The sequence below is a fragment of the Vreelandella jeotgali Hwa genome, assembly GCF_000334215.1.
GTDB classification, from domain to species: Bacteria; Pseudomonadota; Gammaproteobacteria; order Pseudomonadales; family Halomonadaceae; genus Vreelandella; species Vreelandella jeotgali.
The window spans coordinates 56,539-114,209 of record NZ_AMQY01000011.1 but is presented as its reverse complement, the minus strand read 5'-3'; the positions used below and the strand labels follow the sequence as shown (position 1 = coordinate 114,209).

44 protein-coding genes (2 of these 44 only partly in view) are annotated in these 57,671 nt (G+C 63.5%); 28 read left to right on the top strand and 16 right to left on the bottom strand.

The genetic code is table 11. From position 1 onward, the window contains the following. Positions 1–1,623: the 5' portion of a DNA repair helicase RadD gene (gene radD / locus C793_RS0103820; protein WP_083871891.1), read on the bottom strand. Its footprint begins 189 nt before the window's first position; only the first 1,623 of its 1,812 coding nucleotides appear in the window; the start codon lies at positions 1,621–1,623; its stop codon lies beyond the left edge, outside the window. Between the two features lie 452 nt (positions 1,624–2,075). On the opposite strand from radD, the gene C793_RS0103815 reads away from it, so the two are divergent. Genes C793_RS0103815 through C793_RS0103800 form a run of 4 tightly spaced genes read left to right on the top strand, consistent with a single transcriptional unit; the run spans position 2,076 to position 5,444 of the window. Further along, a complete protein-coding gene (locus C793_RS0103815) occupies positions 2,076–2,906 on the top strand; it encodes an ABC transporter ATP-binding protein (RefSeq protein WP_017429632.1) in 831 nt (276 codons plus the stop codon). Further along, a complete protein-coding gene (locus C793_RS0103810) occupies positions 2,903–3,610 on the top strand; it encodes an ABC transporter ATP-binding protein (RefSeq protein ID WP_017429631.1) in 708 nt (235 codons plus the stop codon). The genes C793_RS0103815 and C793_RS0103810 overlap by 4 nt, the downstream gene beginning before the upstream one ends. 2 nt (positions 3,611–3,612) lie before the next feature. Further along, on the top strand, positions 3,613–4,482 hold the full coding sequence (locus C793_RS0103805; protein ID WP_017429630.1) for a branched-chain amino acid ABC transporter permease: 870 nt from the start codon (positions 3,613–3,615) through the stop codon (positions 4,480–4,482). Then, positions 4,482–5,444 carry a branched-chain amino acid ABC transporter permease gene (locus C793_RS0103800; protein ID WP_017429629.1) on the top strand — a complete coding sequence of 321 codons (963 nt, stop codon included), beginning with the start codon at positions 4,482–4,484 and terminating at the stop codon, positions 5,442–5,444. The genes C793_RS0103805 and C793_RS0103800 overlap by 1 nt, the downstream gene beginning before the upstream one ends. Positions 5,445–5,644: 200 nt before the next feature. On the opposite strand, the gene C793_RS0103795 is transcribed toward C793_RS0103800, so the two are convergent. Next, complete coding sequence (locus tag C793_RS0103795; RefSeq protein ID WP_245550187.1) at positions 5,645–6,847, bottom strand: ABC transporter substrate-binding protein; 1,203 nt, start codon at positions 6,845–6,847, stop codon at positions 5,645–5,647. 243 nt (positions 6,848–7,090) lie between these two features. Between C793_RS0103795 and lplA the strand changes: the two genes are divergently transcribed. The 5 genes from lplA (at position 7,091) to C793_RS0103765 (ending at position 19,216) form a co-directional block, all read left to right on the top strand. Next, a complete protein-coding gene (gene lplA / locus C793_RS0103790; protein ID WP_017429627.1) occupies positions 7,091–8,101 on the top strand; it encodes a lipoate--protein ligase in 1,011 nt (336 codons plus the stop codon). A gap of 174 nt (positions 8,102–8,275) precedes the next feature. Beyond that, a complete protein-coding gene (locus C793_RS0103785; protein ID WP_017429626.1) occupies positions 8,276–11,098 on the top strand; it encodes an SNF2-related protein in 2,823 nt (940 codons plus the stop codon). Positions 11,099–11,266: 168 nt separating this feature from the next. Continuing rightward, the gene (locus tag C793_RS0103775; RefSeq protein ID WP_017429624.1) at positions 11,267–14,542 is read left to right on the top strand and encodes a site-specific DNA-methyltransferase; all 3,276 of its coding nucleotides are present in this window, start codon (positions 11,267–11,269) and stop codon (positions 14,540–14,542) included. A gap of 121 nt (positions 14,543–14,663) precedes the next feature. Beyond that, positions 14,664–15,800: a Fic family protein gene (locus C793_RS0103770; RefSeq protein ID WP_017429623.1), complete on the top strand. Its 1,137-nt coding sequence runs from the start codon at positions 14,664–14,666 to the stop codon at positions 15,798–15,800. A 65-nt stretch (positions 15,801–15,865) separates the two neighbouring features. Beyond that, positions 15,866–19,216 (top strand): DEAD/DEAH box helicase family protein, encoded by a 3,351-nt coding sequence (locus C793_RS0103765; RefSeq protein ID WP_017429622.1) that lies wholly within the window; start codon positions 15,866–15,868, stop codon positions 19,214–19,216. 180 nt (positions 19,217–19,396) lie between these two features. Here C793_RS0103765 and purL read toward each other — a convergent pair whose 3' ends face one another. Continuing rightward, entirely contained in the window at positions 19,397–23,356 is a 3,960-nt protein-coding gene (purL, locus tag C793_RS0103760) for a phosphoribosylformylglycinamidine synthase (RefSeq protein ID WP_017429621.1), read from the bottom strand. Positions 23,357–23,556: 200 nt separating this feature from the next. Between purL and mltF the strand changes: the two genes are divergently transcribed. Beyond that, positions 23,557–25,038, top strand: a complete 1,482-nt coding sequence (gene mltF, locus C793_RS0103755) for a membrane-bound lytic murein transglycosylase MltF (protein ID WP_017429620.1) — start codon at positions 23,557–23,559, stop codon at positions 25,036–25,038. Here the strand turns inward: mltF and tadA are convergent. Further along, positions 25,022–25,510 (bottom strand): tRNA adenosine(34) deaminase TadA, encoded by a 489-nt coding sequence (gene tadA / locus C793_RS0103750; RefSeq protein ID WP_017429619.1) that lies wholly within the window; start codon positions 25,508–25,510, stop codon positions 25,022–25,024. The two genes, mltF and tadA, sit on opposite strands and share 17 nt — an antisense overlap. 61 nt (positions 25,511–25,571) lie before the next feature. On the opposite strand from tadA, the gene C793_RS0103745 reads away from it, so the two are divergent. Continuing rightward, entirely contained in the window at positions 25,572–26,411 is an 840-nt protein-coding gene (locus C793_RS0103745; protein ID WP_017429618.1) for an acyl-CoA thioesterase, read from the top strand. Positions 26,412–26,492: 81 nt separating this feature from the next. Here the strand turns inward: C793_RS0103745 and C793_RS0103740 are convergent, their stop codons facing one another. Beyond that, the gene (locus C793_RS0103740; protein WP_017429617.1) at positions 26,493–27,764 is read right to left on the bottom strand and encodes a malic enzyme-like NAD(P)-binding protein; all 1,272 of its coding nucleotides are present in this window, start codon (positions 27,762–27,764) and stop codon (positions 26,493–26,495) included. A 341-nt stretch (positions 27,765–28,105) separates the two neighbouring features. Further along, positions 28,106–28,321, bottom strand: coding sequence for a 50S ribosomal protein L31 (rpmE, locus tag C793_RS0103735; RefSeq protein ID WP_017429616.1), 216 nt, complete (start codon positions 28,319–28,321; stop codon positions 28,106–28,108). 161 nt (positions 28,322–28,482) lie between these two features. Here rpmE and C793_RS0103730 point away from each other — a divergent pair, with 161 nt between their 5' ends. The 15 genes from C793_RS0103730 to hemB all read left to right on the top strand — a co-directional run bounded on the left by C793_RS0103730 (position 28,483) and on the right by hemB (position 44,052). After that, complete coding sequence (locus C793_RS0103730; protein ID WP_017429615.1) at positions 28,483–30,711, top strand: primosomal protein N'; 2,229 nt, start codon at positions 28,483–28,485, stop codon at positions 30,709–30,711. A gap of 418 nt (positions 30,712–31,129) precedes the next feature. Further along, a complete protein-coding gene (gene iscB, locus C793_RS0103720; protein ID WP_017429613.1) occupies positions 31,130–32,473 on the top strand; it encodes an RNA-guided endonuclease IscB in 1,344 nt (447 codons plus the stop codon). A 115-nt stretch (positions 32,474–32,588) separates the two neighbouring features. Then, positions 32,589–34,274, top strand: a complete 1,686-nt coding sequence (gene argS, locus C793_RS0103715) for an arginine--tRNA ligase (protein ID WP_017429612.1) — start codon at positions 32,589–32,591, stop codon at positions 34,272–34,274. 3 nt (positions 34,275–34,277) lie between these two features. Then, a complete protein-coding gene (locus tag C793_RS0103710; RefSeq protein ID WP_017429611.1) occupies positions 34,278–35,045 on the top strand; it encodes an SPOR domain-containing protein in 768 nt (255 codons plus the stop codon). Between the two features lie 186 nt (positions 35,046–35,231). Next, positions 35,232–35,750 carry an ATP-dependent protease subunit HslV gene (gene hslV / locus C793_RS0103705; protein ID WP_017429610.1) on the top strand — a complete coding sequence of 173 codons (519 nt, stop codon included), beginning with the start codon at positions 35,232–35,234 and terminating at the stop codon, positions 35,748–35,750. 3 nt (positions 35,751–35,753) lie between these two features. Beyond that, positions 35,754–37,076 (top strand): ATP-dependent protease ATPase subunit HslU, encoded by a 1,323-nt coding sequence (hslU, locus tag C793_RS0103700; protein WP_017429609.1) that lies wholly within the window; start codon positions 35,754–35,756, stop codon positions 37,074–37,076. Positions 37,077–37,240: 164 nt separating this feature from the next. After that, entirely contained in the window at positions 37,241–37,624 is a 384-nt protein-coding gene (locus C793_RS0103695) for a gamma-butyrobetaine hydroxylase family protein (protein WP_017429608.1), read from the top strand. A 124-nt stretch (positions 37,625–37,748) separates the two neighbouring features. Beyond that, on the top strand, positions 37,749–38,543 hold the full coding sequence (gene ubiE / locus C793_RS0103690; RefSeq protein ID WP_017429607.1) for a bifunctional demethylmenaquinone methyltransferase/2-methoxy-6-polyprenyl-1,4-benzoquinol methylase UbiE: 795 nt from the start codon (positions 37,749–37,751) through the stop codon (positions 38,541–38,543). Between the two features lie 97 nt (positions 38,544–38,640). Beyond that, entirely contained in the window at positions 38,641–39,291 is a 651-nt protein-coding gene (locus C793_RS0103685) for a ubiquinone biosynthesis accessory factor UbiJ (RefSeq protein WP_017429606.1), read from the top strand. Further along, on the top strand, positions 39,288–40,907 hold the full coding sequence (gene ubiB, locus C793_RS0103680; RefSeq protein ID WP_017429605.1) for a ubiquinone biosynthesis regulatory protein kinase UbiB: 1,620 nt from the start codon (positions 39,288–39,290) through the stop codon (positions 40,905–40,907). Before C793_RS0103685 ends, ubiB begins: the two co-directional genes overlap by 4 nt. Before the next feature lie 140 nt (positions 40,908–41,047). Then, positions 41,048–41,422, top strand: a complete 375-nt coding sequence (locus tag C793_RS0103675; protein ID WP_017429604.1) for a phosphoribosyl-ATP diphosphatase — start codon at positions 41,048–41,050, stop codon at positions 41,420–41,422. A 113-nt stretch (positions 41,423–41,535) separates the two neighbouring features. After that, positions 41,536–41,808 (top strand): Sec-independent protein translocase subunit TatA, encoded by a 273-nt coding sequence (gene tatA / locus C793_RS0103670; RefSeq protein ID WP_017429603.1) that lies wholly within the window; start codon positions 41,536–41,538, stop codon positions 41,806–41,808. Positions 41,809–41,811: 3 nt separating this feature from the next. Further along, positions 41,812–42,216: a Sec-independent protein translocase protein TatB gene (gene tatB / locus C793_RS0103665; protein WP_017429602.1), complete on the top strand. Its 405-nt coding sequence runs from the start codon at positions 41,812–41,814 to the stop codon at positions 42,214–42,216. After that, the gene (gene tatC / locus C793_RS0103660; protein ID WP_017429601.1) at positions 42,203–42,979 is read left to right on the top strand and encodes a twin-arginine translocase subunit TatC; all 777 of its coding nucleotides are present in this window, start codon (positions 42,203–42,205) and stop codon (positions 42,977–42,979) included. The genes tatB and tatC overlap by 14 nt, the downstream gene beginning before the upstream one ends. Before the next feature lie 65 nt (positions 42,980–43,044). Next, positions 43,045–44,052, top strand: a complete 1,008-nt coding sequence (gene hemB, locus C793_RS0103655; RefSeq protein ID WP_017429600.1) for a porphobilinogen synthase — start codon at positions 43,045–43,047, stop codon at positions 44,050–44,052. A gap of 84 nt (positions 44,053–44,136) precedes the next feature. Here hemB and metE read toward each other — a convergent pair whose 3' ends face one another. Further along, positions 44,137–46,479 carry a 5-methyltetrahydropteroyltriglutamate--homocysteine S-methyltransferase gene (metE, locus tag C793_RS0103650; protein ID WP_017429599.1) on the bottom strand — a complete coding sequence of 781 codons (2,343 nt, stop codon included), beginning with the start codon at positions 46,477–46,479 and terminating at the stop codon, positions 44,137–44,139. 173 nt (positions 46,480–46,652) lie between these two features. On the opposite strand from metE, the gene C793_RS0103645 reads away from it, so the two are divergent. Further along, a complete protein-coding gene (locus C793_RS0103645; RefSeq protein ID WP_017429598.1) occupies positions 46,653–47,591 on the top strand; it encodes a LysR family transcriptional regulator in 939 nt (312 codons plus the stop codon). On the opposite strand, the gene C793_RS0103640 is transcribed toward C793_RS0103645, so the two are convergent. From C793_RS0103640 to C793_RS0103610, 7 genes are all read right to left on the bottom strand, one after another. Beyond that, positions 47,554–49,149: an ATP-binding protein gene (locus C793_RS0103640; protein WP_017429597.1), complete on the bottom strand. Its 1,596-nt coding sequence runs from the start codon at positions 49,147–49,149 to the stop codon at positions 47,554–47,556. The genes C793_RS0103645 and C793_RS0103640 overlap by 38 nt on opposite strands. Before the next feature lie 70 nt (positions 49,150–49,219). Beyond that, positions 49,220–49,981 (bottom strand): winged helix-turn-helix domain-containing protein, encoded by a 762-nt coding sequence (locus C793_RS0103635; RefSeq protein WP_017429596.1) that lies wholly within the window; start codon positions 49,979–49,981, stop codon positions 49,220–49,222. A 77-nt stretch (positions 49,982–50,058) separates the two neighbouring features. Beyond that, positions 50,059–50,238: a PLDc N-terminal domain-containing protein gene (locus tag C793_RS0103630; RefSeq protein ID WP_017429595.1), complete on the bottom strand. Its 180-nt coding sequence runs from the start codon at positions 50,236–50,238 to the stop codon at positions 50,059–50,061. A gap of 163 nt (positions 50,239–50,401) precedes the next feature. Further along, positions 50,402–50,923 (bottom strand): retropepsin-like aspartic protease family protein, encoded by a 522-nt coding sequence (locus C793_RS0103625; RefSeq protein ID WP_026106090.1) that lies wholly within the window; start codon positions 50,921–50,923, stop codon positions 50,402–50,404. 8 nt (positions 50,924–50,931) lie between these two features. Beyond that, entirely contained in the window at positions 50,932–52,305 is a 1,374-nt protein-coding gene (locus C793_RS0103620) for an MFS transporter (RefSeq protein WP_017429593.1), read from the bottom strand. A gap of 65 nt (positions 52,306–52,370) precedes the next feature. Further along, positions 52,371–52,532 (bottom strand): hypothetical protein, encoded by a 162-nt coding sequence (locus C793_RS14560; RefSeq protein WP_017429592.1) that lies wholly within the window; start codon positions 52,530–52,532, stop codon positions 52,371–52,373. A gap of 2 nt (positions 52,533–52,534) precedes the next feature. Further along, a complete protein-coding gene (locus tag C793_RS0103610) occupies positions 52,535–54,160 on the bottom strand; it encodes a BCCT family transporter (RefSeq protein WP_017429591.1) in 1,626 nt (541 codons plus the stop codon). Between the two features lie 224 nt (positions 54,161–54,384). Here C793_RS0103610 and C793_RS0103605 point away from each other — a divergent pair, with 224 nt between their 5' ends. After that, positions 54,385–54,738, top strand: a complete 354-nt coding sequence (locus C793_RS0103605) for a hypothetical protein (RefSeq protein WP_017429590.1) — start codon at positions 54,385–54,387, stop codon at positions 54,736–54,738. A 7-nt stretch (positions 54,739–54,745) separates the two neighbouring features. Here C793_RS0103605 and C793_RS0103600 read toward each other — a convergent pair whose 3' ends face one another. Continuing rightward, the gene (locus tag C793_RS0103600; protein WP_017429589.1) at positions 54,746–55,639 is read right to left on the bottom strand and encodes an AEC family transporter; all 894 of its coding nucleotides are present in this window, start codon (positions 55,637–55,639) and stop codon (positions 54,746–54,748) included. Positions 55,640–55,651: 12 nt separating this feature from the next. After that, positions 55,652–57,671 carry the 3' portion of a bifunctional [glutamate--ammonia ligase]-adenylyl-L-tyrosine phosphorylase/[glutamate--ammonia-ligase] adenylyltransferase gene (gene glnE, locus C793_RS0103595; protein ID WP_017429588.1) on the bottom strand. 941 nt of this gene lie beyond the right edge of the window, so 2,020 of the gene's 2,961 nt are visible here — the last part of the coding sequence; its start codon lies off the right edge, out of view; it ends in the stop codon at positions 55,652–55,654.

Here is a 57,671-nt window from a genome sequence, read left to right as displayed (position 1 = left end):
AAACACCGCATAAAACGCCCGGCGCTGGGCGGGCGTTTCCAGCGCAAACCACTCGTCAAGCGTCGCGCCGTCCTCATCATGATAGGTCACTTTCAGCCGCGGCAGTCCCCGGCCGTTGGTTGTTGCTTCGAGCTGCATACCCGAGACCCGTAGCACCCGGGCGTCCTTGAGCTTCAGCGCGTCGCGCAGCTTGTCGTCGGCGTCCACCAGGCGTTTGTCGCAGCCGTGGCAGCGCCGTGCGGCAATGTCGTTTTCCGCGCCGCAGTCGTCGCAGGTCTTGAAGCGAAAGCGAAACGCGCACTGTACCGACCGACCCGCGGTGTCTTCCACCAGCCCGTGGCAGCGACGGCCGTAATGCTCGATCAAGAGCTCGCCGTCGTACTTGCCCCAGAAGATGTTGGCGTGCTCGCACTCGGGGCAGATGACCTGCACCGGCTCGCTGTCGCTGGCGGGTCGCGGCTCGCCGACTTCCGGCGCGTAGGTATCCCAGGGGTTGCCGGCGTAGTCGAGAATCAGACAGTCGTCCTTGCCGGGCGAGAGCCGCAGCCCCCGGCCGATAATCTGCTGGTAAAGGCTGGCGGATTCCGTGGGGCGCAGAATGGCAATGACGTCGACGTGAGGCGCGTCAAAACCGGTGGTGAGCACCGCGACGTTGACCAGATACTTGAGCCTTTGCGCCTTGAACGCATTGATCATCGCCGCGCGCTCCCGGGCATCGGTAGCGCCGGTCATCAGCGCGGCCTCGCCGTCGGGCAGATAGCTCAGCACCTCTTCGGCGTGTTCCACGGTGGCGGCAAAAATCATCACGCCCCGGCGCCGCTCGGCGCGGGCGATAATATCGGCGACGATACCCGGCGTGGCGCGGCTGCCGGCGACGACCCGGTTCATCGCCGCTTCGCTGAACGCGCCGCTTTCCGCCGGTGCCAGCCCGGCGAAGTCGTAGTGTTCCACGGCCATGTCCAGCCGCGTGGGCGCCGCCAAATAGCCCTGCTTGACCATCAGCCTGAGCGGCTGTTCGAACACGCAGTCGCGAAAAAAGCAGTCCTCGTCGCCGCGGACCATGCCGTGGTGGTGGCGATGATAGATAAAGCCCTGCCCCAGCCGGTACGGCGTGGCGGTCAGGCCCAGAATCTTCAGGTTGGGGTTGTGCTGGCGGAGATGCTCGATGACCCGGCGATAGCTGGCGTTTTCATCGAGAGAGACGCGGTGGCATTCGTCGATCACCAGCAGCGTAAAGTTGCCGTCGGCAAAACGCTCGGGGCTGCGCACCACCGACTGCACCGAGCCGAACACCACCTGGCGGCCGGCTTCCTTGCGTTTGAGCCCGGCGCTGAAAATATCCGCCGTCAGGCCGTAGGCCTCGTATTTGGCGTGGTTCTGCTCGACCAGCTCGCGCACATGCGCCAGCACCAGCACCCGCCCCCGAGCCAGACGGGCGAGTTCGGCAATCACCAGCGATTTGCCGCTGCCGGTGGGCAACACCACCACGGCGGGCTCGCTCGACCCGCGAAAATGCCCTACCACCCGCGCAACGGCCTCGCGCTGGTAGGGGCGCAACTCGGGCGGACCGGGAAGGTTCGCCGGTGTGACAGTGTCAGTGCGGTGAGAGGCAGATGGCGGCAAAATCAACTCGCTTTGTCGGCATTCGTGGGTAGCGTCAGTGGGCGGCAGATGATGGCATTATCAGCCTCTTGCTCATGCGACCTTCGTGACTTTGCGTCCTGACGCTCAAGGTAGCAGCCGCGGCCGGTGACACCGCTCCGGGTAACAATTCGACAAGCTCGACTCCCCGGCGCGGTCGGGCTGCCGCGTTACTGGTCTTGTGCGACAACCCGTGGCATTGTGTTTTTGTCGTCAGACGGCTTACAAAATTCGTTTTCCCGGGGAGGCCGGCACTTATTGTACCGACACAAGCATGCGAGGCGGGATATCCCCGACGAGCACAACATGTCGGCATTTTTCGCTGCCCTCTGACTGCGCAGCCCCTGGCGACTGACGGTAGCTGGCAAAAGACCAGCACAACGCGTAACCAGCTCCTTGCCACAACAATAAAACACGGCCAATGGAGGGTAGCCTTGAACGCCATGATCGATGTGCAGAGCCTGCACAAAACCTTTGGTGGCCTGCAGGTTCTCAACGACTGCTCAATACGAGTGGAAAAAGGCTCAATCACCGGCCTGATCGGCCCCAACGGCGCCGGCAAATCGACGCTGTTCAACATCATTGCCGGCTCCCTGCCGCCCGACCGCGGCAAAATTCTGCTGGATGGCGAAGACATCACCGGCCAGCCCACTCACCGGCTGTTTCATCGCGGCCTGGTGCGCACCTTTCAGATTCCCCACGAGTTTTCGATGATGACCGTGCGCGAGAACCTGATGGTGGTGCCGCCGGATCAGCGGGGCGAAAACCTGTTCACCAGCTGGTTGGCCTGGGGCAAAGTGCGCGATCAGGATGCCAGCATCCTCGAAAAGGTCGATGACGTGCTGGATTTCCTGGAAATAGACCACGTTGCCGACGAGCTGGCCGGCAACCTCTCCGGCGGCCAGAAAAAACTGCTGGATCTGGGTCGCGCCATGATGACCGATGCCCGGGTGGTACTACTCGACGAGCCGGGGGCCGGCGTCAATCGCACCCTGCTGGGCAAGATTCGCGAAGCCATCCGCCGCCTCAACGAAGAGCGCGGCTATACCTTCTGCGTGATCGAACACGACATGGACCTGGTGAGTTCGCTGTGCGATCCGGTACACGTCATGGCCAACGGTGAGCTGATCGCCTCCGGCCACATGGACGAGCTGCGCCGCAACGAACAGGTGCGCGAGGCCTATCTGGGCGGCGGCGCCAGCGGACGCGGGGGAGAATCTCCGGCATCAGCCACCACCGGCACAGACAAGGAAGCCAGCCAATGAGCATACTGCTTGAAGCCCGGGACCTTTACGCTGGCTATGGCGGCAACGATATCCTCAAGGGCGTGAACCTGGGTGTGGAACACGACGAGATCGCGGTTATCGTAGGCCCCAACGGCGCCGGCAAGTCCACCGCCATGAAAGCCGTCTTCGGCCTGCTGAACATCCGCCAGGGCCAGGTGCTGTTCCGCGGTGAAGCCATCACCAACACCAAACCCGAGCAGATGGTGCGCCGCGGCGTTGCCTATGTGCCCCAGGAACACAATATTTTCCCCTCGCTGACGGTGCAGGAAAACCTCGAGATGGGCGCCTACCTGATGAAGGGCGATATCCGACCGCGCCTGGCGCACGTCTATGAGCTGTTCCCCCGCCTGGCCGAACGCCGGCGCCAGCCTACCGGGCAGATGTCCGGCGGTGAACGCCAGATGGTCGCCATGGGCCGCGCGCTGATGATTGATCCCAGCCTGCTGATGCTGGATGAGCCAACGGCCGGCCTGTCGCCCCGGCTGATCGATGAAACCTTCGTGCAGATCCAGAGGATCAACGCCGAAGGCATCGGCGTGCTGATGGTGGAGCAGAACGCCAGACAGGCGCTGGCCATCGCCACCCGCGGCTATGTGATGGCCACCGGGGCCAACCGCCACGAAGACACGGGGCCGGCGCTGCTGGCCGATCCCGCCGTCGCCGAAATGTTTCTGGGGGGCTGAGGATGAACGAGATCCTGCAACTGCTGGTATACGGCCTGGTGCTGGGCAGCGTGCTGGCCATGGGCGCGATCGGGGTATCGATGATCTTCGGCATCCTGCGCTTTGCCCACTTCGCCCACGGCGATTTCATGACGCTGGGGGCCTATCTGGGCCTGGCGTTTGTCTCCGCCTTCGGGCTGAGCGCCTGGTGGGCGCTGCCGGCCGCGATGCTGGGGATGGCGATCATTGCCGTGGCTATCGATCAGCTGATCTATCGACGCCTGCGCCGCACTCAGCCGGTTATTCTGCTGATTTCCTCGTTTGGCATGGCGCTGATTCTGCGCAGCCTGGTGCAGCTGATCTGGGGCTCGGACAATCAGACCTACGTCAGCGGCATCCAGTTTCCGTGGCGCCTCGACTGGCTGGGCGGACTGCGCCTCAAGCCCGACCACGTCTGGATCGTGCTGATCTCGTCGGCGCTGATTGTCATGGTGCACCTCTTTCTCAGTCGCACCCGGCTGGGCAAGGCCATGCGGGCCATGTCCGACAACATGGATCTGGCGCGCATCTCGGGTATTCCCGCCGAGCGGGTCATCATGATGACCTGGATCATCGGCGGGGCGCTGGCCGCCGCCGCCGGTGTTTTCCTCGGCATCGACACCCGGCTGCATCCGATGATGGGTTGGACGACGCTGCTGCCGATATTTGCCGCCGCCATTCTGGGCGGTATCGGGCGTCCCTACGGCGCCATTGTGGGCGGTATGGTCATCGGCATCTCCATGGAAATGTCTACCCTGTTCATCTCGGCGTCCTACAAGCCGGCCGTCGCCTTCGCCATCATGGTGATCATGCTGATTGTGCGGCCCCAGGGCATCTTCAAGGGGACTCTCTAATGGAACTTGCAGGCGTTTCCAGCTACCTCATTTCGTTTCTGACCTTCGCCGGCATCTACGCCATCCTGGTGCTTGGCCTTAACAGCCAGTGGGGCTTTACCGGCCAGTTCAACATCGGCATCGCCGGCTTCTTCGCGGTGGGCGCCTATACCAGCGCCATCCTGACCACTCCCGGCAGCCCGGCCTATCTGGGCGGGTTCGGTATGCCGTTTCTGGTGGGGCTGGCCGGCGCAACCCTGGCATCGGTGGCTATCGGCCTGATCATCGGCGTGATTACCGCGCGGCTACGCACCGACTACCTTGCCATCGCCACCATCGGCATTGCCGAGATGATCCGGCTGTTCATCAAGAACGAGGACTGGCTGACCAACGGCGTGCGCGGCCTTGCCGGCATCGCCCGACCCCTGGTCGGCACGCCGCTGGATACGCCCCTGGGCTATCTGCTGATTGTGGCGCTGTTCGTGGTGCTGGCCTACTTCCTGGTGGAACGTGCCTATGTCTCGCCCTGGGGCCGCGTGCTGCGGGCGATCCGCGAGAATGAGCCGGCCACCGCCGCGGCGGGTAAGTCCATCGCGCGCTTCCGGCTCCAGGCCTTTGTGCTGGGCTCTGCTCTCATGGGGCTGGGCGGCGGGCTCTACGCCCACTTCTTCGGCTTCCTGAGCCCGGAAGCCTTCAAGCCGCTCTACGGCACCTTCATCATCTGGGTGATGCTGATTGCCGGCGGCAGCGGTAACAACCGCGGGGCACTGCTGGGTGCACTGGTGGTGTGGGGCATCTGGAGCGGCACGGAGCTGCTCACCGGCATGCTTCCGTCAGCATATGCCACCCAGGGCGCAGCGCTGCGCGTGCTGTTGATCGGTGTGTTGTTGCAGATGTTCCTGCTGACCCGGCCCCAGGGGCTACTGCCCGAGAAGCCACCCCGGCTGACCGCCAAAGGCGCCAAGGGCCGGCAAGACGGCTAGGCCGGCGAATACAGCGCTGGCGCTTATCACTGGCCAGCTATCACTGACCCATTGCTACTGACCCATTGCCACTGACCAAAGCAGACAGGGCCCGGTGAGATTCACCGGGCCCTGTCTGTTGTTGCCTGCAGTTGTTGCACTGCTGTTAGCTTCTGTTGATTGTTATTGGCGATTGCACGTTGCGGACGTTGCCGGCGTGTTTACTCGCTTTTCTCACCGTCCTTTCCCGGTTCAAAGACCCGCTGGGTCACGATCTCACCGTCTTCATAGGCGAACACGCCGAAGGTACCCGGCACATCGCCATTGTCGTCGAAGTTGACCGATCCCGACGCGCCCTGGTAATCAATATCCTCACCGTTACCCAGCAGTTCTGCGGCCTTGGCAAATTCGCCCGGGCCGACTCGGGTTCCCGGCGGGTTAGCCACTTCGCGCAGACTGTCGCGGATCGCGGTACGGTCGGTGGAGCCGGCATGCTCGGTCGCCAGGCCAATCAGGTAGACCGCATCGTAGGCGGTATCGAGATAGGGCTTGGGCGGCACTTCATCGTGGGCTTCGCTGTAGGCGGAGGCAAAATGCTTGGCACCGGGTGAGTCGCTGCGCGCCTGCGGCACGGTACCCACGGTGCCCTCAAGCGCCCGGGCGCCGAGGTTCTCGATAAGCTCCGGCGCCTTGAGGCCATCGGAGAACACGAACTTGTCGAAGAAGCCGCCTTCCAGCGACTGGCGCAGGATGGTCTGGCCGTTCTCGGGGTAACCAATCAGAATCAGCGCATCAGCACCGCCCTCGCTGGTCTGGGACAGCTCGCCACGATAGGCCGCCTGGCCCTGCTCATAGGCCACGCTTTCGGTCACTTCGCCACCGGCATCGGTAAAGGCATCGCTAAAGGACTCGGCAAGCCCCTTTCCGTAATCGTTGTTGATGTAGATAACGCCGACTTTCTCGTAGCCCTGCTCGGCAGCCACCTCGGACAGCGCAACGCCCTGGAAGGCATCCGACGGCACGGTACGGAACAGAAAGTCGTTATCGTCCAGCGGGGTGATCACCGGCGAAGTGGACGCATTGCTGATCTGCAGCACCCCTTCCGACGCTGACACACTCTGCGCCACGGGCACGGTCACGCCGCTGGAAAGCGCGCCGACAATGCCATGTACGCCTTCCAGGTTAACCAGCTTCTGGGCGGTGGCAACGCCGGGCTGCGGAATGGTCTGGGTATCACCTGTGGCGAGCTCGACGTCGTCATCCAGCACGCCGCCCGCTTCATTGATTTCCCTGACCGCCAGCTCGGCAGACTTCAGCGACGGCTCCCCATAGCTTTGCAGATCGCCGGTCAGCGGCACCAGAGCGCCAATTTTCAGCGTATCCGCCGACACGCTCAGGCTGCCGGCCAGCATCAAGGCGGACACGGCTCCGACAAGTGGTTTCCTGTTCAACATTACATCCTCCAGACTCGCGCATGCGATTATGTATTTGTTATGGGAGTGCACCTACACATCACAATCTGGAAGGCTTGGCGGCAAAACTCAAGCCTGTTGTTGCATTATCGGCTGGATGAACGGTGTCACCCTGCTATAGCCAAGCCGGCTATACCTGTGCAGTGCTAGACTGATGCCGCTGGCTGACACGACACTTTATGCTGAAGGCTGACCATGATTTACATCGACAACGAAGGCGTCACCGACCCCCGCATCAACCTGGCCATCGAAGAGCACTGCATTCGCCATCTGCCCGCCGGGGAAGATTACCTGCTGTTCTACATCAACACGCCGTCGATCATTATCGGGCGCAATCAGAACACCCTGGAAGAAATCAACCAGCCCTATATCGACGAACACGGCATCCACGTGGTGCGGCGGATTTCCGGCGGCGGCGCGGTGTATCACGACCGGGGCAACCTCAACTTCAGCTTCCTGACCGACTTTGCCAAGGACAAGCTGAACAACTTCAAGGAGTTTGCCACGCCCATCATCGAGGTGCTCAACGACATGGGCGTGCCGGCAGAGATGAAGGGACGCAACGACATCGTGGTGGACGGCAAAAAAATCTCCGGCAACGCGCAGTTTTCGTCCACTAAACGCATGTTCAACCACGGCACCCTGCTGCTGGACTGCGATCTGAGCCAGGTCAGCCAGGCGCTGGACGTGAAGATGACCAAGATTCAGTCCAAGGGGCACAAATCCGCCCGGGCGAGGGTAGCCAACATCGCCGAGTTTCTTGACGCGCCGCTGTCTACCGAGGCGTTCAAGGAAAAAATCCTTGCCGGCATCTTCCCCGACGGCACCGAACGTCAAACCTATCGCCTAACCGACGAGGACTGGGAGAGCATCAACGCTCTGGTGGCCGAAAAATACGGCTGCTGGGACTGGAACTACGGCCGCTCGCCGGAGTTCGACATCCAGCGCACCCGGCACTTTGCCGCCGGCATTATCGACTTCCGCCTCAAGGTCAAACGCGGCGGCACCGTCGAAAACGTCAAGATCTACGGCGACTTCTTCGGCCAGCACCCGGTCAGCGAGATCGAGGACGCGCTGGTCGGCGTGCGCTACGACAAGGGCGAAATCGAAGCCGCGCTGGCCGATTTTGACCTCTATCTCTACTTCGGCGACGTCGACCGCGGCGAATTTATCGACCTGATCTACGGGCCGGATGAACCACAATAAGTCGATTCGGCCGGGCACGTCCTTAAGGGGTATGCTGACGCGTTATATGACAGGAAACGCTACGGGAAGAAACGCCACGGAGAGAACCACACAGGGAAGTAACCCGCCATGATTAGCCCTTACCACGCCAGATATTTTGCCTACGAGCTAACGCGCCGGCGGCGCGGAGGCGACATGGATCGTATCGGACAGTCGCTGTTCGATGCGTCGGTTGATCTGAATCCGCACCAGATCGATGCGGCTCTGTTTGCCTTGCAAAACCCGCTGATAAAGGGCGTCGTGCTGGCCGATGAAGTCGGGCTGGGCAAAACGATTGAAGCAGCGCTGGTCGTGGCTCAATACTGGGCCGAACGCCGACGGCGAATTATTGTGGTGTGCCCGGCCGCCCTGCGCAAACAGTGGGCCAACGAGCTATCCGATAAATTTCACTTGCCCACTCAGGTATTGGATAACAAAACCTGGCAGGCGAAGCGCAAGGCCGGCGTGATAGACCCGTTCAACGAACCCGTTATCAGCGTGGTGTCCTATACGTTTGCTACGCGTATGCAGGAGTCACTGCGGCTCACTCCCTGGGACCTGGCCGTATTTGATGAAGCGCACAAACTGCGCAATGCCCACCGCGACAGCCATCGAACGGGGCAAGCGATCAAACAGGCTTTTGGCAAGTGCCAAAAATTACTGCTGACAGCCACGCCGCTACAAAACTCGCTGCTGGAGCTGTACGGCCTGGCGACTGTGATCGACGAGCACCTGTTCGGCGACAGGCAAAGCTTCCGTCAGCAATACATGCGCGACGGTGGCGATATGGACGGCCTGCGCGACCGATTGCAGGAATTTGCCAAACGCACCCTGCGGCGTGACGTCAACGAGTATATTCGCTATACAAAACGTCGAGCGCTTACCGTACCGTTCCAGCCGTCAGACGACGAGCTGCGCCTGTATCATCTTGTTTCCGCCTATCTACAGCGGAATGACGCCTATGGCGTTCCACACCAGCAGCGCCACCTGGTCACGCTGGTCGCACGCAAACTACTGGCCTCCAGCACGCCGGCCATCATCAACACGCTTGAAAGCATCGTGGCAAGGCTGGTCAAACTCGAGGATCAGCAGGCAGAAGATGACAACTGGCTGGAAACGCTGATCGACCACGAAGAGCTTGAAGAAGACATTCTTGACGAAGCCGCCGAGGACAACAGCGACTATGCAGCCACAGCCGCCCCGGCTACCCAACAGGAGAGGCCGACTCTCGACCGCGACAGGCTACAGGGGGAAATCGCCGAGCTGAACCAATACCTCGAACTGGCCCGGCGTATTCCCGAAGATGCCAAATCCGCTGCCTTGCTGAGCGCTCTGGAACAGGGCCTTTCCCACATGGCGAGCATGGGCGCGGAACAAAAAGCCGTGATCTTCACCGAAAGCCGCCGCACCCAGGAATACCTCTATCAATACCTGGAACGCCACGGCTATCTCGGCCGCGTGGCCACGTTCAACGGCTCCAATAGCTCAGCCAGCAGCAATGCCATCTACCAGCGCTGGCGAGCTCGTTATGAAAGCACCGACCGGGCAACAGGCAGCGCTGCCATCGACAAGCGCACCGCGATTATCGACCACTTCCGGGACGAAGCCGATATTCTTGTCGCCACCGAAGCCGCCGCCGAAGGGGTGAACCTTCAGTTTTGCAGCCTGGTGATCAATTATGATCTGCCCTGGAATCCGCAGCGCGTCGAACAGCGCATCGGCCGCTGCCATCGTTACGGTCAGGCATTCGACGTCGTCGTCATCAACTTTCTCAACGAAAAAAACGCGGCTGACCGCCGTGTACTGGAGCTATTGACCGACAAGTTTGAGCTATTTGACGGACTTTTTGGCGCCTCGGACGAAGTGCTCGGCCGTATCGAGTCCGGCGTGGACATGGAAAAGCGCATCGCCGCCATTTACGACACCTGCCGCACCCGGGAAGAAATCGAACAGGCGTTCCGCCAGCTGCAAGGCGAGCTGGAAGACAGCATCAACGAGCGCATGCTCGACACCCGCGACAAACTGTTCGAGCACTTCGACGCCGGCATTCACGATCTGCTGAAGATACAGCACGACAAGGCTGTACAGCAGCTCGACACCATCAGCCGCCTGTTCTGGCAGCTGACCCGGCACCAGCTGGCCGGCTGCGCCCGCTTTGACGACGACAGCCTCGCATTCGACCTGCACCGCAGTCCGCTGCCCGATGTGCCCGCCGGCCGCTACGAGCTGATCCGCAAGGGGCATCAGCCGGACAGGACGGCCCACCTGTATCGCTTGAACCACCCGCTGGGCGAATACGTGCTGGATACCGCCCGGCGGCTGGAAACCCCGGTGGCGACGCTAACATTCGATCTGGCCGGCCACGCCGCCAAAATGAGCGCCCTCGATCAGCTGCCGGAAAAATGCGGCTGGCTCGAACTCAACCTGCTGGAGCTGGACAGCTTTCAGCGCGAAGAACACCTGGTCTTCACCGCCATCACCCACAGCGGCCAATTGCTCGATGATGAGCACTGCCGCCAGCTGTTTCAGCTATCCGCCGACGTGCAATACGCTGATACCACTCAGGAAGCCGAAGAAGACACGACTTTCCTCAAGGACACCGCCCGGCGCCAGCTCAATGCCCGGCTCAGCACCGTTCTGGATGAAAACCACCACTACTTCCAGCGCGAGCGCACCAGGTTGGACGCCTGGGCCGACGACCAGATGCACAGCGCCGAACAGACACTTGAAGACACCAAAAGCAGCATCAAGCAGGCCAAGCGCACGTCGCGCCAGGCGGAAAGTATCGAAGAGCAGAAACAGGCAGAAGAAACGCTCAAGCAACTAACGCGCCAGCAGCGACGCCAGCGCCAGGCGCTGTTTGACTTGGAAGACCGCATCGAAGAGCGCCGCGACGCCATGATCAGCGCGCTGGAACAACAGATGCACCGCAAAAGCAGCACCCACCACCTGTTTCGGATTCGCTGGCGGCTGGCATGAAAAATAAGCGTTTTTCACAAAAAATTGGTATCGTAAGCGTTTTTCATGGCCAATAAGCGTTTTTCATGGTTCAGCATCGCTGAGGCCAGATTTCTGCTGCCTTGATGGCGGGCCAGATTATCCAGCAATGCGCCTCACCGTCACATTTATTCCTCTGTCAGGTCACCCATGAGTCAAGACACCCAACACCACCGGGCCAATGCGCGGCGCGTGAAATTTGCCGCGCTGCTACGCGAGATGTTCCAGCTGGACCAGCCGGAGCTGGACTTCGGCCTCTACCGTATTATGCACGCGCGCAAGGCGGATATTGACCGCTTTATCGAGCAGGATCTGCCGCAAATCGCCCAGGATGCCTTCAAGGACTTTGCGGGCAACGACAAGGCCCAGCTGGACAAAGACCTGGAGCAGGCACGCCAGGGTGCGGTAGCGGCCGGTATAGCCCCGGAAGACTCTCCTAAAGTGCAAGAGCTGGAAGCCCAATACGCCACCGGCTTTAACGTCGCCCGGGAAGAAGGCGAAGTCTACGATGCCCTGGTAACGTTTTTCAGCCGCTACTACAGCGAAGGCGACTTTATCTCCCAGCGCCGCTATGGCGACGGCACCTACGCCATCCCTTACGATGGCGAAGAGGTCAAGCTGCACTGGGCCAACAAGGACCAGTACTACATCAAGTCAAGCGACACGCTGCGCGACTACAGCTTCCGCCTGAACCTCGACGCCGGCCCCGCTGACGATCCGCTGCGCGTTCACTTCAAGCTGGTGGATGCCGCCCCCGGCGCCCAGGACAACAACAAGGAAGCCGACGACAGCAAGCGCGTCTTCGTGTTGGACGCAGACGCGCCGTTTACCGTGGAACAGGGCGAACCCAACACCGCAGGCCACCGCTTTAACGAGCTGCACTGCCGCTTTCATTTCCGCCCGGCGACCATGGACGACTGGACAGCGCCGGTGAAACAAAATGCCACTACCGCTGCCGCCAAAAAAGCGCCCACTCAGGATCACCTGCGCGCCATTGCCGAAGAGCGCCTGCTGGGTAAAACCAGCACTCTGCCCCCCGAATGGCGCAGTGCCCTGGCCAAACGCTATCGCAAGGCCGACGGCGAGCTGGCGGAGTACAGCACCTTCCGCGGCCAGCTGAATAACTACAGCAAGAAAAATACCTTTGACTACTTTATCCACAAGGACCTGGGCGGCTTTTTAACCCGCGAGCTGGATTTCTACCTCAAGCACGAGCTGATGAACTGGGAAGACCTTTCCGCGGCCAAAAACGACCCGGCAAGGCTTGCCCCGCTGCTTTCCAAGCTGGACGTGGTGCGCACTCTGGGCGAAAAGATTATCGCCTTTCTTTCCCAGCTGGAAAATTTCCAGAAGAAACTCTGGCTGAAAAAAAAGTTTGTTACCGAAACCAACTACTGTATCACCCTCGATCGGCTGGAAGACTCACCGGAACTGTTGGCACAGGTATTTGCCAACTCGGCACAAAAACAGGACTGGAAAAAGCTGTATCAGCTTGATCTTGACGCGCTGGAACAGGCGCTCACAGGCACCGACGCCGTAGAGTTAATCGAGCGGCCGGAATACCGCTATTTGATGCTCGATACCGCGCACTTCAACGCCGCCTTCAAGGCGCAGCTTCTGGATACCCTCGACAACCTGGACGACCAGTGCGACGGCCTGCTGATTCACTCCGAGAACTTTCAGGCACTGAATCTACTTCAGGAGCGTTACCGGGAACAGGTGAAGTGCGTTTATATTGATCCGCCGTATAATACAGGAAGCGATGGTTTTCTTTATAAAGATACTCTTCAGCACTCAAGCTGGGGTTCCTTCATACTTGACCGCTCACTAGCCTGCAATCCACTTTTTGATATACATCAAGGCGCATTATTTGCAAGCATTGACGATGATGAGCAAGATTTTCTTCGAAAAATACTAAGTATCAGCATGGGGGATAAAAACTTTGTTGCTAATATAATATGGCAAAAAAAATACGCCCCTGCCAATGATGCCACTTGGCTCAGTGATGATCATGACTTTGTCGTCAATTTTGCGGCAAGTAAACAAAGCTGGATACCTGGAAGAATACCACGTTCTGCAAGTAATAATAGCGCATATACCAACCCTGACAATGATAAAAGGGGAAGCTGGCGTGCAGACAACTACAAATGTAACAAAACTGCTAATGAGCGCCCCAACCTATACTACGCGATAACCAATCCTAACACTGGTGAAGAAATATGGCCAAAAGAAAATGCAGTTTGGCGGTATACTAGTGATGCACACGCTAAAAATGAAGCCGATAACCGTGTCTGGTGGGGAAAGAGCGGAACTAATAAAACCCCCGCCTACAAAAGATTTTTAAGTGATGTAAGTGACCTAGTGCCACGTACTCTTTGGAGTCACAACGAAGTTGGTCATAATCAAGATGGTATTAGAGACTTACGAGCTCTGATTCCAGGTACATCAATGACTAACCCTAAGCCCTCAGGTTTGGTGGAGCGTGTCATACGTGTGGGAAACGGTTCACTGACTCTCGACTATTTCGCGGGTTCAGGCACTACCGGCCACGCCGTCATTAACCTCAATCGCGAGGACGACGGCCAGCGCAAATATATCCTCGTCGAAATGGGCAAACACTTCGATACGGTGCTGAAGCCTCGCATGCAGAAGGTGGTGTACTCACAGGACTGGAAAGACGGCGCGCCCACCGCGCCGGATACCGGCGTATCGCACTGCTTCAAGTACCTGCGGCTGGAGTCCTACGAAGACACCCTGGGCAACCTGGAGCTTGAGCGTAAGCCGGGCATGGCCTCGCTGTTTGATAATGCGGAGAACGATGCCGCTCGCCAGGCCTACGTGATGCAATACCTGCTGGACGTGGAAACCAGCGGCTCGCCGTCGCTACTCAACATCCAGCGCTTTCTGGAGCCTACCCGCTACGAGCTCAAGGTACGCTCTGCGGGCGGGGACGAGACCGTGCCCGTCAACGTCGATCTGCTGGAAACCTTCAACTATCTGCTGGGGCTGACGGTAGAGCACATCGCCGCACCGATTCACTTTGACGCCGACATCACTCATGGCAAGGAAGGCCGATTGCAGGCACAGGTCAAACGCGCCGAGAACGGCCGCTGGTGGTTCCGCACCGTGTACGGCACCAACCGCAACGGCCAACAGGTGCTGGTGGTATGGCGCAACCTGCCGAGCGTCATCGCCGGCGAAGACAACGGCCTGAACCGCGACAACGCCGTACTCGACGCCGTGCTGGTGGAAAAGCTCAAGATCCGCCTGACCGAATCCGCCGACGATGAGATCGACATTCTCTACGTCAACGGCGATCACAACATCCACATCCCCCGCGACCGCAAAGGCCAGCCGATGGATCAGGCCCGCATCGAGCTGGTCGAAGAAGCCTTCCAGCGGCTGATGTTTGCCGATACGCAATAGACGTCGGTTGGCTTGTCACGTACTTATTCAAAACAAAAAATGTAGATAAAAAACCACGATGTAAAAAATTATTCCTTGAATTTCATGGACTTAATTCAACTGATTGTAGATAGGAAAAACCATGGGTGAATTTAATTTGCGCCTAGTCAGTCCTGGCTTCGACTCACAGCTGGTCGATGTGCTGATGGAGCTGAACCACCTGCGCCGCTCGCAGCTGGCGGGCACCACCCGCCCATGGATATTTTTCCAGCTCAAGAACATCTTCCACCTGATGGAAAGCGTTGGCTCAGCTCGCATCGAGGGCAACCGCACTACCATCTCGGAATACGTGGAACAAAAAATTGAACACGGCGAACGCTCGGATGAACGCTTTTCCGAGATTGCCAACGTAGAAGCGGCAATGGATTTCATTGAGCAGTCCGTATCATCGGAGACGGATATTACCCATCATTTTGTGCGCGAGCTACACCAGCTGGTCGTCAGCGGGCTCGACGGTGAAGGCGATAAAACGCCCGGCGCCTACCGCACATGGGATGTGGGCATTGCCGGCTCAGCACATAAGCCGCCGGAACACCTGCAGGTGCAGCCGCTGATGGATGAATGGCTGGCGTTTATCAATCAGGATCACACCAGTAAATATGACCTGCTCAAGACGGCGCTGGCTCACCACCGCTTTGTGTGGATTCACCCGTTTGGCAACGGCAATGGCCGCACCGTGCGGCTGTTAACCTATGCCCTATTGCTTAAATACGGGTTCAACGTGCGTGACGGCAAGATCCTCAACCCGACAGCCGTATTCTGCAACGACCGCGATGCCTATTACGCCAAGCTCTCCCGTGCCGATGAAGGCAGTGACGACGCTCTGCTTGACTGGTGCAGCTATGTACTGACGGGCATTCTGGATGAAATTACCAAAATCGATAAGCTGCTGGACTTTGACTATCTGCACGGTGAGGTTTTACTGCCCACTCTGGAGCTGGCCATTGAACGCGGCTACCTCACCAAAAGCGAAGCCAGGGTACTTCGCCTGGGCCTGAAAAAACAGGAATTCAAGGCGGCCGACCTGAATGAGGTGCTGTCGCAACTCAACTCACGGCAGCGCACGCACCTGATCGCCAAGATGAAGGAGGCGGGCTTTATTCGGCCGCTGAAAGACAATGGGCGAACCTACTACGTCTGCTTTACCAACAACTATTTGATGCGCTGCCTGATTCAGGTGCTGGAAAATACCGGGTTCATTCCTCCGATCAACCAATAGGTGTGCCAGCGCCGTAAACCCCGACCCCATGCACGTAGCGCAAACGTATTCAAGAAAAGGCAACCATGGCGGCAAAACGCAAGCAGAAAAAAACGCTCTCTTTCAGCCACCACCTGGTGCTGAACCAGTGGCTGTTTTCGCTGTTCGGGCTGGATAGCCTGAGCGGCAACGTGGAGCATGACGGCAAGGAAATCCCCACGCTGGAAGCCTTCTGCGAGCGCTTTCAGCTCCACGGCGATACCGCCGGGCGCGACGCGGAAGGCCAGCATGCGCTGATGGCGAGCCTCTGCGCCAACCTGGCCGACGACGTTACCCTTTCAGAAGCCGAGCTGCTGGAATATGACCGGCGCATCAAAACCGTGACCGACAGCATCAACGATGGGCGCAAGGCCAACCAGCTGCCGGCTATAGAGTGGAAGTACTTCCAGTACCTGACGCTTTTGTTCACGGAAATTTATCTGGACTGGGTGTTCAACCGCCGCGAGCAGCTGGTAGACGCATTAAACGCACAGATACAGCGCTGGAACGCACGCTGGATTGATGAAGTGGGCCTAAAGTATCGGCCACTTGAGCTGCTGGACGCCGAAGACAACCTCTGGCCGCAGCTGAACACCGTGGCCTACTGGAGTGCCACCGGTTCGGGCAAGACGCTGATCATGCACGCCAACATTTTGCAGTTCCGCTACTACCTGGGGCGCTACGGCAAAAAGGGCGACATCAACAAGACCATTTTGCTCACACCCAACGAGGGCCTGACGCAACAGCACCTGACCGAGTTTGCGGCTTCCGGCATCAGCGCAACGGCGTTCTCGCCCAGGGCAGGCGAGCTGTTTGACGCCGACGTGCAGGTCATCGACATCAACAAGCTACGCGAGGAAGAAAAGGACAAAACCGTGGCCGTGGCGTCGTTTGGCCGCAACAACCTGCTGCTGGTGGATGAAGGCCACCGCGGCACCGCCAGCGGCGGGGGTGGCGTATGGTATCGCTACCGCCGCGCGCTGTGCGAGCACGGCTTTGCCTTTGAATATTCGGCGACGTTTGCCCAAAGCGCGATTTCCGATACGAAGAATAAAGACCTCGGCACCAGCCTGCGCCAGACCTACACCAAGGCGATTCTATTCGACTACTCCTATCGGCATTTTTACCGCGACGGCTACGGCAAGCAGTCGCAGGTGCTGAATCTGGATGACGCCAGCGAGCAGAGTCACTTTCTCTATCAGGTCGCATCGTTGCTGAGTTTTTATCAGCAGCTGCGCCTGTTCGCCGACCAGAAAACGCAGCTTGCACCTTTCAACCTGGAAAAACCGCTCTGGGTCTTTGTCACTTCCAAGGTCACCAGCGGCTTCAGCAAGGCCGAAGGCAACGATATGGCAGAAGTGCTGCAGTTTATCGATACCGTTATCAGCGACTCATCCAAAACCCGGGACGCCATCAGCACCCTGATCAACCAGGGCCTGGTGGGCAGAGGCGGTGTCGATACCCTGCACGACCGCTTTAACTACCTGAAAGAACAGGGCGACTCCGCCGCTGACCTCTACGACGATCTGCTGGAACGGGTGTTTCACTCCGGCGGCGGGCGCCTGTATATGGAAAACATCACCGGGGTGGATGGCGAGCTGGCCCTGCGCGCCGGCGCTACCAGCGAGCCCTTCGGCGTCATCAACGTAGGCGATGCCGGCAAGCTGAAAAACCTCTGCGAAGAGAAAGGCCTGCTGGTGCAGGATGCACGCTTTGCCCAGTCGCTGTTTCACGGCATCAATCAACCGGGCTCGCCGGTTAACCTGCTGCTGGGGGCAAAGAAGTTTACCGAGGGCTGGAGCAGCTGGCGCGTCTCCAACATGACGCTGTTGAACGTGGGCAGAAACGAAGGCGCCCAGATCATCCAGCTGTTTGGCCGTGGGGTGCGCCTGAAAGGCTGGCAAACCACGCTCAAGCGCTCGTCGGAGCTACAGACCAGGCTGAAAGACGCGGCTATCGAACGACCACAGCACATTGGCCTGCTCGAAACGTTGAATATTTTCGGTCTCAAGGCCGACTACATGGATACCTTCCGCCGCGAGCTGGCGGCCGAAGAAATTCCCGTCAACGACGGCCTGGAAGAGTTTACCCTGCCGCTTGAGCCCATGGCGCAGCTACCGCAGGACCTGAATGTTATCCGCCTCAAGCCTACCGTTGCCAACAAGGCAACTGGCGGTGCCGGCACGGCCTTCAAGGAGCTGGCCGAACAGGTGATGTTGCGAGCACCAGGCAACTTGCGCGCCAATGAAAAAAGCTATTTTTATAACCCGCCGCGCGTCAGCGCAGATTTTTACCCGCGCGTAGGGCAATTTGCCACCGAGGACAAAACGCGGCGCGTCGATGCGCAGCAACAAACGCTGGGCCCTGTACATATCGCCCTGCTGGATATCCGTCGGCTCTACTTCGAGCTTTTGGCGTTCAAGCGCGATAAACGCTGGGCCAACCTGGCTCTGACGCCGGAGGTCGTGGAGCAGCTGCTGGCCGATACCGACTGGTACACGCTGTATGCGCCGGATGCCGCCATGTCATTGGGCCAGCTGGAAAACATGGCGCTGTGGCACGACATGGCCATTGCGCTGCTACGCAAATACTGCGAAATGTTCTACAACCTGCGCCGCAAGCAGTGGGAAAGCGACAAGCTGGAATACCGGCCCATTACCGAAAACAGGAAATACCTGCCCGGCGTGAATGACGGTAAGACAGATGGCCGCTATACCGTCACGCTTGACCACCAGCGCCAGTATTCGCTGGTCAAACAGCTGAAAACCTTGCGCAAGACGTTAGAAAACCAAGCACCCGACAAGTGGGACGGCAAAACCCTGGGCGGGCTGGAGTTTATCTGGTGCGAACCTCACCTCTATCAGCCGCTGCTGGCCGGCGAAAAGCCGGATTTTCCGGTCTCTCCCGTAGCGCTTAACAGCGGCGAGGCAGCGTTCGCCTCGGATGTTCATAAGGCCGTCAGGGATGACTTTTTTGCCGGCTATGAAGTGTATCTGCTGCGCAACCAGACCGGACAGGGAGCGGTCGGCCTGTTTATCGACGGCGGTTTTTACCCGGACTTTATCCTTTGGCTGGTCAAGGACGGCAGACAAAAAGTGATTTTTGTCGACCCCAAGGGCCTGCGTAACCATAAGCTGCATGATCCCAAGGTCCAGTTTTATCGCACCATCAAGGAAACCGAGCGCCAGCTGAACCAGCAGCCCGGAGGACAACATATCGAACTGCATGCGTTTCTGATCTCACGAACGCCGGCTCAGCAGCTGCTTAGCGAATGGCCGGAATACGAAGGCCAAACGCTGGATCGAGATATACTGGAAAGCTGGAATATCCTGTTTCCCGACGATAGCCGGTCCTATCTGAAAACTTTGATGGCTAACGTAGAGACGAATGAGGTGTGATCGGCAGGCCGTGGGCCTGCTTCGCGCACTGAAGTGCGTTTACACCTGGCTTTTGGGGTGCTGCCTAAGCAAACCGGCAATCAGGATGAGTATAGCCAACCGGCTGAATCGCCCACAAAAAAGCGCCCGCAACCATGCGGGCGCTTTTGTAGGGTCAGGCGGATGAATTAACCCAATCGCTTAGCCCAGCCAAACACGGGCATTGCGGAACATGCGCAGCCAGGCGCCGTCGTCCTGCCATTCCTTCGGCTGCCAGGAGTTGGTAATGGCGCGGGTGACGCGCTCGGGGTGCGGCATCATCGCGGTCACGCGGCCGTCCGGCGTGGTCAGCCCGGTCACGCCGGAGGCGGAGCCGTTGGGGTTGGCCGGGTAGCGCGTGGTGACCTGGCCGTAGTGGTCGACGTAGCGCATGGCGATCTGGCCGCCGGTTTGCATCTGACGCAGGTGGGCATCGTCGCCGAACTGAGCGCGGCCTTCGCCGTGGGCCACGGCGATGGGCAGCAGCGAGCCCTCCATGCCCTGGAGCAGAACCGACGGCGTGTCCTCCACCCGTACCATGGCCACCCGGGCTTCAAACTGCTCGGACTCGTTGCGCACAAAGCCCGGCCAGCTTTCCGTGCCGGGAATCAGCGGCTTGAGCCGGGAAAGCATCTGGCAGCCGTTGCACACCCCGAGCGCAAAGCTGTCGTCGCGCTGGAAGAAGCCGGCAAACTGTTCCCGAGCGCGGGGGTTGAACAGGATCGACTTGGCCCAGCCGCCGCCGGCGCCCAGCACATCGCCGTAGGAGAAGCCGCCGCAGGCCGCCAGACCCTTGAACGCGTCGAGGGTGACGCGGCCTTCGAGAATGTCACTCATGTGCACGTCGATGGCGTCAAACCCGGCCTTGTCGAAGGCCCAGGCCATTTCCGTCTGGCCGTTGACGCCCTGCTCGCGCAGGATGGCCACCGCGGGTTTGGCGAGGTTGACGAACGGAGCGGTGATGTCCTCGTCGACGTCGAACGAGGGCGCCGCCGACAGCCCCGGATCGCGGGCGTCCAGCAGGCTATCGAACTCGCTTTTGGCACAGTCGGGGTTGTCGCGCAGCGCCTGCATGCGGTAGCTGGTTTCACTCCAGGTGCGCTGGGTGAGCTGGCGGGTGGTTTCCAGCAGCGGCTCTTCAAACAGCGTCACGCGGACCTGGTCGTCGTAGCGCGGGCGGGCGATGACGCCGCAGGTTTCGATCCCCGCCATGGCGAACTGCGCCAGCACTTCGGCGGTGTGTTCGCGGCTGACCTGAATCACCGCGCCCAGCTCTTCGGTAAACAGCGCTTCCACGGCATCCACCGGCTGGTCCACCAGCCAGTCGAGCTTGATTTCCAGCCCGGCGTGGGCGGCAAAGGCCATTTCCAGCAGGGTAACAATCAGCCCGCCGTCGCTGCGGTCGTGGTAGGCCAGCAGCTTGCCGTCGCGGTTGAGCCCCTGGATGACGTTGAAAAACGCCTTGATGTCTTCGGCGTCGTCGACACTGGGGCAGTCGTTGCCCAGCTGGCCGTAGACCTGCCCCAGCGCCGAGCCGCCGAGGCGGTTCTGGCCGTCGCCCAGGTCGACGAGAATCAGGTCGGATTCGCTCTGATCGAGGTCGATCTGCGGCGTCAGCGTGGCCTCTGCGTCGGTGACCGGGGCAAAGCCGGTCACGGCAAGCGACAGCGGCGAGGTGACGCTCTTCTCCCGGCTCTCACCGCTGTCGTCGGTTTCCTGCCAGGCGGTGCGCATGGACATGGAATCCTTGCCCACGGGAATCGCAATGCCCAGGTCCGGGCACAGCTCCATGCCCACGGCGTGAACGGCGTCGTAGAGCGCCTGGTTTTCGCCGGGGTGGTCGGCCGCGCTCATCCAGTTGGCCGACAGCTTGATGTCGGACAGCCGGGCAATCGGGGCGCTGGCCAGGTTGGTGATCGCTTCGCCCACGGCCATGCGGGCGCTGGCGGCCGGGTCGATGAGCGCGACCGGCGGGCGCTCGCCCATGGCCATGGCTTCGCCGGCCGTGGTATCGAAGCTTGCCGTGGTCACGGCGGCGTCGGCCACCGGCACCTGCCAGGGGCCGACCATCTGGTCCCGGGCGACCTGGCCGGTGATCGAGCGGTCGCCGATGGTAATCAAAAAGCTCTTGGAGGCTACCGCCGGCAGCCGCAGCACCCGGTCCAGCGCTTCGCGCAGGTCGAGGTTGTCGAGCATCATGCCGGACAGCGACGGCGTGTGGCGCTCGAAGGTGCGCTGCATTTTCGGCGCCTTGCCGAACAGCACGCTCATGGGCAGATCAATCGGCCGAGTATCGAAATGGCCGTCGTGCACCGCCAGGTGATGATCTTCCAGTGCCTCACCTACCACGGCGTAGGGGCAGCGCTCCCGGCGGCACAGTGCCTCGAAGGTATCGAGGTCTTCGGGCGCCACGGCGAGGACGTAGCGTTCCTGAGCCTCGTTGCACCAGATTTCCAGCGGGTTCATGCCCGGCTCGGCGCTGGGCACGTCGCGGAGCTCGAAGCGCCCGCCACGGCCGGCGTCCTTCACCAGCTCGGGCAGCGCGTTGGACAGCCCGCCGGCGCCCACGTCGTGAATAAAGCGCAGCGGGTTGTCATCCCCCAACGCCCAGCAGCGGTCGATCACTTCCTGGGCGCGGCGCTGAATTTCGGGGTTTTCGCGCTGCACCGAGGCAAAGTCCAGATCGGCGCTGGACAGCCCGGACGCCATGCTGGACGCGGCGCCGCCGCCCAGGCCGATGAGCATGGCCGGCCCGCCCATGACGATGAGCTTGCCGCCCACGGGAATCTCGCCCTTCTGTACGTGGTGAGCGCGGATGTTGCCATAGCCGCCGGCAAGCATGATGGGCTTGTGGTAGCCGCGACGTTCGATGCCGTCGTCGCTGAGCACGTCCTGCTCGTAGGTGCGGAAATAGCCGGTCAGGTTGGGCCGGCCGAACTCGTTGTTGAACGCCGCGCCGCCCACGGGGCCATCGAGCATGATCGAAAGCGCCGACTGGATGCGCTCGGGCTTGCCGTAGTCGAGGGTTTCCCAGGGCTGAACAAAGTCGGGGATGCGCAGGTTGGACACGCTGAAGCCCGCCAGCCCGGCGCGGGGTTTGCCGCCGATGCCGGTAGCGCCTTCATCGCGGATTTCGCCGCCGGCGCCGGTGGCCGAGCCGGGGAAAGGCGCAATCGCCGTGGGATGGTTGTGGGTTTCCACCTTCATCAGGATGTGGATGGGCTCCTGGTGGGCGCTGTAGCGGGCGCTTTCATCGGCCTGGCCGGTAAGCGGCGCGGGGAAGAAACGCCCGCCCTGGGAGCCCTTGATCACCGCGGCGTTATCGCTGTAGGCCGACAGCACGTTATCCGGCGAGCTGGCAAAGGTGTTCTTGATCATCTTGAACAGCGACTGAAACTGGTCCTGGCCGTCGATCACCCAGTCGGCGTTGAAGATCTTGTGCCGGCAGTGCTCGGAATTGGCCTGGGCGAACATCATCAGCTCGACGTCGGTAGGGTTGCGCTCCAGCTCCTCGAAGGCATCGGCCAGGTAGTCGACTTCGTCGTCGGCCAGCGCCAGGCCCAGCTCGCGGTTGGCTCGGGCCAGGGCGTCACGCCCCTCGCCCAGCACATCGATGCTGGCCAGCGGCGCGGGCTCGCGGCTGGCAAACAGCTTCGCCGCGTCGGAGGCGTCAAACAGCACGGTTTCCACCATGCGGTCGTGCAGCAGCGCCGTCAGCGCTTCAAACGCCGCCTCGTCGGGCGGGGTGTCAAAGCTGACGCGATAGTCGATCCCCCGCTCGATGCGCGCGACGCTTTCCAGCCCGCAGCTGTGGGCAATATCGGTGGCCTTGGACGACCAGGGCGACAGCGTCCCCAGGCGTGGCACCACCAGCAAACGCTGGGCGCCCTCCGGCACGGCGGCCGGCGGCTCGCTGCTCTGGCTGCCATCATCCAGCAGCTCGGCCAGCCGCTCGTGTTCTGCCGGCGACAGCGCCCCGGGCCGGCCGTCGGCGGGCACGTCAACAAAATGAACGTAGTGGGCCGTCAGGGCCTTGACGTTGCCGACACGTTCGCGCAGCGCCGCCAGCAGGCGTGCATGGCGAAAGTCGGAAAGGGCGGGAGCGCCTCGCAGTTCGAGCATATCCAGAAGCCTCTAGAGCAGGGAGATTCAAGCCGAAAACACCGGGCCGCAATACGGCAATGCCGGCCATGATACGGGAAAGCGCCGAACAGACGAAATCGGCAGGGTGACAGTCGGCCCGGGGCGACGTATCGTTGGGCCATGTTTTTGCCCCTGTTTTGCGCCATTTTCAGGGCCACGTTGATTCTCGGGCAGAGGCCATGAAGATGCCGCTACGCCGACATTTACCCGCCCGCGCCGGCAGCTTTTTTGCCTGCGTGGCCACGGCCCTGCTGGTGATGCTGCCCGCGTTCCCGCCGGTGCCGTCCGACGCGCGGCTCAACGCCATTCAGCAGCGCGGGTTTTTAACGGCGCATACCCGCACCTCCCCGACCATTTATTACCAGGGCCGGCGCGGCCCCACCGGCTTCGAGTACGAGCTGCTGCGACGCTTTAGCGACTATCTGGGCGTGAGCCTCAATCTCGAGGCCGACCACCACCTGGACAGCGTATTGCCCGCCGTGCGCGAGCGCGGCGACCTCGGCGCCGCCGGGCTGGTACTGACGCCGACGGCCGACGGCGTGAGTTTCACCCGGCCAATCATGGAAATGCAGCCGCTGGTGGTCTACCGCCGCGGGCTGAACGGCATCGAGGGGCCCGACGACCTCACCGACCTGACCATCGGCACCCTGCGCGGCACCCGCGGTACCGGCACGGCGGCCAGCCTGCGCGAGCTGCAAAAAACCTACCCGGAACTCAGCTGGAAGGAATCCGGCGAGCTGGAAGTCGCCGAGCTGCTGGCACAGGTGGAAAGCGGCGAGCTGGATGCTGCCGTGGTGTTCGAACACCAGTTTCGCGTCAACCGGCTGTTTTTCAAAAACGTCGAGCGCGGCTTTATGCTGGGCAAGCCCGGCTCGCTGGCCTGGGCGGTACCCGCCGGCAGCAGCCCCGGGCTGTTACGCCAGGCCAACCGTTTTCTCGACGGCCTGCAGCAAAGCGGTGAACTCGACCAGCTGATCGAGCGCTATTTCGGCCACGACGACTATCTGGAATACGTGGGCACCCGGACCTTTCTCGGCCACCTCGATTCGCGCCTGCCGCGCTATACCGCCGACTTTGAAAAAGCCGCGCGCAAGACCGGGCTTGACTGGCAGCTGCTGGCCGCCGTGGGCTATCAGGAATCCCACTGGGATCCCGATGCTGTGTCGCCCACCGGCGTGCGCGGCCTGATGATGCTGACCTCGGCAACGGCGCGGGAAGTCGGCATCGGCAACCGCCGCGACCCGGCGCAAAGCATCGACGGCGGCGCGCGCTATCTGCGCCAGCTGGAAAAGCGCCTGCCCGAGAGCATTACCGGCGATGACCGGCTGTACATGACCCTGGCGGCATATAACGTCGGCCTCGGGCACCTGTACGATGCCCGCGACATTGCCGAAATGCGCGACGGCGACCCGAACAGCTGGGCCGACGTGCGCGAAGCGCTGCCGCTGCTGCAGCAGCGCGAATGGTATAACCGCACGCGCCACGGCTACGCCCGGGGCGGCGAGCCGGTGATCTACGTGCGCAACATTCGCCGTTATTACGAAATGCTCCGCTACGTCGAACGCAGTCGCCAGCAGTTTTTTCAGCTGGAACAGAACGCCACCCGGAATGACACCCTGATGCCGTTCGAGCTGGTGCCACCGCTTAATCCCGGGGCGTAGCCTCCTCGGCCCGGGTCGCATCACGCCGGGCGGCAAAAAAGTGCTTGAGAAGCCGCCGGGAAACCGGCGCCAGCACGCCGGGCGTAACCGTTACCTGGTGATTGAACCACGGCTGCGCCAGGAGGTTGGCCCGGGACTCCACCATGCCAGTGCGCGGCTCGGGGGCGGCGTAGACCAGGCGCGCCAGACGCGCATTCACCGCCGCGCCCGCGCACATCATGCAGGGCTCCAGCGTAACGAAGAGGGTGCAGCCGTCGAGGCGATAGTTGCCCTGCGCGCGGCCCGCCGCGCGCAGCGCCTGAATCTCGGCGTGAGCGCAGGGGTCGTGCCCGGCCACCGGCGCGTTGTGCGCCGCCGCCAGGATCTCTCCCGACGCCGCCACTACCACCGCGCCCACCGGCACCTCGCCAGCCTCCGCACCCAGACGCGCCTGATCCAGGGCGCGGTGCATGTAGTATTCATCGCTGCGCATGCCATCCTCGTTGCGTTAAACTGCTTCAACAATCGTCGCATTACCAGGGAGTCCCTTAAACATGAACGACGCCCCCAGCCCCGGCAACCAGCTGGTATCACTGCTGGACCTCGAGCCACTGGAAGACACGCTGTTTCGCGGCCAGAGTCAGGATCTGGGCCTGCCGCAGCTATACGGCGGCCAGGTGCTGGGCCAGGCGCTGGCGGCCGCGACGCAAACCGTGCCCGATGACCGCCGTCCGCACTCCCAGCACGGCTACTTCCTGCGCCCGGGGGACCCCGGCCGCCCGGTCGTCTATCAGGTCGACAAGGTGCGCGATGGCCGCAGCTTCACCACCCGCCGGGTGACCGCGATTCAGAAGGGCCGGCCGATTTTTTTCTGCAGCGCTTCCTTTCAGGTGCCCGAAGACAGCCGGCTCAGCCACCAGCGGCCGATGCCCCGGGTCGAAACGCCCGAAGCGCTGCTGGAGCAGGAAGGCGTCACACCGTCGCGGTTCAAGACCTACCCCGGCGAGTTCCTCCATCTGCCCGGCAACCCGGATAACGGCCAGCCCGGCGGGCGCTGCATGTGGTTTCGCTTTCACGGCCCGCTGCCCGACACACCGGCGCTGCACCGCCATTTGCTGTCCTATGCGTCCGACTTCAACCTGCTGGGTACCAGCCTGACGCTGCACGGCGTGGCCTTTACCGACCCCGGCCTGCAGATCGCCAGCCTCGACCACACGCTCTGGCTGCACAGCGACGCCCGGGTGGATGACTGGCTGCTGTACGTGATTGATGTGCCCTGGTCCGGCAACGCCCGGGGTCTGGCACGCGGCCATATCTACCGGCGCGACGGTCAGCTGATCGCCTCCACCGCCCAGGAAGGCCTGACGCGCCTGCACGAAACCGACCGCCGCTGACGACGCAGACAAACGACAAACGCCGGCGCCCGCTCATGGCGGACGCCGGCGTCGCGTGCCGTTTCAATAACGAGCCGGGGCTTAATCGCCGTATACGTCGGCAATCGAGGTCAGCGGGTAGTGCGCCGGGAACGGCTTGCGCGCCACGCCGCTGTCCACGGCGGCCTGAGCCACCGCGGATGAAACGCGGTCGAGCAGGCGAATATCCACCGGCGTGGGGATGATGTAGTTGCGCCCGAAGGTCATCTCGTCGCGCTCGTAGGCGTCCAGCACGTCCTGGGGCACCGGCTCGCGGGCCAGGTCGGCGATGGCGTGAACCGCGGCGACCTTCATTTCCTCGTTGATCGCCGTGGCGCGCACGTCCAGCGCCCCTCGGAAGATAAACGGAAAGCCCAGGACGTTGTTGACCTGGTTGGGGTAGTCCGAGCGGCCCGTGGCCATGATCACATCCGGGCGCGCATCGCGGGCCTGGTGGGGATGGATTTCCGGGTCCGGGTTGGAGCAGGCAAAGACCACCGGGCTCTCGGCCATTTTATCCAGCTGCTCGCACGACAGCAGGTTGGGGCCGGACAGCCCCACGAAAACATCCGCGCCTTCAATCACGTCGTCCAGGGTGCGGCTGTCGGTGTCGTTGGCGAACTGCGCCTTGTATTCGTTGAGGTTGTCGCGCCCGGTGTGAATCACGCCCTTGCTGTCGAGCATGAAGATGTGTTCCCGACGCATGCCGCAGGCAATCAGCAGGTTCATGCAGGCAATCGCCGCCGAGCCGGCGCCCAGGCAGACCAGGCGCGCCTCTTCGATGTTCTTGCCGGCAATACTCAGCGCGTTGATCATGCCCGCCGCGGTGACAATCGCGGTCCCGTGCTGATCGTCGTGAAACACCGGAATGTTGCAGCGCTGCTTCAGCTCGCGCTCGACCTCAAAGCATTCCGGCGCCTTGATATCTTCCAGGTTGATGCCGCCCCAGGTATCGGCGATGTTGGCGACGGTGTTGATAAACGTCTCCGCGTCTTCGGTGTCGACTTCGATATCCACCGAATTGACGCCGGCAAAGCGCTTGAACAGCACGCCCTTGCCTTCCATGACCGGCTTGCTCGCCAGCGCGCCGCGGTTCCCCAGCCCCAGAATCGCCGTGCCGTTGGAGATCACCGCCACCAGATTGCCCTTGCCGGTATAGCGGTAGGCATTTTCCACGTCCTTGCCGATTTCACGCACCGGCTCTGCCACGCCCGGGCTATAGGCCAGCGCCAGATCGCGCGCCGTAGCGGTCGGCTTGGTTAGCTCTACCGACAGTTTGCCGGGGATCGGCTTGGCATGATAATCCAGAGCAGCCTGCTTGAATGCGTCCGTCATGGTCAGAGTCCAGTTTAGCGTTAAAAATGGAAAGTATTTCCATAATATAGAAAATAGCCGGGTGCCTCAAGCGCCCGCATCGCGCCGGAGCCGAGGCAACGGCGCGGTAAAGGATGCCTTGCCGACAGTCCGGTTTGGCACTTTGGCCCATGATCCATGGGCTTTATTCCCGGGTAGCGACCTTCTTCCCTGGTAGCAGGATGTACGCAGACAATTGTAGCCCCTCATGCGGCAACCACAATCAGCGCGCCCCGGCGTTCCGGATAACAAAAAAACCCACGCCGAAGCGTGGGCTTTTACAACAACGCAGCCGCCGGGCAGGCACCCGGCGAAGGGAGCGTTTAGCTGCGCTTCATCGCGGCACCGAAGCGCTTGTTGAAGCGCTCGACGCGGCCGCCGGTGGTCGCCTGCTTCTGCTTGCCGGTGTAGAACGGGTGGCAGTTGGAGCAGACGTCCAGAGAGAAGTCATGGCCGGAGGTGGAGCCGACGGCAAAGCTTTCGCCGCAGGAGCAAGTGGCCGTGACCGTGTTGTAATTCGGGTGGATACCTTGTTTCATCTTGAGCCTCACAGAGTTGTATGCCGCCACCTGATCAGCGGCCAGGCACCGCATACGGGTTGAAAAACGTGCTAACCGGTTAGCCGTTGACGCCACGCAACGGGGTTACAGGGTGGCGCAAAGCAGCCGCGTATACTAGCAAACCTGACGCCGGAGGCCAATTGCCGCCCCACGAATTTTCATCGCCCGTTCTGCGGGTTGCCCTGCCCTCGCCGCTGCGCCGGCTGTTCGACTACCTGCCCGCCGGCGAGCCCCCGGCCTGCGGCTGGCAGCCAGGGCTGCGCGTTGAGGTGCCGTTTGGCCACCGCGATGTGGTGGGCGTGGTAGCCGAGCTGGCGGAACACAGCGAGCTGCCCCGGCACAAGCTGCGCACCGTCGGCCGAGCGCTGGATAACGCCCCGCTGCCCGCCGACTGGCTGTGGCTGTGCCGCTTTGCCGCGCGCTACTACCAGCATAGCCTGGGCGATACCCTGCACCACGCTCTGCCGGCGCGGCTGCGTCAGGGGTACCCCGTGGCGGGGCGCACGCGCACCCTCTGGCGCCAACACCCCGACGCCCCGGCCGAACCCGATTTTGCCCGCGCCCGGCGCCAGGCCGAGCTCTGGGCGCTGCTGGGCCAACACCCGCACGGGCTGACGACCCGAGCGATTACCGCCCACGGCCTGACTCACGACGTGCTCAACCGCCTGCTGCGCAAGGGGTTGATCGAACGTCGCGAGGTGGAAACCGCGGCGCCTGGACACGACAGCGGCTCGCTGCTGGCGACGCCGGCGCTGCCGCTCAACCAGGAACAGTCCACCGTGCTCGCCGCGCTGCACGAGCGGCTGTCCGACTTTCACCCCTGCCTGGTGGAAGGCGTCACCGGCAGCGGCAAAACCGAGGTCTACCTGCAGCTGATCGAGGCGGTTATCGCCCGGGGCCGACAGGCGCTGGTGCTGGTGCCCGAAATCGGCCTCACGCCCCAGACGCTGGCCCGCTTCGAGAAACGCTTCAGCGTGCCGGTACTGGCGTTGCACTCGGGCCTTGCCGACGCCGAACGCCTAGATGTCTGGGAGGCGGCCGCCAGCGGCCGGGCGCGGGTTATCATCGGCACCCGCTCGGCGATTTTCACGCCGCTGGCCGACCCCGGCGCGATTATTGTGGACGAGGAGCACGACGGCTCGTACAAACAGCAGGACCGGCTGCGCTACCACGCCCGGGACCTGGCCGTGGCGCGGGCGCACTATCACGGCATCCCCGTGGTGCTGGGCAGCGCAACGCCGTCGCTGGAAAGCCTCGATCGGGCGCTCGACGGCCGCTATCGCCATCTGCATTTAACCCAGCGTGCCAGCCGCCACCCGCCGGCCCGACTCGAGCTGGTCGACCTGCGCCATCAGCGCCGCCAGGGCGGGCTGCTGCCCGGCACCATCAGGACAATAAACGCCACCCTGGAAGCCGGCAAACAGGTGCTGGTGTTTATCAACCGCCGGGGCTTTGCGCCGACGCTGACCTGCCACGCCTGCGGCTGGCTGGCCGAATGCGAGCAGTGCGACGCGCGCATGACGCTGCACCGCGCCCCGCCGCTTTTGGCCTGCCACCACTGCGACAGCCGCCGGGGCCTGCCCGACGCCTGCCCCGAGTGCGCCAGCGGCGATTTGCGCGCGCTGGGCAGCGGCACCGAGCGCAGCGAGGAAACCCTGCAGACGCTGTTTCCCGATACCGTCATCCATCGCATCGACCGCGACAGTACCCGGCGCAAGGACAGCTTTGCCCGGGCGCTGAAGGAAATTCGGCGCGGCGAGCCCTGCCTGCTGGTGGGCACCCAGATGCTCGCCAAGGGCCACCACCTGCCCCACGTCACCCTGGTCGTAGTGGTCAACGCCGACGGCGGGCTTTACTCGGCGGATTTTCGCGCCATGGAGCACAATGCCCAGCTGCTGGAACAGGTGGCCGGGCGTGCCGGCCGCGCCGCCGACCCCGGCCGGGTGCTGGTGCAGACCCAGCACCCCGACGACCCTCACCTGATCCGCCTGGCCGACCAGGGGTACGGCGCGCTGGCGCGCGAGCTGCTCGAAGAGCGCCGTCTTGCCGGGCTGCCGCCCTGCGGCTTCATGGCGCTACTGCGGGTGGAAAGCCCCCACGCTGACACCGCCGGCGCGCTGGCCCGCGACGCGGCCGGTGCGCTGAACCACTGGCTGGCACAGAACGCGACCCGGGCGCGCTGCCTGGGCCCGGTGCCGGCGCCCATGGAGCGGCGTCAGAACCGCTATCACCTCCACGTCATGCTCAGCGCCGACCGGCGCAGCCAGCTGCACGCTGCGGCGAGTTTTATCACCCAGTGGCTCGAGGGCAGCGCCGACGCGCGCCGGGTACGCTGGTCGCTGGACATCGACCCGCAAAGTCTGGCCTGAAAGACCGGCCTGAACGATGCTTTGAAACTTGCCGCCAAAGGCTGATAATGAGCGCCTTGCAAGGGCGCCGCTGACCCGCCTCCCGATCCAGCGCTGACGCACGCCGCCACCGACGTTTTCCGGATACCCAGGTCAACTACCTCTCCCTGAAGGGAGAGGCTTGTGAAAGCAGGCCCGGTTGACCAGGGAAAGCGGTCGCCAGTCCGCTACGTTGGTAACAGGTCGCCAGGACTCACCCACGGATGCTTCCTCAGTCCGTGGCTCTGAAAGGTCGGGATCATGCTGGCGCAAGGTAAAACGCTGAAGGTCCCGACCGCTGCCGCCAGGCAGGAGCCGGTTATCGACATTCCCGAGGGGAGACAGGGCGAAAGCCCTGCGACACAAGGCCCGTAAGGGCATTAACACGGGAGAAAATCGCATGGCGGTTTTCGTGTTGGACAAACGCAAGCAGCCGTTGATGCCGTGCAGCGAAAAGCGCGCCCGATTGCTGCTGGAACGCGGTCGCGCCGTGGTGCATAAACGCTATCCGTTCACGATCCGGCTCAGGGATCGGGTGGGCGGCGACACGCAGGCGCTTCGTCTGGGCATTGATCCCGGCAGCAAGGCCACGGGGCTGGCGCTGATGCGTGAATCGGACGGTCAGCAGCGCCATGTGCTGTGTCTGTTCGAGCTTTTGCACCGCGGCTTTCAGATCAAGAAGGCGCTGGAACAGCGCGCCGCGTTTCGGCGTCGCCGCCGTTCGGCCAATCTGCGCTACCGGGCGCCACGCTTTGATAATCGCACTCGGCCCGAAGGTTGGCTGCCCCCTTCATTGCAACATCGGGTCGATACCGTCACGGCCTGGGTGGAACGGCTGCGCAGGCTTGCACCAATCACCGCACTGGACCAGGAACTGGTGCGCTTTGATACGCAAAAGCTCGACAACCCGGAGGTCAGCGACATCGAGTACCAGCAAGGCACGCTGCTCGGGTACGAGGTGCGCGAGTACCTGCTGGAGAAATGGGGCCGGGAATGTGCCTACTGCGGCGCCACCGAGACGCCGCTGGAAATCGAGCATGTCGAGCCACGCAGCCGGGGCGGTTCCAACCGCGTCAGCAACTTGTCATTAGCCTGCCATGCCTGCAATCAGGAAAAGGATCGGCAATCGCTGACTGACTTCTTCGCTACCAGCAAACGTCTCAAAAAGCGCCTCAAAGCCAATGGTCTGTCGGCGAACGTGCAGCTTGAGCGCGTACAGCGCCAGCTCAAGCAGCCGCTACGCGATGCCAGCGCGGTCAATGCGACCCGCTGGGCGCTGTTTGACGCCCTCAAGGCCACCGGCTTGCCGGTCACGGTCGGCACGGGTGGACGTACAAAATACAACCGCCAGCGGCTCGGCATTCCCAAAACTCACGCCCTGGATGCCGCCTGCGTTGGCGCGATGGAGGCGCTGCACGACTGGCCGGTGCCAACGCTGATGATCAAGGCCACCGGACGCGGGAGCTATCAGCGCACTCGGCTGACCCGGCACGGTTTTCCGCGTGGCTACCTGATGCGGCAAAAACAGGTACACGGTTTTCAGACCGGCGATAGGGTCAAGGCCATCGTCCCCGCCGGCAGGAAAGCCGGCACGCATATCGGTCGTGTGGCCGTGCGCAAAACCGGCCGCTTCAACATCCAGACGCCACAGGGGGCAGTACAGGGCATTTCGCACAAGCATTGCACCCTGATTCAACGCGGTGATGGCTACGGCTACCACCTCACACCATCCATCAACCACTAATCCATTAACCACCAAGGGAGGAGCGGGACAGGCGATGGCGTAACCCGGGTCGCCCTGCGGGCGACGCGCTATCCCTCCCGGCACGGAAAGTACCGGGTATCCCGCGCAAATACTGATGAAAGACACACTCAGCTCACTACTCGAAAGCGCCATTGGCGCGCTCAAGCACCAGGGCGTGCTGCCCGACGACCTTCAGCCCGCCATCAGGGTCGACGCCACCCGGGACAAGGCCCACGGCGACTACGCCAGCAACCTGGCGCTGGCGCTGGCCAAACCCGCCGGCATGAAGCCCCGGGAGCTGGCCGAGGCGATCGTCCAGGCGCTGCCCGAAAGCGATGCGGTGCAGAAAACCGAGATTGCCGGCCCCGGCTTTATCAACTTTTTTGCCGCCACCGATGCCGCCGCGCAAATCGTCGCCCGGGTGCTGGATGCCGGCGATACCTTCGGCCGCAGCCTGATCGGCCAGGGCGAAAAGGTGCAGGTGGAGTTTGTCTCCGCCAACCCCACCGGCCCGCTGCACGTGGGCCACGGCCGCGGTGCGGCGATTGGCGACTGCCTCTGCCGGCTGCTCGAGGCTACCGGCTTCGACGTCACCCGGGAGTTCTACTACAACGACGCCGGGGTACAGATCCACAACCTGGCGCTTTCGGTACAGGCGCGGGCCAAACACCTCACCCCGGACGACGCCGACTGGCCGGCGGACGGCTATCGCGGCGACTATATTGCCCGCGTGGCCGACGACTACCTGGCCGGCCATACCGTGGTCGCCGACGATCGTGAAGTCACCGCCGGCGGCGACCCGGACGACCTGGACGCCATTCGTGACTTTGCCGTGGCCTGGCTGCGCCGGGAGCAGGACCTGGACCTCAAGGCCTTCGGCGTGGCGTTCGACGTCTACTTCCTGGAATCCTCGCTATACGACAGCGGCAAGGTCGACGCCACGGTCAAAACGCTGGTGGACAACGGCCACACCTTCGACGAAGACGGCGCCACCTGGCTGCGTACCACGAGCTTCGGCGACGACAAGGATCGCGTGATGCGCAAGCGCGACGGCAGTTTTACCTACTTTCTGCCCGATGTCGCCTACCACCTGGACAAGTGGCAGCGCGGCTTTACCACGGTCATCAACGAGCAGGGTGCCGATCACCACTCCACCATTACCCGGGTCCGCGCCGGGCTCCAGGCGCTGGAGACGGGCATCCCCGAGGGCTTTCCCGACTATGTGCTGCACCAGATGGTGATGGTCACCCGCTCGGGCGTGGAGGTAAAACTCTCCAAGCGCGCCGGCAGCTACGTCACCGTGCGCGACCTGATCGACGAGGTGGGCCGCGATGCCACGCGGTTTTTCCTCGCCGCCCGGCGTTCCGATTCCCAGCTGACTTTTGATATCGACCTGGCCCGCTCGCAGTCCAACGACAACCCGGTGTACTACGTCCAGTACGCCCACGCCCGGGTATGCAGCATGCTGCGCCGCGCCGAAGACGCCGGCCAGCCGTTTGACCATTCACTGGCGCTGTCGCAGCTGGCCCTGCTCGACAACGACCAGGAAAAAACCGTGCTCAACCGCCTCGCGCGCTACCCGGAAGTCGTGGAAAACGCGACGAAAAACCGCGAGCCCCAGCAAGTCGCGCAGTACCTGCTGGACCTCGCCGGGGATTTCCACAGCTGTTACAACGCCGTCAAGGTCATGGTCGACGACGACGCCACCCGCAATGCGCGCCTGGCGCTGGGGCTTGCGGCTCGCCAGACGCTGCGCAACGGCCTTGATCTGATGGGCGTCAGCGCACCGGAGGAGATGTAACTCATGGCCAGGCAACGCAAAAAGTCCACGCGCCGAGGAGCCACCAGCCAGCGCAAAAAACCCGCAGCGAAAAACGCCGGCGCCGGCGGCTTTCGCCTGCCGGGCTGGCTTTGGGCGTTGCTGGGCATGGTCGCGGGCTTCTTTCTCGCCCAACACCAGAACGGCACCGCGCCCTGGCAGGATACCCGGCCGCCTCAAACCGACGTGGCCCCGGCCGATAGCGATGCGAACAGCACGGAAGCCGGAAGAAGCGCTGAAAACAGCAGTGGAAACAATGCCGGAAACGGCAGCGAGAAAAGCAGCGGACAGGACAACGACGACGGCATGCCGACGTTCGAGTTCTACACCCTGCTGCCCGAAAGCGAGGTTATCGCTCCCGGCGGCGCAGTGCCGTCCGACGTCGACGCGCCGGAACCGCCGGCCGACTCCGGCCGCGATGATGCCGCCGATGATGATCCCATTGCCCGAGTTATCGCGGCCAAAAGTCACTCCGAGGACGACACCTCGAGCAGTGAGTCCAGGGCGCCCACCGAACCCGGCCGCTACATGCTGCAGGCGGCGTCGTTTCGCGAGCCGTCCGACGCCCAAAAGCTGCGCTCCAGACTGCAAAACCTCAGCCTGCTGGCCAACATCAGCGAAGTGGAGGCCAACGGCGTGACCTGGCATCGCGTCCAGGTCGGCCCCTACGAAGACACCAACGAGCTCACCCGCGCCCAGGACCTGATGGCCACCCAGGGCATCGAGCCCCTGCTGATTCAGCTGCAGGACTGACGGCGACCCTTCCCGACTGCGGCGGGCGAACGGTTGATTTTTCCCCTCTCGCCCGCATTACGTTCCCATGCGCTTCGTGCCTGATGTTGTAGATACCGGGTTTCATCCGCCCGATTTTATATGCCAGGTGCCGCGTAACGGCATCCACAGTCACCGGGAGCTCGCCTCCCGCAAGGAGACCTCTCCATGACCACTATCGTATCCGTGCGGCGCGGTGACCAGGTCGCCCTGGCCGGCGACGGCCAGGTATCGCTGGGCAACACCGTGATGAAGGGCAACGCCAGCAAGGTCCGCCGCCTCTACCGCAACCGGGTGCTGGCGGGCTTTGCCGGCGGCACCGCCGATGCCTTCACGCTGTTCGAGCGCTTTGAATCCCAGCTGGAAAAATACCAGGGGCACCTGACCAAGGCCGCCGTGGAGCTGGCCAAGGACTGGCGCACCGAGCGCGCCCTGCGCCGCCTGGAAGCGCTGCTGGTGGTCGCCGACCACACTACCTCGCTGATCATTACCGGCAACGGTGACGTGGTGGAACCCGAACACGGCGTTATCGCCGTGGGCTCCGGCGGCAACTACGCCGAAGCCAGCGCCCGGGCGCTGCTGGAAAATACCGACCTGTCCGCGCGCGAGATCACCGAGAAGTCCCTGTCCATCGCCGGTGACATCTGCGTGTTCACCAACCATCACGTCACTATGGAAGAGCTCTAAGCCATGACTCAGATGACACCCCGCGAGATCGTCCATGCCCTGGACCAGTTCATCATCGGCCAGAAAGACGCCAAACGCTCCGTGGCGGTGGCGCTGCGCAACCGCTGGCGCCGCACCCAGCTCGACGACGAGCTGCGCCCGGAAGTTACGCCCAAGAACATCCTCATGATTGGCCCCACCGGCGTGGGCAAGACCGAGATCGCCCGCCGCCTGGCGAGGCTCGCCCGGGCGCCGTTCATCAAGGTCGAGGCGACCAAGTTCACCGAAGTGGGCTACGTGGGGCGCGACGTGGAGTCGATCATCCGCGATCTGATGGAATCGTCGATCAAGATGGTCCGCGAGCACGCAAAGGAAGAAGTCGGCAGCCGCGCCGAAGACGCCGCCGAAGACCGCATACTCGACGCCCTGCTGCCGCCGCCCCGGGGCCAGGAAGACAAACCCCGCGAGGACAACGGCACGCGCCAGACCTTCCGCAAGAAGCTGCGCGAAGGCGAGCTCGACGACAAGGAAATCGACATCGAGATGTCCGCTCAGGGGCAGAACGTCGACATCATGACGCCGCCGGGCATGGAGGAAATGACCAGCCAGCTGCAGAACATGTTCTCCAACATGGGCCAGCAAAAAAGCGAAACCCGCCGAGTCTCGGTCAAGGACGCCTTCGGCCTGCTGCGCGACGAGGAAGCCGGCAAGCTGGTCAACGAGGAAGATATCAAAACCCGCGCCGTGGAAGCCGTCGAAGAGCACGGCATCGTATTTCTCGATGAGCTGGACAAGGTTGCCAAGGGCAGCGGTCAGTCCAGCGGCGGGGATGTCTCCCGCGAGGGCGTGCAGCGCGACCTGCTGCCGCTGATCGAAGGGTCCAGCGTTTCCACCAAGCACGGCATGGTCAAGACCGACCATATCCTGTTTATTGCCTCGGGCGCCTTCCACCTGTCGCGGCCGTCGGACCTGATTCCCGAGCTACAGGGTCGCCTGCCCATTCGTGTCGAGCTGGACGCCCTGACCCCGGACGATTTCAAGCGCATCCTCACCGAGCCGTCGGCGTCGCTAACCGCGCAATACAAGGCGCTGCTGGCCACCGAGGGGCTCGACGTCGACTTCACCCAGGACGGCATCGATCGCATCGCGCAGATCTCCTGGCAGGTCAACGAGGGCACCGAAAATATCGGCGCGCGCCGGCTGCATACGGTTATGGAGCGCCTGCTGGAAGAGGCCTCGTTCAAGGGCGGCGACATGGACGGCCCGCTGACCATCGATGCCGACTACGTCAACGCCCAGCTGGGCGAACTCGCCGTTGACGAAGACCTGTCGCGCTATATTCTCTAGGGTAGCCACCTGCCCCGCTGCGGCGTTCCCCGGCGGGGCAGGCCCCCGGTTTTCACCCGGCCCGGTGTTGGCAGGGCTCGCGTATCGGCAGAGGCTGTATCACCGCCTCCCTGCTGCGACCGCTGACCGGCCAACCGGGCCCTGATCAGAAAAGAGGCATCATCATGGGCGCTCCCGTTCCGTCCCGCGTTCACTACCATAAAAAGGCTCGCCAGCTGGAGCTGGGTTACCCCGGCGGCGAGACCTACCGCGTCGCCATCGAACTGCTGCGCGTTTTCTCGCCGTCCGCCGAGGTCCGTGGCCACAGCGATTCGGAAGCGGTTCTCCAGGTGGGCAAGAAGGACGTCGGCCTCAGGGACATCACCCAAACGGGCAACTATGCCCTCAAGCTGCATTTCGACGACGGCCACGAAACCGGACTCTACACCTGGGAATACCTTTACGACCTGGCCAGCCGCCAGGACGCCTGGTGGGACGACTACCTGACCCGGATGCACGAAGCCGGCGCGTCGCGCACGCCGCTGGGCATCGAGATCAAGTCGGTCTAGCGCCAACTTCCCGCCCGGGACGCAGACAAGACCGGGCGGACAAGGCTACAATGGCGCCATTCTCTACTTGCGGCGGCCTGCCCCGGCAGGCCGCCTTACCGTCTCGACTTCCGGAGCCAACTCCATGAGCCCCACGGAACCGCGCCACGATGACGCCGACCCCGCCCCGGGCGGCGGCGAATCGACCATTGATTTTGGCTACCAGGACGTGCCGCGCCACGAGAAAGCCTCGAAGGTCGCCGACGTCTTCCATTCGGTTGCCGGCCGCTACGATGTCATGAACGACCTGATGTCCATGGGCATTCACCGCCTGTGGAAGCGCCTGACCCTGGAGCGCTCGGGCGTGCGCCCCGGCCACCGGGTGCTGGATATCGCCGGCGGCACCGGCGATCTGACGCTGAAATTCTCGCGCATGGTCGGTCCCCGCGGCCAGGTAGTGCTCGCCGATATCAACGCCTCGATGCTGAGCGTGGGCCGCGACAAGCTCATCGACAACGGCGTGGGCGGCAACGTCGACTACGTTCAGGCCAATGCCGAGGCGCTGCCGTTTCCCGATAATCACTTCGACTGCATCACCATTGCCTTCGGCCTGCGCAACGTCACCGACAAGGATGCCGCGCTGCGCTCCATGCAGCGGGTGCTGAAACCCGGCGGACGGCTGCTGATTCTGGAGTTTTCCCAACCGCAGTACGAGCTGTTGAGCAAGGCCTACGACGAATACTCGTTCCGCGTGCTGCCGCGCATGGGCCAGCTGGTAGCGGGCGATGCCAACAGCTACCGCTACCTTGCCGAATCCATCCGCATGCACCCGGACCAGGAAACGCTCAAGGGCATGATGGAAACCGCCGGCCTGGAGCGGGTGGAATACACCAACCTCACCGGCGGCATCGTGGCCCTGCATCGCGGGGTCAAGCTATGACCCTTCAAGCCATGAACCATCAGGCCATGAACCACCGGGCCATGAACCACCCCGGCACGCTATCCCCTGACGCGCTCGGCTTGTCGGCGAGGTGGGCATGACGACCAGGCCCACCATGATGCTCGCCGGGCTGGAGCGCGTGATCAACGGGCTGCTGGCGCGCGATCCTGCCGCCCCGGCGCGCCTTGAAGCGCTGGCCGGGCGCCGCCTGCAGGTCTGCCTGGAACAGCCGTATCTGTCGCTGGTACTGCATTTTCATCGCGCCGGCGTGGACCTGCTGCGCGCTGACGATACCGCAGACGATGCCGGCCTCTCGGCGGACGCGGTGGTCGAGCTGACACCGGAAACGCTCTCGCAGTGGATCGGCGGCGAAAGCCTCGAACGGCTGATGTTCTCGGGTCAACTATCGGTGCGCGGCCACACCTGGCTGCTGGAAGCCACCCGGGAGCTTTTGACCGATCTCGACATCGACTGGGAAAGCGAGCTCGCCGCCTGGCTTGGCGACATGCCGGCCCACTCGCTCGCCGAAGGGCTGCGGCGAATGGCGCGCTTCGGCCTGCGCGCCAGAGACGAGCTGCTGACCGACGTAAGCGACTATGTATTTGAAGAAGCCCGGCTGCTGCCCGGCCGTCGGCAGCGAGACATCCTGCGCGACCACCTGACCGAGCTGGAAGTCGCCACCGACCGGCTGGAAGCGCGCTTTGCCCGGCTTCACCGACAGCTGGCCCGGGACGGAGAAACCGGATGAGCCTGAGGCTTGTGCGCATTGGCTGGGTCATCGCCCGCCACCGGCTGGATACCCTGGTGCCCGTCGAGCGCCTGCCCTGGTGGATGCGCAGCCTGATGTGGCTGTCGCCGCTGCGGCTGTTCCCGCTCGGCTCGCGCAGCCGCGGCGAGCGACTGCGGCTGGCCCTGGAAGCGCTGGGGCCGATTTTTGTCAAATTCGGCCAGATGCTCTCGACGCGGCGCGACCTGCTGCCCGAGGACATTGCCAACGAGCTCAAGCGCCTCCAGGACCAGGTGCCGCCATTTCCCGGCGATGCCGCGGCGGCTCGGGTCGAGGACCAGCTGGAAACCACCCTCGATGCCGCCTTTGCGTACTTCGAGCGCGAACCGCTGGCCTCGGCCTCCATCGCCCAGGTGCACGCCGCTCGGCTGCACAGCGGCGAGGACGTGGTGGTCAAGATCATCCGCCCCGGCATCAGCCGTGTCATGCGTCAGGACATGGGGCTGATGTATCAGGTCGCCCGGCTACTGGCGATGGTGCCCGAAGCCCGACGACTGCGCCCGGTGGAAGTCATCCGCGACTACGAAGCCACGCTGTTCGACGAGCTCGACCTGTACAAGGAAGCCGCCAACACCTCGCAGCTCAAGCGCAACTTCAAGGACTCGCCGCTGATGTTCGTGCCCGCGATTTACTGGGCCTACACGCGCCGGCGCGTCATGGTACAGGAGCGCATCCGCGGCGTTCCGGTAGCGGATACCGATACCCTGCTGGCCCGGGGCACCAACCTCAAGACACTCGCGGAACGCGGCGTGGAGATCTTTTTTACCCAGGTATTCCGCGACAACTTTTTCCACGCCGACATGCACCCGGGCAACATCTTCGTCAACTGCCACAACGGCACCAGCCCGCAGTATATCGCCATCGACTGCGGCATCGTCGGCAGCCTCACCCGGGAAGATCAGGACTACCTGGCGCGCAATCTGCTGGCGTTTTTCCGTCAGGACTACTACGAAGTCGCGGCGCTGCATATCGAATCCGGCTGGGTGGGGGAAAATACCCGCGCCAACGAGTTTGCCGCCGCTATCCGTACCGTGTGCGAGCCGATTCTGGAAAAACCGCTCAAGGATATCTCTTTCGGCCAGGTACTGCTGGGGCTGTTTCAGACCGCCCGGCGCTTCAACATGGAAGTCCAGCCGCAGCTGGTGCTGCTGCAGAAAACCCTGCTCAACATCGAGGGGCTGGGCCGCCAGCTGTACCCCGAGCTGGACCTCTGGAGTACCGCCAAGCCGTTTCTCGAACGCTGGATGAAAGAGCGCGCCGGCGCGCGCGGCCTCTGGGACTCGTTCAAGCGCCAGGCGCCGGCATTATCCACCCAGCTGCCGGAATTGCCGGTGCTCGCCCACCAGGCGCTCTACCGCCTGGACGACGGCCAGCGCCAGCAACGGCGACAAATTGACGCCGTCAGCGACATGCGCCGGCAAATGCATCGCCAGAGCAAGCGCCAGCATCGCCTGCGCCTGGGGCTGATTCTGGTGGGTATTGCGCTGGCCTGGCAGCCACTTTCCAGCTGGGCCTCGGGGCAGGACTGGCCCGCGCTGGCCGCCGCGGCCATCGGCCTGCTGCTGCTGGCCTGGTAGCTGCTGGCCTGGTTGCTGCCCCGAACTGGTTGACCGGCTTCGCAAACCGGTGTTTTTGACCGCTACTGCTGAACGCTTTTTCAGGCCGGTTTTATCAACCGATTCGCTCACCACCCACGGATACCGACGGACACATCATCATGGCGACAACCCCCGCTCAGCCCTCGTCCCCCGCTACCGATACCGTGCTGGATGCCCTGGCCGAGGTACTGGAAACCCGCCGCCACGCCAGTGCCGACGACTCCTACGTCGCCGCCCTGCACCACAAGGGGCTCAACAAGGTGCTGGAAAAAGTCGGCGAGGAAGCCACCGAGACACTGCTCGCGGCCAAGGATGCCGAACAGGGAGGCGCCGCCGAGCGTCAGGCGCTTGTCGCTGAAACGGCGGATCTGTGGTTTCATAGTCTGGTAATGCTTTCGCACCTGGGCCTGGATCATGGCCCAGTGCTTGAAGAGCTGGCACGTCGGTTCGGCGTCTCGGGCCATGCGGAAAAAGCCGCCCGCCCGCACGACTGAGCGGCATCGCGCCGGTAATCAACATCATCGGTCAGTCAGTACCGGTATCAAGGACCGGTATTCAACACCGATAACGTCATTTTGCACGCACGGAAACCAACGAGGGAAAGCCTATGTTAGGTGGTATCAGTATCTGGCAGCTGCTGATTGTTCTGGGGATTATCATCCTGATTTTCGGCACCAAGAAACTGCGCAACGTGGGCACCGACCTGGGCGGCGCGGTCAAGGGCTTCAAGAGCGCCATGCACGAAGAGGAAAAGGACAACGGCGACGACGACAGCGCCCAGCCCCAGGGCAAGGTGCGCCACGATGACGACGAGACCGGCAACACCTACGACGTCGAGGCCCGGGAAAAGACCTCGGACAACGGCGACGAGCGCCCGTAAGCCATGCTCGACATCGGCTTTCTTGAAATCCTGATTATCGCCGTGGTCGGGCTGCTGGTGCTCGGCCCCGAGCGCCTGCCGCGTGCCGCCCGCACCACCGGCATGTGGGTGGGCAAGATCAAGCGCACCGTGTCCGGCATGCAGCGCGAAATAAGCTCCCAGCTGGAAGCCGAAGACCTGCGCCAGAAGCTCGACGACCAGCAGAAACAGCTCGATGACACGCTGAACAAGGCCAAAAGCGACGTTGAAAGCCTGGCCAACGAGCCGGCGCAGAAGGCGCGTCAGGTGGAACGCAAGGCCGAAGACGCCTCGGGCCGGCTGGATGATGCCCTCGCCTCGCTACGCGAAACGCCACCTGACGACGGACGCGACGTGAACAAGGACAAGACCGACAATGAGCCGCAGTAGCGCCAAACAGCACAACACGGATACGCAGCAGGAAAGCTCCCAGGCCCCGCTGATCGAACATCTGATTGAACTGCGTTCGCGGCTGATGCGCGCCGTTGTGGCCATTCTGGTGATCTTTCTGGGGCTGTATGCGTTCGCCAACGACATCTATGCCTTTGTCGCCGAGCCGTTGATGGCGCTGCTGCCCGACGGCTCGCAGATGATCGCCACCGAAGTGGCTTCGCCGTTTCTCGCGCCGTTCAAGCTGACCCTGGTGGTGGCGGTGTTTATCGCCGTGCCGGTGGTGCTGCACCAGGCCTGGGCCTTTGTCGCGCCCGGCCTCTACGACCGGGAAAAGACCCTGGCCGTGCCGCTGCTGGTTTCCAGCGTGGCGCTATTCTACGCCGGTGCCGCCTTTGCCTACTATGCGGTCTTTCCGCTGCTGTTTGCCTTTTTCACCCAGACAGGGCCCGACGACATCACGGTGATGACCGACATCAACCAGTATCTCAACTTCGTGTTGAAGCTGTTTTTTGCCTTCGGTGTCGCCTTCGAGATTCCCATCGCCACCTTTTTGCTGGTGCTGTCGGGCGCCACCACGGTCGAAAGCCTGAGCCGCAAGCGCCCCTATATCGTGCTCTGCTGCTTTGTGGTGGGCATGCTGCTGACACCGCCCGACGTTGTCTCGCAAAGCCTGCTGGCGGTGCCCATGTATCTGCTTTACGAAATCGGGCTGCTGCTGGGCCGTATCGTGCGCAATCGTCGGGCCCGCGAGGCGTCCTAGCCGGGCCACCCTCGCCGAGGCCCGGCGCCGCTATTCCGTTTGCCGTTTGACTGCTGGAGGTTTCCTTGACCACCCCGACTCCGCGCCACTTCCCCGGCACCCGCATGCGCCGCATGCGCCGGGACGATTTTACCCGTCGGCTGATGCGCGAGAACACGCTCACCCCGGCCGATCTGATTCTGCCGGTGTTTGTCATGGAAGGCGTCAACCAGCGCCAGGCCGTGCCTTCGATGCCCGGCGTGGAGCGCCTGACGCTGGACCTGCTGATCGAGCAGGCGCGCGAAGCCTACGCGCTGGGCATCCCCGCGCTGGCGCTGTTTCCGGTGGTTGAAGCCGACGGCAAAAGCGAGACGGCCAGTGAGGCCTGGAACGCCGACGGGCTGATCCAGCGCAGCGTGCGCGGGCTCAAGGAAGCCCTGCCGCAGCTGGGGATCATCACCGATGTGGCGCTCGACCCCTACACCAGCCACGGCCAAGACGGCATACTCGACGCCACCGGCTACGTGCAGAATGAACCCACCGTCGAGGCGCTTATCCAGCAGGCGCTGTCCCACGCCAGGGCCGGCGCCGACGTCGTCGCCCCGTCGGACATGATGGACGGGCGCATCGGCTCCATCCGCGAGGCGCTCGAGCACGATGGCTTGATTCACACCCGCATCATGGCCTATAGCGCCAAGTACGCGTCGAGCTACTACGGCCCCTTCCGCGACGCCATCGGCTCGGCGGGCAATCTCGGCCAGGCCGACAAGCGCACCTACCAGATGGACCCGGCCAACGGCGACGAAGCGCTGCACGAAGTCGCCATGGACATCACCGAAGGCGCCGACATGGTGATGATCAAGCCCGGTATGCCGTATCTCGACGTGGTGCGCCGGGTGAAGGACGAGCTGGCCGTGCCGACGTTTGCCTACCAGGTCAGCGGCGAATACGCCATGCACCGCGCCGCCTTCGACAACGGCTGGCTCGACGCCGACAAGGTGATTCTGGAATCGCTCACCTGCTTCAAGCGCGCCGGCGCCGACGGCATTCTCACCTATTTCGCGCTGGATGCCGCCAGGCTGTTGGCCCGTTAGCCGACCCGTTCATCATCGCTACTAAATCATCGCTACAAAAAAGCCGGCCCCCCGGGGCCGGCTTTTGCATGTGAAGGCGCGTTTTTACACCGTGGCGGCGCCTTCCGCGTTTGTTGCCCCGGCGCGCTCGCGCAGGCTTTCGGCGGCTTCAACCATGCGCGCCAACGCCGGCTCGACCTCGTCCCAGCGCCGGGTTTTCAGCCCGCAGTCGGGGTTGACCCAGAGGCGCTCGGCGGGAATCCGCTCGGCGGCCTTTTCCATCAGCGTGACCATCCAGTCCACGTCGGGCAGATTGGGGCTGTGGATATCGTAAACCCCGGGGCCGATCTCGTTGGGGTAGGCAAAGTCCTGGAAGGCGTCCAACAGCTCCATGTCCGAGCGCGAGGTCTCGATGGTGATCACGTCGGCGTCCAGCGCGGCAATCGCCCCGATGATGTCGTTGAACTCGGAATAGCACATGTGGGTATGAATCTGGGTGGCGTCGGCAACGCCCGAGGCGCTCAGGCGGAAACTCTCCACCGCCCAGTCGAGATACGCCTGCCACTCGGCCCGGCGTAGCGGCAGGCCTTCGCGCAGCGCCGGCTCGTCGATCTGGATCGCCTGGATGCCGGCGCCTTCCAGGTCCACCACCTCGTCGCGCAGCGCCAGCGCAATCTGGCGGCAGGTGGTATCGCGTGGCTGGTCGTCGCGCACGAACGACCACTGCAGAATGGTCACCGGGCCGGTGAGCATGCCCTTCATCGGCTTGTCGGTGAGCGACTGGGCGTATTCGCTCCAGCGCACGGTGATGGGCGCGGGGCGGGTGACGTCGCCGAAGATCACCGGCGGCTTCACGCAGCGCGAGCCGTAGCTCTGCACCCAGCCAAAGCGGGTGAAGGCGAAGCCGTCGAGCTGCTCGCCGAAGTATTCGACCATGTCGTTGCGCTCGGCCTCGCCGTGCACCAGCATGTCGATGCCCAGCGCTTCCTGGCGTTCCACTGCGTAGGCGATCTCGCCGCGCATCCGCGCTTCGTACTCCTCGGTGCTCAGGTCGCCGTTCTTGTGCGCACGGCGGTCGGCGCGGATATCCCCGGTCTGTGGGAAGGAGCCGATGGTCGTCGTCGGGTACAGCGGCAGCGCAAGCGCCTCGCGCTGGGCCCGGGAGCGGGTGGCGTAGGGCGCAGTGCGCTGGCTGTCCGCCGGTTTGATTGCCGCCAGGCGGGTGGCCACCGCCGGCTGGTGAATCCGCGCGGATTCGCGGCGAGTGTCCAGCGCCCGGGTGGCGTCCGCCAGGCGCTGCTCGTCGTCGGCGGTAGCGCGGCCGTCGAGCAGGCGCGCCAGGGTCACCGTTTCGTCGAGCTTCTGGCGGGCAAACGCCAGCCAGCTCTTCAGCTCGGTGTCCAGGTCGGTTTCGGCGTTGACATCTACCGGGACGTGCAGCAGCGAACAGCCGGGGGCTACCCACAGGCGATCGCCCAGGCGCACTTTCAGCGGCTGCAGGCGCTCGCGCAGCGCGGCCAGATCGGCGCGCCAGACGTTGCGCCCGTCGATCACGCCGACGGACAGCACCCGATGCGGGCCGATGCGATCGACTACATGGTCCAGCTCGCCCGGCGCGCGCACGGCGTCCACGTGGATGCCGGCCACCGGCAGGCGCGTGGCTACCGAAAGATTATCGCCCAGGCCGCCAAAGTAGGTTGCCAGCAGAATCTTCACCGAGGTGGACTGCAGACGGTTATAGGCGCGCTCGTAGGCCTGCTGCCACTCGGCGGGGAGGTCCTGAACCAGCGCCGGTTCATCCAGCTGCACCCATTCCACGCCCTGCTCGGCCAGCCGGGTGAGTATGGCCGCATAGACGTCGAGCACGCCGTCGAGCAGGTCCAGACGGTTGAAGGCGGCGCCCTTTTCCTTGCCCAGCCACAGCCAGGTAAGCGGCCCGGTCAGCGTAACCTTGGGGGTAAAGCCTGCGGCCTGGGCCTCGGCGACCTCGTCAAACAGGCGGCTTGAGGCCAGCTTGAAGGTTTGCCCCGCGTGCAGCTCGGGGACCAGGTAGTGATAGTTGGTATCAAAATACTTGGTCATCTCGCAGGCGGCGGCGGGCTCACCGCTGGGCGCGCGACCCCGGGCCATGCGGAAGGCGGTGTCCAGCGTGACCTCGCCCGGCCCAGCGTTTTCCGGCCCGACTTCGGCCGCGGCGTTAAAGCGCTCGGGAACGGCCCCCAGCAATACCGAGACGTTGAGCACCTGGTCATAAAACGCAAAATCGCCGACGCTGACGAAGTCCAGCCCGGCATCGTACTGTGCCTGCCAGTGCTCGGCGCGCAGGGTTTGGGCGGTGCTTTCCAGCGCCGTCGCGTCGAGGTCGCCCTTCCAGTAGGCTTCGGTGGCTTTTTTCAGCTCGCGAAAGGCACCGATACGCGGGTAGCCCGGAATATGAGAAACTGTCATGCAGGATGTCCTTTAACGTGAATGCCGCGTGGATACGCGGCGAATCGAACCTGCCTGCAGTGTGCTGGGCGCCCAAAAGTGAATCAAACTAATCTTTTTAATACATAAAATGAATATATTTCAGCAAGGCCTTGTCCTTCGGCAAGACGTTATCCTCCCGATGCCTGCCCGCCATGATTGAGCTGCGTCACCTTCGTACCCTGCTCGCCCTGCGCGATACCGGCTCGCTGGTGGAAGCCGCCGAGCGCGTGCACCTGACCCAGTCGGCGTTGTCCCATCAGATCAAGGACCTGGAAAGCCGCATCGACAGCGAGCTGTTTACCCGCAAGACCCGGCCGGTGGCGTTTACCCGCGCCGGCCTGCGACTACTCACCCTGGCCGAACAGGTACTCCCCCGGGTGCGCGAGGCCGAGCGCGACGTGGCCCGGCTCGCGGGCAGCGAACAGGGCCGGCTGCACATGGCCATCGAGTGTCACAGCTGCTTTGAGTGGCTGATGCCCACGGTGGACCGCTTTCGCGATCACTGGCCCGAAGTGGAAATCGACATTCCCACCGGCCACCACTTCGCCCCGCTGCCCGCGCTGGCCCGGGAGCAGCTGGACCTGGTCATCACCGCCGACCCTCAGCCCATCGACGGCATTCACTACGCGCCGCTGTTTCGCTACGAAGGGCTGCTGGCGGTGGCGCGCCAACACTCGCTCGCCGGGCGGGGCTTTGTCATGCCCGAGGCGCTGGCGGGACAAACGCTGATTACCTATCCGGTGGAGCAGTCGCGGCTGGATGTGTTCACGCAGTTTCTCGACCCGGCGGGCGTCGCCCCGGCCGAGATCCGCACGGCGGAGCTGACCATCATGATGATGCAGCTGGTGGCCAGCGGACGCGGCGTCTGCGCGCTGCCCAGCTGGGCGTTGACCGAGTACCTGGAGCGCGACTACGTCAGCGCCGTGCAGCTGGGCGAGCGCGGCGTATGGAGTACGCTGTACGCCGCACTGCGGGAGGAAACCCGGGAAACGTCATGGATGCAGGATTTTCTGCGCACTGCGCGGGAGACGTCTTTTGCGGTGCTCTCGGGTATCAGGCCGGCGGCTCACGACGAGGAATCAGTAACGTGAAGCGCGCACCGCCCAGCGTCTCGCTGCGGTCCACGGTGACGCTGCCGCCGTGGCCGGCCATGATCTTCAGCACGATGGAAAGCCCCAGCCCGTAGCCGCCGGAACTGCGGGTGCGGCTGGTATCCAGCCGGGCAAAGGGCTTGAAAATGCCCTCGCGGTCGTCGTCGGGCACCCCGGGGCCGTCGTCTTCCACGTCAATGCGCACCAGGCGGGGCTCGGCCGATAGCTGCACCGCTACCTGCGAGCGGCCGTAGCGGCAGGCGTTGCTGACCAGGTTTTGCAGCGCCCGCTGAAGGTAGCGCGGCTCGGCGTCGAGCATCACCTCGGGGCCCGGGGCCAGGGCGATCGTCAGGCTTTCGTGGAGCGGTGCCAGGCTCTCGATCACGCGGCCGGCCATCGCCCGGCATTCCACCGGGGTGGTTTCCATCTCGGCGCCGCCCAGGGTCTGGCCGTCGAGCCGGGCAAAGGTGAGGATTTCATCGATCAGCTCGTCAAGCTCGCCGATATCGGCGTCAATGCCCTGCAGCTGGCGGCGGATGGTCGGCTCATCGGTCATGTCCTCGACCATCTGGGCGGCAAAGCGGATACGCGCTACCGGGGTGCGCAGCTCGTGGGATACCGCGCGGATCATGTCCTGCTGGCCGCGCAGCAGCGTTTGTACCTGGCGGGCCATGCCGTTGAAAGCCATGCCCAGCCGGCCCAGAAAATCGCCGTTTTCGACCTTGACCCGGGTTTCCAGCCGGCCGCTGGCGATCCGCGCGGCGGCCAGCTCCAGACGCGCCATGCGCGACTCGATACGCTGCATCACCAGGTAGATACACAGCGACAGCGCCAGCAGCAAGCCCATGAGCAGCGGCAGATTGAGGTTGAGCGCCAGCGAGCCGCCGCGGGTCATGGGCCCCATGGTGACCCAGCGCTGCTCGCCGGGCAGCCGGGCCCAGAACGTCACCGCCAGCCGTTCGTGCGTCAGCCGCGTGATCACCTGCCCCTGAGCCAGGCGGGCGCGCTGACGTGGCGACAGCGCCGCGGGCAGGCGTTCGCGCAACGACAGCGGCCAGCTGCCCACGGCCAACGAGGCCAGGCGCCCGCGGCGGGCTTCGGCGGGCATGGCCGCCAGCCACTCGCCCAGCAGCTTTGCGGTGGCGTGCCACTGACGCTCGCTCCAGTCGTCGAACCGCGCCGTCAGCAGCCAGGAGGTTCCCGGCAGGCGTTTGCGCAGCCGCCAGGGTGAGGGCTCTACCAGGGCGCGCCCCTGCTTCAAGCGGATACGTTCAAAATAGCCCGGGTCGGCGGCGTCCATGCGGGTCAGGCGCAATTCCATACCCAGTTCCCGCGCGCGCTTGGCCAGGCGCTTGTCGCGGGGCCCGGGCGCCAGCTCGCTGAGCTCTTCGGCCACCAGCGCGACGGGCAGCGTCGCCAGCTGCTCGCGGTAATCCTTCTGACGCACCTGGTCGATCAGCGCTCGCCCGCCCACAGCGATCAGAAACACCGCCAGCAGCGACATCCCCAGCAGCAGGTAGAGGCGAACAAACGACCCTCGAATGACTTTCCAGCGCATGGTGACGACATCCCGTTGGCCTGGGGCCCAGCCGCGCGCCCGGCCCGGCGGTATCAGCTATCCCGACGGATCAGCTGTCCTTGACAAAGAGATAGCCCTTGCTGCGCACGGTCTTGATCCGGTGGGGATGGTGGGGGTCATCCCCGACCTTGGGACGAATCCGCGAGACGCGCACGTCAATCGAGCGGTCCTGGCCGTCGTAGCGGATGCCGCGCAGGTCATGGAAGATTTCTTCCCGTGTCAGCACGCGGCCGGCGTTGCTCGCCAGCAGCCAGAGCAGGTCAAATTCGGCGCTGGTGAGGTCGATGCGCTCGCCGTCCAGCCAGGCCTCGCGGGTCGCGTGGTCGATGTCCAGATTATCAAAGCGCAGGCGTTGCTCTCCCACGGCGGGAACGCTGTACTCGGCGCGGCGCAACAGCGCTCGCATGCGCGCCAGCAGCACCCGCGGCTGCACCGGCTTGGGCATGTAGTCATCGGCCCCCATTTCCAGCCCCAGCACCTGGTCGAGGTCGTCGCTGCGCGCCGTCAGCATCATGATGGGGCCGGCATAGTGCGGCCGCACGCGGCGGCAAATCGCCAGGCCATCCTCGCCGGGCAGCATCAGGTCAAGAATCACCAAGTCCGGCGCCAGACCGGTAATACGCTCCACGCCCTTGCCGCCGTCGGCTTCGAGAGTGACCCGAAAGCCGTTGGCCTCAAGGTAATCACGGGTCAGTTCGGCCAGACGCTGATCGTCCTCGATGATCAGGACGTGCTTGCGCTCGCCATACGCCAGGCCCGAACCTTCCTGCGACCCCAGCGCCTGAATCTGTTGTTCCAGATGATCGACCATGTTTGTGTATCCTGTAGCTCTGCGCGTATGACGGATCTCTTCCCTGTACAGCAGCGGCTCTACCACCCTGCCGTGCGCTACCCGCTGGGCCCCAGCAGCAGCCAGATAATAAAGCCGAACAGCGGGAAGAACAGCAGGAGCAGAATCCATAGCAGTTTGGACAGCCCGCCCGCCGGGCTTTTGGCCACCTTGATGATGGCCCAGACGATAACGATCAGCCAGATGAGGCCCAGCAGACCTCCGGTTTCAATCCCCATGGCCGCTCCTTGAAGTGTGGAATACTGCCGCCTTGCGGCATGATCGGCATCAGCATACAGCAAGGACGCCGACACGACGATTCCGCGCTGCCCGCGACATTGCGCTGTTTTCGACGACGGCTACGGCTGGCGTTTCCCGCGTCCTGCTGCCTGCCGGCCGTTATCAGGGGGAATCGGGCAGGGAAAGCACCATTTCGCCGTCGTGAATGCGGATGCTCAGCCGGCTTAAAAAGCTCATGCCCAGCAGCACGGTGTCGTTGTCCATGTTGGGGCTCACCGAGCCCTGAACATCGCGCATGCGGATACCGCCCAGGCCGACCGAATCCAGCTGCACCCGCGCCCCCTTGACCCGGCCGTTGGCGGTGCTGAACCAGACGCGCTCGCCGCGTTTCAGCCCCAGCCTGTCGGCCAGCCCGCCGGGCAGCGCCACATAGGTCGCGCCGGTATCCAGCAGAAACGTAACCGGCTCGCCGTTGATCTCGCCCGGCGCCTTGAAATGCCCGGCGCGGTTGCGCTCCAGGGTTAGCGGCATGCCGCTGTCAGCGGTGGTCACCAGATCGGCGTTGGGGTGGGTCAGCGACTCCAGTCCGCCCTGCAGCCACCAGGTGCCGACGGTCATCAGCAGTATCCAGAACAGCAGCATCATGACGATACCGCCGCGCCGCCCTCCGTTCCGTGCTGACATATAGCCTCCTAAGTGCCGTCCGCCGCCGGCTGCCACCGGCAGGCCGCGGCACGCCCCCGGGTCTCATTCACCCGGGCACAAATCAGCATCGCCGCCATGAACAGCCCCGCACACAGCAGGATGGAGGCCGCCAGCCCGATCAGGGCCTGAAGCAACCCCAGCAGCACAATGCCGAAAACGCCGGCCAGCTTGTTGGCCAGCCCCCAGAAGCCGAAAAACTCGGCCGCCTTGCCCGCCGGTGAAAACAGCCCCACCAGCGCCCGGCTGGCCGACTGGCTGGAGCCCAGGCTCAACCCTGCCAGACAGCCTACCACCAGAAACAGGTACTGCGCCTGCCAGTGCCAGCCCAGCTGCGCGTTGACCCATGCGGTCAGCGTCGGCGTGGCCCAGATCGCCACAATGGAGGCGACCCACAGCACCAGCGTCATCTGGTAGGTAAACTTTGCGCCCAGGCGGTCCTGGAGCGCGCCGAAGCCCAGCGCCCCCGCCGCCGCGGTCAGCTGTACGATAATAAACATGATGTTGCGCACCCCGGCGTCCCAGCCGATGACCTGGCCGCCATAGATAAAGGCAAAGGCGATCACAATGTAAACGCCGGCCATGGAAAACAGCAGCGAGACCAGAAACCGGCTCAGGTCCTGAAAGTGGCGCAGGTCGCGCAGCGTTACCATCAGGCGCCGGCGGGCAATGCGGCGGTAGGGCTCATTCACCGCCCGGGGGGTACCGCGCTCTTTCAGCCAGGCAAAGGTCGGCAGCGCCGCCAGCAGGAAAAACCCGGCGGCAAACGGCCCCACAAAGCGGATACGCGAAAAGTTGTCGGCGGTGGCCTCGCCCAGCACCACCAGAGTAAAGCCGGCGGCGAACAGCCCGCCGATGTACCCCAGCGCCCAGCCGAAGCCGGAAATCCGCCCCAGCGCCGACGGCGGCCCCAGCTCGGGGAGAAACGCCGCGATAAACGACTCGCCCATGGAATAGGCATAGTTGGAGACAATAATCAGCACGAAGCCCAGCGCCACGTATCCCGGCGCGACAAAGTAGAGCATCGCGGTCGACGCCACCGTGGCCAGATAGCTCCACCACAGAAAGCGCTTCTTGGCGGCACGACCGTCCATGACCGCCCCGCACAGCGGCGCCGTGACCACCACCATCAGATAGCTGATGGCCAGCGCCAGACTCCAGAGAAAGTTGGCCAGCCGGTAGCTGCCGTGATGCTCGCCGACAATCACCGTGGTAAACAGCTCGCCGAATACCACGGTGATAATCAGCAGCGTATAGGCCTGATTGGCGAAATCGAACATCGCCCAGCCGAGAATTTCCCGGCGCGAGGCGTATGCCGACGGCGGGGCCTGAGCGGGGTCGCGACGGGACGATTCGGACGGCATGGCAGTTTCCGGTGTTATCGGTGTCGGTAGCTAAAAACGCCGGCGGAGCAGCGCAAGGCGGGACGCTACAGCAGCCAGTGCGCAAGCACGGCCGCCGCTCCCACCGTCATCGCAATCACCACGGCCAACGACACCGCCGCGTTCAGCCAGCGGTCAAACCGGTTGCCGTTGGCGGCATCGCGGGTGGACGGTTGGCGGGTTGCGCCACGGCGTGAGTATCTTGCCATAGTTAATGATTGATGCGCCGATTGACCACGCTGGGCGCACGCCGCAGACGCTCCTCCTCGCCCAGCTGATCGGCCTCGAAGGCATCGGCGCCCACGGGCGTTTCGCCGTGGCGGCGGTACAGCTGAGTCAGCATCGCCTTGCGGTCGGCGCGCAGTTCGCGCAGCAGCACCACGATCATCATGTAGAGAATGAAGGTGAACGGCAACGCCGACAGCACCGCCGCCGACTGCAGCCCGGTCAGCCCGCCGGCGACAATCAGCGTCAGGCAGATCGCGGCGATCAGCACGCCCCAGAGCACGCGCTTGTACAGCGGCGGATTGATCGAGCCGTTATCGGTCATCTGCGCCACAATGTACGACGCCGAATCCGCCGAGGTCACCAGAAAGACGAAGATCAACAGCATCGCCATGATCGACAGCAGGCCGGAAAACGGCATCAGGTCGAACATTTCAAACAGCGCCACGGTGATGTTGTCCTGGGTCGCCTGCGCCAGGCCGATATCGCCGCCGCCCAGCTCCATGTGCAGCGCGGCGCCGCCGAACACGCCGATCCACAGGCAGGCCAGCAGCGGCGGCACCAGCAGCACGCCGAAGACGTATTCCTTGATGGTACGCCCGCGCGACACCCGGGCCACGAAGGTGCCCACAAACGGCGACCAGGCGATCACCCAGGCCCAGTAGAAAATCGTCCAGTCGCTGCCCCAGTTGGTGTCGGTATACGGCGCGATGCGCAGGCTCATGCTGATGAAGTTCTGCAGGTAGTCGCCGATGCCCAGGGTGATGGTTTCCAGAATCGCCACGGTGGGCCCCGAGAGCAGCACGTACAGCATCAGGAGGATGCACATCGCCATGTTGAGGTTGGACAAACGCTTGATGCCCTTGTCGAGGCCCGACCAGGTTGAGGCCATGTAGGCGCAGAACATCACCAGCAGAATCACGAACTGCCACCAGCCGTTTTCCGGCAGGCCGAAAACCGCGTTGAGCCCGCCGTTCATCTGCAGCACACCCAGCCCCAGCGATGTGGCCACGCCCATGACCGTGGCCACGACGGCGAACACGTCCAGCCAGGAGGCGTAGCGGCGCACCCGGGGATATTTGGCGGTCACCGAAGAGAGCACCGACGACACCAGCCCCGCCTGGCCCTTGCGGAACTGGAAGTAGGCAATGATCAGCCCCACGACGGAAAACGCCGCCCACTGGTGAATGCCCCAGTTAAAGTAGGTGTACTGAATGGCCAGGCGCGCGGCTTCGGTAGTGCCCGCTTGCTGGTCGCCGTAGGGCGGCTCGATGAAGTGCGACATGGGCTCGGCCATGCCGTAAAACACCAGCCCCACGCCAAAGCCGGCCGCCAGCAGCATGCTCACCCAGGAAAAAAAGCTGTAGTTGGGCCGGCTGTCCTGGGGGCCCAGCCGCACCTTGCCATAACGGGAAAACGCCAGCCCCAGCAAAAACACCACGAAACCGAATACCGAAAACAGATAAAACCAGCCAAACAGCCGGGTAATGCTATCCAGCGCGGCCTGGGCCGCATGGCCAAAAGCCTCGGGGAACGCGGCGCCGACGAGGACCAGCCCCAGAATAATCACCGTTGAGGCAATGAATACCGTCCTGCCGCCGTGATTTGCCATGTCGTCTCCTTGACCTCGCGTTGGATTCGTCGTCGACCGGACACAATGCCGGGCCGGCGCCGTGCAGACTCTACCAGCTCAGCGGCCTGTTCGCATAAGCGAACCTGAATATAAATCCGGGAATGACAGCCACGCCCACGCGGCTGAACCCAAACGGCCGGCTGTGTTCCAATACGGTATCAACCCTCGACACCGAGCCGTTATTCGCTCGTGGAGACCGCCTCATGCCCGATCCTCACAACTCGCGCAATGCCGCCTGGCAGGCCGCCAACCGCTGGCGTGCCCGCGCGGCACAAACCCGCCCGGACAGCCTGGCGAGCAGTATCAAGCTGTTTTTTACCTGGCTGCTGTTTGGCGCCATGATGATAATAGCGCTGGTGCTGGGGCTGGTGCTGCTGCTCATCGGCTGGGCGATGATGCCGTTTTTACGCCACCGCATGAAAAAGCGCATGGAAGCGGCGCGCGCCCACCAGGCCACCGATATCGGCGGCGGCAATGCCCGCCGTGAGCCGCCGGGGCCGCACGAAACCCTGGAAGGGCATTATTCCATCAGGGACGACGAACCCCGAGAGCGTTAGCCCCGGGTCAGGCCGGCGCGTGCACCCAGGTAAACACGGCGGCCAGGATCAGCGGCATGACCACCAGGCTGCCCAGGTTGCCGATCAGTACCAGCGAGGCAACCCGGTGCGGCGAGAGCCGGTACTGCTCGGCCACCAGGTAATTGAGCACCGCCGGCGGCAGCGCGGCAAACACCAGCAGCACCGCCAGCCCCAGCGTATCCAGCGGCAGTAGCCAGGCCAGCGGCAGCGCCACCAATATCCCCGACACCGGGCATGCCAGCGCGCCCAGCAGCCCGGTGCGCCAGTCGCCGAAATCCACCTCCAGCAGGCGCACGCCCAGCGCAAACAGCATCAGCGGGATGCTGACTTCCCCCAGGGTGTGCATGGGCGCGATCAACCACTCGGGCAGCGCTACGCCCGCCAGATTTACCGCCAGCCCGGCGAGACTCGCGAGCACGATGGGCAGACGCATCAGCCGCCACAGCGGCGTGCCGGGGTCTACCATGTAAAGCCCCACCGAAAAATGCAGCACCATCTCGACGATAAACACCACTACCGCCGCGGGCAGCGCCTGGTCGCCAAACGCCAGCACGATCAGCGGCAGCCCCATATTGCCGGTGTTGTTGAACATCATGGGCGGCAGAAACATCCTGGGCGCCATGCGCAACCAGCGTGCCAGCGGCCACAGCACCAGCCCCGATCCCAGCACCACGGCGGCGGCGCCGAGCGCCAGCCAGGCGTAGTCGGAAAGCGGCGCATCGCGCTCGGCGAGCACCGCAAACACCAGCAGCGGGACAAACAGCTCCATGTTCAGGGTGTTCAGGCTGCGGATATCCGGCGTGCGAAAATGCCCGTAAAGCGTGCCGCAGCCGGCAATCAGAAAGACGGGGAGAAGCGTGGTCAGAATCTGGCTAAGCATGCGATATTCCGATTAACCCGGGAGTGACGACGACGCGCCTTCGTCGGTCGCCGCCGGCTCGAACACCCGCGCCCAGAGCTCGGTGACGGCGCGGCGGTGGGCCTCGAAGGTGCCCGCCGCGACCCGGGCCCGGTCGCCGGTCAAGGCGGCGCGATGGGCGGTGCTGCGATAGGCCAGATAGGCATCGCGCAGTTCCCGGGCCTCGTCGGCGGGCAGGTAGCCGGTGTCCAGCAGCGTATCCAGAATGCGCACGTTGTCGCTGTAGGTCAGCAGCGCCGGCGCCTCGGCACCCCGCGCGAGCACGGCATACTGGCAAAGAAACTCGATATCCACCATGCCGCCGGCGTCCTGTTTGACGTCAAAGGTTTCCCGGGTGCGGCTGCTCAGGTGGGCGCGCATCCGCTGGCGCATGTGAACCACGTCATCGCGCAGCGTCGGCCGCGGCCGAGCCTGCCCCAGCACCTCCCGGCGCACGGCGTTGAAACGCTCGGCGAGGGTAGCATCGCCGGCCACCACCCGGGCGCGTACCAGCGCCTGATGCTCCCAGGTCCAGGCGTTCTGGCGCTGGTAGTCGGCGTAGGCGGCCAGCGACGTCACCAGCAGCCCGGCGTTGCCCGACGGGCGCAGGCGCATGTCGACTTCATACAGGCTGCCGGCGGGCGTAATCGCGGTCAGCAGATGAATCATGCGCTGCCCCAGGCGCGTGAAGAACACCGAGGCGTCCACCGGGCGGCGGCCATCGGTGGCTCCCCGAGTGGCGCGGTGGAGGAACACCAGGTCCAGATCGGAACCGTAGCCCAGCTCGATGCCGCCGAGCTTGCCGTAGCCCACCACCAGAAATTCGGCCAGGTCGCGGTGCATGCCCGGGGGCACACCGTGTTTACGGGTCAGATGCTTCCAGGCCATGGCCAGCACCGCATCGAGAATCACCTCGGCGATGTAGGTCAGGTAGTCGCTGACGTTCATCAGGTGGCGGGTGCCGGCGATATCCGACGCCGCGACGTGGAGCGTCTGGGCGTGCTTGAACACCCGCAGCGCTTCCAGCTGGGCTTCCTCGTCGTCCTCGGGCAGGCGGTTCAGCGTCTGGCGCAGCTCGTCGGCCAGGCGCTCCTTGCTCGCCGGGGTATACAGCGACTCCGGGGTCAACAGCTCGTCGAGCAGAATCGGATAGCGCGCCAGCTGGTCGGCGATCCAGGGGCTCGCCGCGCACAGGCGCATCAGATGTTCCAGGGCATGGGGGTTTTCCCGCAGCAGCGCCAGATACGCGGTGCGCCGCAGCACCGCTTCGATCAGCGGTTGCACCCGGGGCAGCGCGGTGTCGGGCGTGGGATTCTGCGCCAGCGCATCGAGGAGCAGCGGCATCAGCGCATCCAGGCGCTCAAAACCGATGCGCTGCATGCCCTGCACCGCGCGGGAATGATACAGCCGTTCCAGGCGCTTGCGCGCGCCGTCGGGATCGTCGAACCCGGCTTCGCCCAGGCGCCGCACGGCGGCCTCCGGGGTCAGTTCGCCGCGCCACAGCTGGCGCCACTGCTCAAGGTCCGGGGTGTCGCTGTCGGCGTCTTCGACATCCTCTTCGGGCTCGGCGATGACGTCGTCGAAATACCCCTGGATGCGCTCGCGACCTTCGCCCAGGCGCGCGATCACGCCCGCCCAGTCGGCAAAGCCCAGCGCCAGCGCGACGCGTTCCCGGGCGTCGGGGTCGTCGGGCAGTCGCTGGGTCTGGCGGTCGTCCAGCGCCTGTAGCGCGTGTTCGAGGTCGCGCAGAAACGCATAGTCCGGCAGCAGCTCGTCGACGGCGTCCTGCGGCAGCAGCCCCAGCGCCGGCAGCCGTGTCAGCGCGGCGCGCAGCGAGGTCTGCTGCAGCTCGGTGTCGCGACCGCCGCGAATCAGCTGAAACGCCTGAACCACAAACTCCACCTCGCGGATACCGCCGGGGCCGAGCTTGACGTTGCTTTCCATGCTGCGCCGCTTGACCTCGCGATGAATCATGGTCTTGAGCCCGCGCAGGGATTCAATCGCGCCGAAGTCC

Coding starts and splice junctions, on each gene's coding strand:
- C793_RS0103810 (WP_017429631.1), top strand. CDS start 2,903: ATGAGCATACTGCTTGAAGCCCGGGACCTTTACGCTGGCTATGGCGGC.
- C793_RS0103805 (WP_017429630.1), top strand. CDS start 3,613: ATGAACGAGATCCTGCAACTGCTGGTATACGGCCTGGTGCTGGGCAGC.
- C793_RS0103800 (WP_017429629.1), top strand. CDS start 4,482: ATGGAACTTGCAGGCGTTTCCAGCTACCTCATTTCGTTTCTGACCTTC.
- lplA (WP_017429627.1), top strand. CDS start 7,091: ATGATTTACATCGACAACGAAGGCGTCACCGACCCCCGCATCAACCTG.
- C793_RS0103785 (WP_017429626.1), top strand. CDS start 8,276: ATGGATCGTATCGGACAGTCGCTGTTCGATGCGTCGGTTGATCTGAAT.
- C793_RS0103775 (WP_017429624.1), top strand. CDS start 11,267: ATGAGTCAAGACACCCAACACCACCGGGCCAATGCGCGGCGCGTGAAA.
- C793_RS0103770 (WP_017429623.1), top strand. CDS start 14,664: ATGGGTGAATTTAATTTGCGCCTAGTCAGTCCTGGCTTCGACTCACAG.
- C793_RS0103765 (WP_017429622.1), top strand. CDS start 15,866: ATGGCGGCAAAACGCAAGCAGAAAAAAACGCTCTCTTTCAGCCACCAC.
- purL (WP_017429621.1), bottom strand. CDS start 23,356: ATGCTCGAACTGCGAGGCGCTCCCGCCCTTTCCGACTTTCGCCATGCA.
- mltF (WP_017429620.1), top strand. CDS start 23,557: ATGAAGATGCCGCTACGCCGACATTTACCCGCCCGCGCCGGCAGCTTT.
- tadA (WP_017429619.1), bottom strand. CDS start 25,510: ATGCGCAGCGATGAATACTACATGCACCGCGCCCTGGATCAGGCGCGT.
- C793_RS0103745 (WP_017429618.1), top strand. CDS start 25,572: ATGAACGACGCCCCCAGCCCCGGCAACCAGCTGGTATCACTGCTGGAC.
- C793_RS0103740 (WP_017429617.1), bottom strand. CDS start 27,764: ATGACGGACGCATTCAAGCAGGCTGCTCTGGATTATCATGCCAAGCCG.
- rpmE (WP_017429616.1), bottom strand. CDS start 28,321: ATGAAACAAGGTATCCACCCGAATTACAACACGGTCACGGCCACTTGC.
- iscB (WP_017429613.1), top strand. CDS start 31,130: ATGGCGGTTTTCGTGTTGGACAAACGCAAGCAGCCGTTGATGCCGTGC.
- argS (WP_017429612.1), top strand. CDS start 32,589: ATGAAAGACACACTCAGCTCACTACTCGAAAGCGCCATTGGCGCGCTC.
- C793_RS0103710 (WP_017429611.1), top strand. CDS start 34,278: ATGGCCAGGCAACGCAAAAAGTCCACGCGCCGAGGAGCCACCAGCCAG.
- hslV (WP_017429610.1), top strand. CDS start 35,232: ATGACCACTATCGTATCCGTGCGGCGCGGTGACCAGGTCGCCCTGGCC.
- hslU (WP_017429609.1), top strand. CDS start 35,754: ATGACTCAGATGACACCCCGCGAGATCGTCCATGCCCTGGACCAGTTC.
- C793_RS0103695 (WP_017429608.1), top strand. CDS start 37,241: ATGGGCGCTCCCGTTCCGTCCCGCGTTCACTACCATAAAAAGGCTCGC.
- ubiE (WP_017429607.1), top strand. CDS start 37,749: ATGAGCCCCACGGAACCGCGCCACGATGACGCCGACCCCGCCCCGGGC.
- C793_RS0103685 (WP_017429606.1), top strand. CDS start 38,641: ATGACGACCAGGCCCACCATGATGCTCGCCGGGCTGGAGCGCGTGATC.
- ubiB (WP_017429605.1), top strand. CDS start 39,288: ATGAGCCTGAGGCTTGTGCGCATTGGCTGGGTCATCGCCCGCCACCGG.
- C793_RS0103675 (WP_017429604.1), top strand. CDS start 41,048: ATGGCGACAACCCCCGCTCAGCCCTCGTCCCCCGCTACCGATACCGTG.
- tatA (WP_017429603.1), top strand. CDS start 41,536: ATGTTAGGTGGTATCAGTATCTGGCAGCTGCTGATTGTTCTGGGGATT.
- tatB (WP_017429602.1), top strand. CDS start 41,812: ATGCTCGACATCGGCTTTCTTGAAATCCTGATTATCGCCGTGGTCGGG.
- tatC (WP_017429601.1), top strand. CDS start 42,203: ATGAGCCGCAGTAGCGCCAAACAGCACAACACGGATACGCAGCAGGAA.
- metE (WP_017429599.1), bottom strand. CDS start 46,479: ATGACAGTTTCTCATATTCCGGGCTACCCGCGTATCGGTGCCTTTCGC.
- C793_RS0103645 (WP_017429598.1), top strand. CDS start 46,653: ATGATTGAGCTGCGTCACCTTCGTACCCTGCTCGCCCTGCGCGATACC.
- C793_RS0103640 (WP_017429597.1), bottom strand. CDS start 49,149: ATGCGCTGGAAAGTCATTCGAGGGTCGTTTGTTCGCCTCTACCTGCTG.
- C793_RS0103635 (WP_017429596.1), bottom strand. CDS start 49,981: ATGGTCGATCATCTGGAACAACAGATTCAGGCGCTGGGGTCGCAGGAA.
- C793_RS0103630 (WP_017429595.1), bottom strand. CDS start 50,238: ATGGGGATTGAAACCGGAGGTCTGCTGGGCCTCATCTGGCTGATCGTT.
- C793_RS0103625 (WP_026106090.1), bottom strand. CDS start 50,923: ATGTCAGCACGGAACGGAGGGCGGCGCGGCGGTATCGTCATGATGCTG.
- C793_RS0103620 (WP_017429593.1), bottom strand. CDS start 52,305: ATGCCGTCCGAATCGTCCCGTCGCGACCCCGCTCAGGCCCCGCCGTCG.
- C793_RS14560 (WP_017429592.1), bottom strand. CDS start 52,532: ATGGCAAGATACTCACGCCGTGGCGCAACCCGCCAACCGTCCACCCGC.
- C793_RS0103610 (WP_017429591.1), bottom strand. CDS start 54,160: ATGGCAAATCACGGCGGCAGGACGGTATTCATTGCCTCAACGGTGATT.
- C793_RS0103605 (WP_017429590.1), top strand. CDS start 54,385: ATGCCCGATCCTCACAACTCGCGCAATGCCGCCTGGCAGGCCGCCAAC.
- C793_RS0103600 (WP_017429589.1), bottom strand. CDS start 55,639: ATGCTTAGCCAGATTCTGACCACGCTTCTCCCCGTCTTTCTGATTGCC.